General features: G+C 33.1%; 47 protein-coding genes, 1 tRNA gene, 1 other RNA gene and 1 pseudogene (1 of these 50 running past the window's edge). 21 read left to right on the top strand and 29 right to left on the bottom strand.

Annotated elements, in window-relative coordinates; translation table 11 throughout:
• Positions 1–35 precede the first annotated feature (35 nt).
• From CLAVI_RS04210 to ruvB, 5 genes are all read right to left on the bottom strand, one after another.
• Entirely contained in the window at positions 36–1,535 is a 1,500-nt protein-coding gene (locus CLAVI_RS04210) for a leucyl aminopeptidase (RefSeq protein ID WP_194844341.1), read from the bottom strand.
• Positions 1,536–1,579: 44 nt separating this feature from the next.
• Positions 1,580–2,041, bottom strand: coding sequence for a single-stranded DNA-binding protein (gene ssb / locus CLAVI_RS04205; RefSeq protein ID WP_194844340.1), 462 nt, complete (start codon positions 2,039–2,041; stop codon positions 1,580–1,582).
• A 200-nt stretch (positions 2,042–2,241) separates the two neighbouring features.
• Entirely contained in the window at positions 2,242–2,739 is a 498-nt protein-coding gene (locus CLAVI_RS04200; RefSeq protein ID WP_194844339.1) for a CesT family type III secretion system chaperone, read from the bottom strand.
• 203 nt (positions 2,740–2,942) lie between these two features.
• Positions 2,943–3,779, bottom strand: coding sequence for a SpoIID/LytB domain-containing protein (locus tag CLAVI_RS04195; RefSeq protein WP_194844338.1), 837 nt, complete (start codon positions 3,777–3,779; stop codon positions 2,943–2,945).
• Positions 3,780–3,782: 3 nt separating this feature from the next.
• Positions 3,783–4,793, bottom strand: a complete 1,011-nt coding sequence (gene ruvB, locus CLAVI_RS04190; RefSeq protein ID WP_194844337.1) for a Holliday junction branch migration DNA helicase RuvB — start codon at positions 4,791–4,793, stop codon at positions 3,783–3,785.
• A 388-nt stretch (positions 4,794–5,181) separates the two neighbouring features.
• On the opposite strand from ruvB, the gene dcd reads away from it, so the two are divergent.
• From dcd to CLAVI_RS04170, 4 genes are read left to right on the top strand one after another with little or no spacing between them, the layout of a single operon-like run.
• On the top strand, positions 5,182–5,754 hold the full coding sequence (dcd, locus tag CLAVI_RS04185) for a dCTP deaminase (RefSeq protein WP_194844336.1): 573 nt from the start codon (positions 5,182–5,184) through the stop codon (positions 5,752–5,754).
• 8 nt (positions 5,755–5,762) lie between these two features.
• Positions 5,763–6,074 (top strand): hypothetical protein, encoded by a 312-nt coding sequence (locus tag CLAVI_RS04180; RefSeq protein ID WP_194844335.1) that lies wholly within the window; start codon positions 5,763–5,765, stop codon positions 6,072–6,074.
• On the top strand, positions 6,071–7,306 hold the full coding sequence (locus CLAVI_RS04175; protein WP_194844334.1) for a hemolysin family protein: 1,236 nt from the start codon (positions 6,071–6,073) through the stop codon (positions 7,304–7,306). Before CLAVI_RS04180 ends, CLAVI_RS04175 begins: the two co-directional genes overlap by 4 nt.
• Positions 7,299–8,504: a CNNM domain-containing protein gene (locus CLAVI_RS04170; RefSeq protein ID WP_194844333.1), complete on the top strand. Its 1,206-nt coding sequence runs from the start codon at positions 7,299–7,301 to the stop codon at positions 8,502–8,504. The genes CLAVI_RS04175 and CLAVI_RS04170 overlap by 8 nt, the downstream gene beginning before the upstream one ends.
• Here the strand turns inward: CLAVI_RS04170 and CLAVI_RS04165 are convergent.
• A complete protein-coding gene (locus CLAVI_RS04165; RefSeq protein ID WP_194844332.1) occupies positions 8,494–9,633 on the bottom strand; it encodes a cysteine desulfurase family protein in 1,140 nt (379 codons plus the stop codon). The genes CLAVI_RS04170 and CLAVI_RS04165 overlap by 11 nt on opposite strands.
• A complete protein-coding gene (locus CLAVI_RS04160) occupies positions 9,633–10,376 on the bottom strand; it encodes a Stp1/IreP family PP2C-type Ser/Thr phosphatase (RefSeq protein ID WP_194844331.1) in 744 nt (247 codons plus the stop codon). Before CLAVI_RS04160 ends, CLAVI_RS04165 begins: the two co-directional genes overlap by 1 nt.
• 607 nt (positions 10,377–10,983) lie before the next feature.
• Between CLAVI_RS04160 and CLAVI_RS04155 the strand changes: the two are divergent.
• Positions 10,984–11,868, top strand: a pseudogene (locus tag CLAVI_RS04155) (hypothetical protein); the annotation flags it as partial.
• A 144-nt stretch (positions 11,869–12,012) separates the two neighbouring features.
• Here CLAVI_RS04155 and CLAVI_RS04150 read toward each other — a convergent pair.
• The 5 genes from CLAVI_RS04150 to CLAVI_RS04130 form a co-directional block, all read right to left on the bottom strand.
• Entirely contained in the window at positions 12,013–12,873 is an 861-nt protein-coding gene (locus CLAVI_RS04150; RefSeq protein WP_194844329.1) for a CPBP family intramembrane glutamic endopeptidase, read from the bottom strand.
• Positions 12,873–13,526, bottom strand: coding sequence for a CT253 family lipoprotein (locus tag CLAVI_RS04145; RefSeq protein WP_194844328.1), 654 nt, complete (start codon positions 13,524–13,526; stop codon positions 12,873–12,875). The genes CLAVI_RS04150 and CLAVI_RS04145 overlap by 1 nt, the downstream gene beginning before the upstream one ends.
• A gap of 576 nt (positions 13,527–14,102) precedes the next feature.
• Positions 14,103–14,202, bottom strand: an RNA gene (gene ffs / locus CLAVI_RS04140) — signal recognition particle sRNA small type.
• Positions 14,203–14,254: 52 nt separating this feature from the next.
• Complete coding sequence (locus CLAVI_RS04135; protein WP_194844327.1) at positions 14,255–14,887, bottom strand: MazG nucleotide pyrophosphohydrolase domain-containing protein; 633 nt, start codon at positions 14,885–14,887, stop codon at positions 14,255–14,257.
• A 2-nt stretch (positions 14,888–14,889) separates the two neighbouring features.
• Positions 14,890–16,017, bottom strand: coding sequence for an A/G-specific adenine glycosylase (locus tag CLAVI_RS04130; RefSeq protein WP_194844326.1), 1,128 nt, complete (start codon positions 16,015–16,017; stop codon positions 14,890–14,892).
• 128 nt (positions 16,018–16,145) lie between these two features.
• Here CLAVI_RS04130 and CLAVI_RS04125 point away from each other — a divergent pair, with 128 nt between their 5' ends.
• Entirely contained in the window at positions 16,146–17,012 is an 867-nt protein-coding gene (locus CLAVI_RS04125; RefSeq protein ID WP_194844325.1) for a pseudouridine synthase, read from the top strand.
• A 91-nt stretch (positions 17,013–17,103) separates the two neighbouring features.
• Positions 17,104–18,000: an enoyl-[acyl-carrier-protein] reductase gene (locus CLAVI_RS04120; protein ID WP_194844324.1), complete on the top strand. Its 897-nt coding sequence runs from the start codon at positions 17,104–17,106 to the stop codon at positions 17,998–18,000.
• A gap of 121 nt (positions 18,001–18,121) precedes the next feature.
• Here the strand turns inward: CLAVI_RS04120 and CLAVI_RS04115 are convergent, their stop codons facing one another.
• Entirely contained in the window at positions 18,122–19,009 is an 888-nt protein-coding gene (locus tag CLAVI_RS04115) for an HAD-IIB family hydrolase (protein ID WP_194844323.1), read from the bottom strand.
• Between the two features lie 187 nt (positions 19,010–19,196).
• Here CLAVI_RS04115 and CLAVI_RS04110 point away from each other — a divergent pair, with 187 nt between their 5' ends.
• The 4 genes from CLAVI_RS04110 (at position 19,197) to CLAVI_RS04095 (ending at position 21,445) form a co-directional block, all read left to right on the top strand.
• Positions 19,197–19,727: a FliO/MopB family protein gene (locus CLAVI_RS04110; protein WP_194844322.1), complete on the top strand. Its 531-nt coding sequence runs from the start codon at positions 19,197–19,199 to the stop codon at positions 19,725–19,727.
• 294 nt (positions 19,728–20,021) lie between these two features.
• Positions 20,022–20,213 (top strand): carbon storage regulator, encoded by a 192-nt coding sequence (locus CLAVI_RS04105; protein WP_194844321.1) that lies wholly within the window; start codon positions 20,022–20,024, stop codon positions 20,211–20,213.
• Between the two features lie 9 nt (positions 20,214–20,222).
• Positions 20,223–20,738 (top strand): YbjN domain-containing protein, encoded by a 516-nt coding sequence (locus CLAVI_RS04100; protein WP_194844320.1) that lies wholly within the window; start codon positions 20,223–20,225, stop codon positions 20,736–20,738.
• Positions 20,739–20,740: 2 nt separating this feature from the next.
• Positions 20,741–21,445, top strand: a complete 705-nt coding sequence (locus CLAVI_RS04095) for a putative quorum-sensing-regulated virulence factor (RefSeq protein ID WP_194844319.1) — start codon at positions 20,741–20,743, stop codon at positions 21,443–21,445.
• A 56-nt stretch (positions 21,446–21,501) separates the two neighbouring features.
• Here the strand turns inward: CLAVI_RS04095 and CLAVI_RS04090 are convergent, their stop codons facing one another.
• The 4 genes from CLAVI_RS04090 to tyrS form a co-directional block, all read right to left on the bottom strand.
• On the bottom strand, positions 21,502–22,467 hold the full coding sequence (locus CLAVI_RS04090) for an acetyl-CoA carboxylase carboxyltransferase subunit alpha (protein ID WP_194844318.1): 966 nt from the start codon (positions 22,465–22,467) through the stop codon (positions 21,502–21,504).
• A gap of 131 nt (positions 22,468–22,598) precedes the next feature.
• A complete protein-coding gene (locus tag CLAVI_RS04085) occupies positions 22,599–23,762 on the bottom strand; it encodes a hypothetical protein (protein ID WP_194844317.1) in 1,164 nt (387 codons plus the stop codon).
• Between the two features lie 156 nt (positions 23,763–23,918).
• Positions 23,919–24,218 (bottom strand): HU family DNA-binding protein, encoded by a 300-nt coding sequence (locus CLAVI_RS04080; protein WP_194844316.1) that lies wholly within the window; start codon positions 24,216–24,218, stop codon positions 23,919–23,921.
• A 206-nt stretch (positions 24,219–24,424) separates the two neighbouring features.
• Positions 24,425–25,687: a tyrosine--tRNA ligase gene (gene tyrS / locus CLAVI_RS04075; protein WP_194844315.1), complete on the bottom strand. Its 1,263-nt coding sequence runs from the start codon at positions 25,685–25,687 to the stop codon at positions 24,425–24,427.
• Between the two features lie 108 nt (positions 25,688–25,795).
• Here tyrS and CLAVI_RS04070 point away from each other — a divergent pair, with 108 nt between their 5' ends.
• Positions 25,796–26,128 carry a hypothetical protein gene (locus CLAVI_RS04070; protein WP_194844314.1) on the top strand — a complete coding sequence of 111 codons (333 nt, stop codon included), beginning with the start codon at positions 25,796–25,798 and terminating at the stop codon, positions 26,126–26,128.
• Here CLAVI_RS04070 and CLAVI_RS04065 read toward each other — a convergent pair.
• Positions 26,103–26,846, bottom strand: coding sequence for a Nif3-like dinuclear metal center hexameric protein (locus CLAVI_RS04065; protein WP_194844313.1), 744 nt, complete (start codon positions 26,844–26,846; stop codon positions 26,103–26,105). The two genes, CLAVI_RS04070 and CLAVI_RS04065, sit on opposite strands and share 26 nt — an antisense overlap.
• A 125-nt stretch (positions 26,847–26,971) precedes the next feature.
• Here CLAVI_RS04065 and rpiA point away from each other — a divergent pair, with 125 nt between their 5' ends.
• From rpiA to CLAVI_RS04025, 8 genes are all read left to right on the top strand, one after another.
• Positions 26,972–27,658 (top strand): ribose 5-phosphate isomerase A, encoded by a 687-nt coding sequence (gene rpiA, locus CLAVI_RS04060; RefSeq protein ID WP_194844312.1) that lies wholly within the window; start codon positions 26,972–26,974, stop codon positions 27,656–27,658.
• A gap of 17 nt (positions 27,659–27,675) precedes the next feature.
• Complete coding sequence (locus CLAVI_RS04055; protein ID WP_194844311.1) at positions 27,676–28,095, top strand: bifunctional nuclease family protein; 420 nt, start codon at positions 27,676–27,678, stop codon at positions 28,093–28,095.
• Between the two features lie 42 nt (positions 28,096–28,137).
• Positions 28,138–30,054: an oligoendopeptidase F gene (gene pepF, locus CLAVI_RS04050; protein ID WP_194844310.1), complete on the top strand. Its 1,917-nt coding sequence runs from the start codon at positions 28,138–28,140 to the stop codon at positions 30,052–30,054.
• A 140-nt stretch (positions 30,055–30,194) separates the two neighbouring features.
• Positions 30,195–30,500 (top strand): co-chaperone GroES, encoded by a 306-nt coding sequence (locus CLAVI_RS04045; protein WP_194844309.1) that lies wholly within the window; start codon positions 30,195–30,197, stop codon positions 30,498–30,500.
• Between the two features lie 37 nt (positions 30,501–30,537).
• Entirely contained in the window at positions 30,538–32,172 is a 1,635-nt protein-coding gene (gene groL / locus CLAVI_RS04040) for a chaperonin GroEL (protein WP_194844308.1), read from the top strand.
• 114 nt (positions 32,173–32,286) lie between these two features.
• On the top strand, positions 32,287–33,084 hold the full coding sequence (locus CLAVI_RS04035) for an AsmA family protein (protein WP_194844307.1): 798 nt from the start codon (positions 32,287–32,289) through the stop codon (positions 33,082–33,084).
• Between the two features lie 113 nt (positions 33,085–33,197).
• Positions 33,198–33,269 (top strand) — tRNA-Asn (locus tag CLAVI_RS04030).
• 110 nt (positions 33,270–33,379) lie between these two features.
• Complete coding sequence (locus CLAVI_RS04025; protein ID WP_194844306.1) at positions 33,380–33,949, top strand: biotin transporter BioY; 570 nt, start codon at positions 33,380–33,382, stop codon at positions 33,947–33,949.
• Between the two features lie 66 nt (positions 33,950–34,015).
• Here CLAVI_RS04025 and CLAVI_RS04020 read toward each other — a convergent pair whose 3' ends face one another.
• The 8 genes from CLAVI_RS04020 to CLAVI_RS03985 form a co-directional block, all read right to left on the bottom strand.
• Positions 34,016–36,859: a valine--tRNA ligase gene (locus tag CLAVI_RS04020; protein ID WP_194844305.1), complete on the bottom strand. Its 2,844-nt coding sequence runs from the start codon at positions 36,857–36,859 to the stop codon at positions 34,016–34,018.
• 172 nt (positions 36,860–37,031) lie between these two features.
• Entirely contained in the window at positions 37,032–37,457 is a 426-nt protein-coding gene (locus tag CLAVI_RS04015) for an ATP synthase subunit C (protein ID WP_194844304.1), read from the bottom strand.
• A 21-nt stretch (positions 37,458–37,478) separates the two neighbouring features.
• Positions 37,479–39,419 (bottom strand): V-type ATP synthase subunit I domain-containing protein, encoded by a 1,941-nt coding sequence (locus CLAVI_RS04010; protein ID WP_194844303.1) that lies wholly within the window; start codon positions 39,417–39,419, stop codon positions 37,479–37,481.
• The gene (locus CLAVI_RS04005; protein ID WP_194844302.1) at positions 39,416–40,030 is read right to left on the bottom strand and encodes a V-type ATP synthase subunit D; all 615 of its coding nucleotides are present in this window, start codon (positions 40,028–40,030) and stop codon (positions 39,416–39,418) included. Before CLAVI_RS04005 ends, CLAVI_RS04010 begins: the two co-directional genes overlap by 4 nt.
• Positions 40,027–41,331 (bottom strand): V-type ATP synthase subunit B, encoded by a 1,305-nt coding sequence (locus CLAVI_RS04000; RefSeq protein WP_194844301.1) that lies wholly within the window; start codon positions 41,329–41,331, stop codon positions 40,027–40,029. The genes CLAVI_RS04005 and CLAVI_RS04000 overlap by 4 nt, the downstream gene beginning before the upstream one ends.
• On the bottom strand, positions 41,328–43,106 hold the full coding sequence (locus CLAVI_RS03995; RefSeq protein ID WP_194844300.1) for a V-type ATP synthase subunit A: 1,779 nt from the start codon (positions 43,104–43,106) through the stop codon (positions 41,328–41,330). Before CLAVI_RS03995 ends, CLAVI_RS04000 begins: the two co-directional genes overlap by 4 nt.
• Positions 43,103–43,903, bottom strand: a complete 801-nt coding sequence (locus CLAVI_RS03990) for a DUF2764 family protein (protein ID WP_194844299.1) — start codon at positions 43,901–43,903, stop codon at positions 43,103–43,105. Before CLAVI_RS03990 ends, CLAVI_RS03995 begins: the two co-directional genes overlap by 4 nt.
• Before the next feature lie 44 nt (positions 43,904–43,947).
• Positions 43,948–44,595 (bottom strand): hypothetical protein, encoded by a 648-nt coding sequence (locus tag CLAVI_RS03985; protein WP_194844298.1) that lies wholly within the window; start codon positions 44,593–44,595, stop codon positions 43,948–43,950.
• Between the two features lie 115 nt (positions 44,596–44,710).
• On the opposite strand from CLAVI_RS03985, the gene CLAVI_RS03980 reads away from it, so the two are divergent.
• The gene (locus CLAVI_RS03980; RefSeq protein WP_194844297.1) at positions 44,711–45,397 is read left to right on the top strand and encodes a hypothetical protein; all 687 of its coding nucleotides are present in this window, start codon (positions 44,711–44,713) and stop codon (positions 45,395–45,397) included.
• Here CLAVI_RS03980 and CLAVI_RS03975 read toward each other — a convergent pair.
• The 3 genes from CLAVI_RS03975 to rpoB form a co-directional block, all read right to left on the bottom strand.
• Complete coding sequence (locus CLAVI_RS03975) at positions 45,394–46,386, bottom strand: transaldolase family protein (RefSeq protein WP_194844296.1); 993 nt, start codon at positions 46,384–46,386, stop codon at positions 45,394–45,396. The genes CLAVI_RS03980 and CLAVI_RS03975 overlap by 4 nt on opposite strands.
• 131 nt (positions 46,387–46,517) lie before the next feature.
• Positions 46,518–50,696 carry a DNA-directed RNA polymerase subunit beta' gene (rpoC, locus tag CLAVI_RS03970; protein WP_194844295.1) on the bottom strand — a complete coding sequence of 1,393 codons (4,179 nt, stop codon included), beginning with the start codon at positions 50,694–50,696 and terminating at the stop codon, positions 46,518–46,520.
• A 34-nt stretch (positions 50,697–50,730) separates the two neighbouring features.
• Positions 50,731–50,975 carry the 3' portion of a DNA-directed RNA polymerase subunit beta gene (rpoB, locus tag CLAVI_RS03965; protein ID WP_194844349.1) on the bottom strand. The gene runs 3,514 nt beyond the window's last position, so the window shows 245 of its 3,759 coding nt (coding positions 3,515–3,759); its start codon lies beyond the right edge, outside the window; it ends in the stop codon at positions 50,731–50,733.

The raw sequence follows: 50,975 nt of genomic DNA, 5'->3' as shown, positions 1-50,975 counted from the left end.
AGCTTTTTTTTTGTTAAAAACTATTTATATTTTTCTTATAAAACAGCAAATGAATTTAAAAATTCTACCAATAATCGCACCCCATAACCAGTCGCATGTTTTGGTAAATAATTATTTTGCTCTTTTTGAAAAGCTGTTCCAGCAATATCTAAATGAGCCCATGGAACATTTTTTACAAAATGATGTAAAAATAAAGCAGCAGTTACTGAGCCTGCTTCTCTGCCACCACAATTTTTCATTGTAGCAATATCTGACTTCAGCATCTTCTTATAGGGCATATGAAGTGGCATTGCCCATAACATATCTCCAGTTTTTTTTCCTGCTGCCAGAAGTTTTGCAGTGAGCTCTTCATTATTAGAAAATAACCCTGCCATATCATCACCAAGAGCAATACAAATAGACCCTGTTAATGTAGCTAAATCTATAATCCTAGAAGGCTTAAGAGATTCGATAGTATAGGCTAATGCATCAGCTAAAATTAACCGACCTTCTGCATCTGTTGAAATTATTTCTACTGCATCACCAGAACAGGAAGTATAAACATCACCCATTTTATAACTATTTGCACTAATGGCATTCTCTACACAAGGAATTACAGCTGTAACATTCACTTTAAGACTTAATGAAGCAACTGTGCCTAAAGTAGACAGCACAGCTGCCCCTCCAGCCATATCTGCCTTCATTCCGAGCATAGAATTACCAGGTTTTAAGTCTAATCCACCTGTATCATAAGTCACACCTTTACCAATAATAACTGTATGATCCTTACTCTTTGGATGACCTCGGTATTTTAGAATAATAAAACGAGGTTTATTGGTAGCACCTTTAGCTACAGCTAAAACTAATCCCATGTTTTCTTTAGCTAAACGAGCTTCATCCCATACCTCTACCTTAACACCTGGAATTTGTTTAGCTATGTCAGTAGCGACAGTTGCCATATGAAATGGCGTCACTCGATCAGCATTTCCATTAACTAAATCTCGCGCTAGAAAAACACCTTCCATTATAATCTCTACACGCTGAGCTATAGGATTAAATAAAGTAGCCTTCATTCCTACAACATGAACCTCTGTTAGTAATGGAGATGGTAGTTCCTCTCCTGGATTTCCATGAAAAGGTAACTGATAATTTGCAGAATAAATTCCTTCTAACAAAGCTGCAACGAAACACTCAGGAGAAAGCACTCTTAATTGAGAAATTTCTGGTATAAAGATATTTAAATTCAACCAATTAGCTTTTCTACAAAAAAAAGCTAATTTTCCATAAATACCTTTTAATATTTCAGCATCTAAAGTTTCTTCATTTCCTAAACCTAATAATACAGCTCTTTTTTCCTTGTTCCCATCTAAATAAATGGTACATATCTCTCCTTCTTTTCCAGTAAAATCACCAGAAGTAAGGACTGCAGCACACTCTTTTGGAAGCGCTGCAGTTTTAATAGCCAATAATGGCTTTTTGCTAATGAGCCAAAACGGAAAAATAGCAACATCTGCAGTTTTCCGTTTGGAGCCTTCAGCATAAGCAGATAATAACATAAGCTTTTGTCTCCATGTTTTAAAATATTTTTAGTCCTAAGCAACTAGAAAGGAATATCATCGTTTGCATAAGGACTTTCATCATCACCCAGTACAGTTGCATAAACAGGAGTTTCTTGTTCATTCATCATTGCATGTGATGCTTTTTCTGTGCTTGGAGCTACATTAGCTGTAGCATCAGAAGGAGAACGATCATTTTTTCCAAATGGATTAAATTTCAAAGTATCTGCTGTAATTAACAAAGACGCTTGGGGAGATCCATCTCGAGATAGATATCCATCTACTCCAATTTCTCCAGAGACAATAAGAGCAGATCCCTTTTTAAGATATGGTAACATATTATCAAAACGATCATGCCAAATGTTACATTTACACCAAACTGTCTCTTCCTTTCCACTTTGTCGTGTTTTTACAGCTAACCGTAGTACAACTACTCTTTTACCATTAGCCGTAAAACGTTCTTCTGGATCAGACCCTAAATAGCCAGCAAAAAAACCCATCATCATATAATTTACCTATTTCTCTTCTTGAAAATAAAACTTTAACACTACAGCACAAAAAACTGGGCGTGAAAATGCCCCATCTTAAAGAATTTAAGCGTTAAATAACCAGATTAAAAAAAAACAAAAAAATAAACCCTAAAAAAATAAATTTTTAAGGGTTCATGACAATAATTACAGAAGTAAGTTAAATATAAAACTATTAACTACGCTCTAATACCTTGTGGCGGTGGTACAACACCCATATTTGGAGTCACCTGCGGCATTGTATCAACTGAAGGTGGTCTACCTGCTGAAATATCCGCGCAAACAGTTCTCCACTTGACAACAGTTTCAATAAATAATTGAGCAAAAGCTTTTAATAAATTTGTTTCAGCATATTTCATATCTAAAACACAATGAATTAAAACTAACTGCTCTTTTACAGCAAGGCCAATACCTCCTCCTGCAACCTGTCCACCTAACATTGAGCCTTCTAATAGCTTTTCATATAAAGCTAGCCTATATTGGGGATTTTCAGGTAACCCATCCAATAAAGGAGAGTAGATATAAAGACGATCGGAATGCTCTTCATATGTTAAATGCAGAGAAAACTCTCCATCCACAAACAATATGCAGGTATTGTTTTGATCGAAACCTACATCGGAAAGTTTCAACTCTTTGGCAAAGTTTTTTAGGTTCTCCTCAGCGTTCTGACGCGACATGGGACCCTTCTCCTTCTAATTTTTTCCTACATTCAGGTTATCATATCAATTCATTTGAGGGAACTCTTTTTAGTTGATAAATCTTTCCTGTTTGCACAGAAATAGCGTTAAAAAATAAAGTGTCAATCACCTTTAATAAATTAAAAATAACGAATTAGTTAATCATATTTATTAATATACAACAGCATCTTCAAATAAAAAAACTATCCAATAGCACTGCTATTTAATCCAAAATCTGTTTTTAGCACGATCAATTTAATATCAGGATAGAACGCATCTAAAATTTGTTTTGCGTTCATTCCCGCTTGAGCCAAGGCTTCCATGTCTTCTAAACGCAAAACAGTTATATCCAAAGCAACTCTAGTATTCAATCTATCTAAAATCATACAAGCAGTCCAATCAACAGCAAGATCCACACCATTTTCTCTTCTAGTAATGGCATAACCTAGATAATGTTCATCGCTGGAAACAAGATGCCAACAAAGATCTCTTCCTTGTGTAGCTTTAATTTTTTCCACTAATTTAGTGCGCTCTGCGATAACATAAGCTGATAACGCTTCTTGAGAAAAAGATTGATCAAATTTTAAAGCCAATGAAGATTTTAAATAATCATCTACAGAAAGTTCATTGACCACAGTAATTCTATGATTATCAACACGATAAACATGCACTACTCCTGAATATTGCATTCCATTAACAAAAACATATGAATCATCTTGTTGAGGAGTGATAGTAATACTACTTACAGCAGGAAAGATCTCACCCCAACGTAATCCATCTGTCATAGAATGCACAACAAAACGTTTACCAAATGATTGAGATGACAAAAGCGTTCCTCTTGAGTCTGTAACTGTATAACTGTCTTTTGACTCCAGTAATACTGAAGTAACATTTTCATGTAACAACACTTTAACTTCTGGCATTAAAGATACTTGCTCTATTTCTTCTTGTCTTATCTGTAAAGATCCAATACGTGCCTCTACTAATGGAGTACATATCATCATTATAAGAAGAAGATATTTCCAAGGATATCTGTTCATTTATTACTCCTTCGTCTGCTCTTTTTCTTTTTGGAAATTACTTTCCCTTGTGTAAGCTAACTCTGTCACCATTCTTCCTCTAGGGGTTCTTTTTAATAAACCCTTCAATATCAAAAATGGTTCATAGACCTCTTCTATGGTACGAGGCTCTTCACCTACTGCCACAGCTAATGTATTAAGACCTACAGGACCACCTTCGTAATAACCTATTATGGTACTCAGAATTTTGGCATCTATTTCATCTAAACCCCAATCATCTATTGATAACATTTTCAGCGCTTTCACTGCTACTTCTCTATCAATTTTTCCTGCACTTTTCATTTGAGCAAAATCTCTTACCCAACGTAAAAGCCTATTAGCTACTCTCGGCGTCCCTCTTGCTCTTATAGCAATTTCATAAAAAGCATCTTGAGAAATTTCTAATTGAAGTAATGCTGCTGATCGCATAATGACTTTTGCTAGTACATCAGATGGATAATACTCTAACCGCCCAGTAAACATAAAACGTGAACGCAATGGCGCACTCAACATTCCTACCTTAGTCGTTGCTCCTATAAGAGTAAATTTTGATAAAGAAACACGAACTGATCGAGCATTTGGTCCACTGTCTAACATTAGATCTATGTAATAATCTTCCATTGCAGAATACAAATATTCTTCTGCAGCACGACTCATGCGGTGAATTTCATCTACAAAAAAAACATCTTTTTCTTGTAAATTTGTCAAAATACCAACCAAATCTGCTGGTTTTTCTAACTGTGGGCCTGAAGCAGAAACTAAAGAATGTCCAACTTTTTTCGCTAAAATATGAGCTAATGTTGTTTTTCCTAAACCAGGAGGACCATAAAATAAACAATGCCCTAAGGTCTCATTTCTTTGATGCGCAGCACCAATAAAAACTTCTAATCTCTCTTTAAGATCATTTTGTCCCCAAAAATCCTCTAAAAAACATGGCCTTAGCGCACTTTCAAAAGATTTTTCATTTGCTATCGTTCCGATAAAGTGATTTTCCATGCAAAAAAGAATCAATGTTAAGCGACTCACTCCAAATTATGAATCTAACAAAAGATCCTTTCAAAAGCCATTCCTATTTCTTGCTGAAAAAACAAATTATCTATGCATGCGTTTATTGAGATGTTTGGTAAGCAAAAATTCTGTTTATCAATCATTTTTTTCTTTAAAATTCATTTTTATTTTGACCCAAGGGATAATCCTTATTAAACTGACCTTTTCAAGATTTAAGAAAAGTTTTCTTATGTTTTTTTTCAAAGGAATGATAGTTATACATTACTTTATACCATGTAAAACATAACTTATACTTTCCTGCTAAGTTGTCTTTTCATAAACTTGAATCATTAATATTTGTATAATCAATAAGTAAATCACAGAGGGCCTTAACATAATGAGTCTAAAAGAAGATAAATGGATAAAACAAATGTCCCTAGAAAATGACATGATAGAACCTTTTGTTGCACATCAGGTTAAAACTCACCCTAACTCTGAAGATAAATGTATTAGCTATGGTCTTTCTAGTTATGGCTATGATATTCGCGTAGCAGATGAATTTAAAATTTTTACCAATATATATAGTTCTACAGTGGATCCTAAAAATTTCACTGAAGATTCTTTTGTTGATTTCTGTGGCCCTGTTTGTCTTATTCCCCCAAATTCGTTTGCTTTAGCCAGAAGCACTGAATATTTTCGGGTTCCTCGCAGTGTTTTAACATTTTGTATAGGAAAATCGACATATGCTCGATGTGGCATTATTGTAAATGTTACTCCTCTTGAACCAGAATGGGAAGGATTTATAACTTTAGAAATTTCTAATACAACTCCACTACCAGCTAAAATTTATGCTAATGAAGGCATTGCTCAAGTTGTTTTCTTTGAAGCAGCCAATGTATGTGCTCTTTCATACGCAGATAAAAATGGTAAATACCAAAAACAACAAGGAATTACTGTTCCCTTTGTCTAATGGCTAAAATGTTAAAATTTTTTGAAGAATGTTTTATCAAATCTTGGTGGGTGTTTCTTTTTTTTCTTTTTACTTCTAGTTGCTATGAACCAGCAGCATTGGTTAAAAAAAAAGAAACTATAAAACTTAAAAAAAAAGCTACCTATTTACATAATAAAATAATTCAAGAAATGAAAATTCAAGAAAAGCTTGCCACCTTTCTTGATTATAAAGAATTTCCTTCTTGGATTGAGTGGGCCTTGATAAATTATTTAGGCATGGTTCCTGAAGGATATAAAAAAGTGATTCTTCCTTCTGATATAGATCGAGACAAGTTGTGATTTTCTTATTAATTTTTTTTCTCTTATTTCTTGTAAGCAGCTCTATTTTTTGTTCTTTAGTTCAAATTTCTTTTTTTTCTTTAAGATCCAGTCAAATTTCTATTTATAAATTTCATGCAGATCCAAAGAAAAATCATATTGCCCGCCTAATGCAACATCCTCAAAAATTTCTAGTAACATTACTTTTCTGCGACATCTTAGCCAATGTCTTAATTCAAAACACAATAGCCTCTTTGTCTTTTTTTCAAGGACGCTGGTGGGCTGCAATTATAGCGCCTCTTCTAATTACATTAGTAATAGGAGAAGTTTTACCCAAAGCACTAGCTCTTCCTTTTAATGAAAAAATTGCTTATCAAACTGTTCCTTATATTACCAAAATTCATAAGACACTCTCGCCTTTTTTAAATTGGATGGTAATATTAACAGAAAAATTAACTCATATTTGTAGTTTTTTTTTAAAAAAAGAAGAGATCATTCTTACAGAAGAATTAAAAACTGTAATTCCAGAATGCTCAGCAAAAGGCATTATTTCTTCAGAAGAAGCAAAATTAATTTCAGGGTATCTATCCCTTACTGATTATTCCATTAAAGAAAGAATGCATCCTAGAGATCAAATCTATTTTTATGATTTAAGCATGCCTTTAAAAGAACTTCATCTTACCATGCAAAAAAATAATTTATCCCGAATTCCTGTCTGCCATGGAGATTTGCAACAATTAGTAGGCATTTGCCACTTACAGATACTTTTTGAAGCTTCCAAGCAGATTCATCGATCTAAAGATCTTATACCTTTATTAAAAAAAGCTTATTTTATACCTGAAACAGTTTCAGCAAAAACTGCATTGTCTAACTTAATTGCTAATGATGAACAATTGGGTATGGTTATTGATGAGTATGGCGCAATTGCAGGTCTTGTTACACAAGAAGATCTTTTTGAACTTGTAGTAGGAGAAATTACTGATCCTAAAGAACATACTGTTCCATATACCAGATCTGGAAACAACATTATTATTACAAATGGTTGTTTTGAACTTATAGAATTTGAAAATATCTTTGGCGTTGCCTTACCAAAAAATAATGATGTTGCAACCATTGGGGGTTGGCTTATTGAACAAATTGGTTCCATACCTGAAACTGGTACTTGTCATCTATGGAATAATTTCTTTTTCCATGTATTAGAAGCCGCTCCTAATAAAATTCAACGTGTTCATATAAGGCGTATCAATGCTTAATACTCCATTTTTTTGGTTACTCGTTTCTTTATTGTGCATTTTTATCCAAGGATTTTACTCTATGATGGAAATGGCTGCTCTCTCATTTAATAAAATTCGACTACAGTATTACGTTAGCAAGAACAATAAGACTGCTAAAAAAATATTTTTTATCACTCAAGACCCATTTAGACTTTTTGGTACAGCTATGATTGGAGCAAATATTGCTCTACAAATAGGTTCCCAAGCAGCTAGAGAATTCTACTCTTCAATGCATTTGAATCCTCATTTTGCACCATTAAGCCAAGTACTTTTAATCGTAATTTTTGCTGAACTTGTGCCTTTAGCTGCTGCGCGTAAATTTTCTGAACACATGGCTATTCTTGGTATTTATCTATTCCATGCTTCTTATTATCTATTTTATCCAATTAATCGCTTATTTGGATTTCTTTCGACGATCATTTATAAATTACTAAAGATAAAAAAACGAACTTTTCAAAATTTCATTAGTAGAGAAGAACTTGAAAAAGTTATTGAAATTCAACATGGAAAAAATGATTTTAATACTATCACTAGCAATATTTTTGACTTAAAAAGTAATACTGCACAAGCAATAATGCAACCATTGGGTCATTTTTTTTCTATAAATTCTGATACCTCTAATTCAGAAATTCGAGCTACCTTTATTGCATCTAAAAGTCCAATCATTCCAGTATACCATGAAAAAAAACATAATATTATAGGAACCATCTCTTTAAAAGATTTTGTTTGGGCTGAAACATTAAATGATCAATCTACCCCTATGGAAGCTCCATGGTTTATCTCAAATAAAACTCTTCTTATTCAATGTTTAGAAGAATTCATTACTCATCGAAAACAACTAGCTATTGTTATCGATGAGCAAGGTGTGTCTATTGGTATTTTATTTTTCTCTGAGATTTTAAAAATTATCTTCCATATTACTAAAAAACATAAGCATCGCCTTCCTTTAATCGAACGTATCTTTCCTGGGAATACTCTTGTTGGGCATCTTAACAAAAAATACAAAATTAATCTTAAAGGTCATGCTTCTAGCTCTTTAGCTCAATTGATTCTTTTAGAACTGGGACGACCTGCAGAGCTTCATGACTCAATCATGAAAGGACATTACCTTCTGTCTGTTGAAGAAATTACGATTATGGGTATCAAAAATGTCAAAATTAAAAGCATTATGTTTTAGATTGATATCCACATAATTTTCTTAACCGTTCTACATTTTCTTTTACAATTTTTACAGCTAAGATTAGCTCTTCTTCTGTAGTAAAACGACTTAAAGAAAATCTAATTGATGCATCTGAAATATCATTAGAGACTCCCATACTCCTTAAAACATGAGAACGAGCGCCAATTCCTGAAGCACAAGCTGATCCATGGCCTACCATTAATCCATCTAAATCTAACGCCATCAGTAATGTTTCTCCATCAACCCCTTCAAAAGAAACATTAGAAACATTACACACACGTTCCTGATCTTCACAGTGTATAATCATATCTATTATATGTTCTTTCAATAATTTTTCTAAAAAATCTCTTAATGTTTTCATTTTTTGTTGTATTACTGAAAGTTTCTCTTGAATAGAAGATAAGATTTTCCCCAAAGCTACAGCTCCCCATACATTTTCTGTACCACTACGCCGGTTCCTTTGCTGTCCGCCTCCATACAATAAAGGCTTAAGTCTTAATCCTGGAGTTGTAATAACTACACCTATACCTGTTGGTGCATGCATTTTATGACCACTAAAACAACAAGCAGAAACACCTGGATATAAATGAAATGGCTCTTTACCTATCATGGCTGTTGCATCTATAATAAAAATAAGTCCATGCCTTAAAGCAATCTTAGCAATAGCTTTATAATCAAGCTTAGCTCCAGTTTCTCCATTTACTGAAGAAAAAATTAAGGCCTTTGTATCTTCTGTTATTGCTTGCTCTACTTGTTCTGGATGAACAACACAATACCCTTGCTTTGGGGACAAAAATATAGCTTTATCTTTTTTTATTTTTAAGGACTCTCGAATACAAGAATGCTCTGTATTAGATGAAATAATAGAACCTTTTGAAATACCATGCACTAGCGTATTAATAGATTCTGTTGCTCCTGAAGTAAATATAACATCCGCCACACGACAATCAAAAAAATGCGCAACTTGCTGTAAAGCAATATCTAAAACAGCTTTGCCGCGTCTTCCAGCACTGTGCATACTAGAAGGGTTAGCAGGTGCATTTACTAATGAGAAAAATATTTCATTAAAGTAATTTTTAAGAATTGGATCTAGAAATGTAGATGCATTATTATCTAAATATATCATTATCCCACTTCTACTAATAAGGTAGTAATATTATCGCCACCACCTTGATTATTTGCAGCTTCTATAAGCTTTTTTGCACAAATTTCTAAAGAAGTCTTCCCTGATAAATGATTTTCTATGTTACTATCAGAAACAAAATTAGTTAGCCCATCTGAACATAATAAAAATAAATCTCCTTTCTTTATAGAAAAACTATTCACCTCAATAGGCACATTTGGCTTTGTTCCAATAGCATGAGTTAATATATGTTTATATGGACTTTTTTCTATACTTTCAGGGCTGATCATTCCTTTATTCATCATTTTTGTTAATAATGAATGGTCTTCAGTTAATCGATAGAGAGATCCTTCTCTATAACAATAGACACGGCTATCGCCTACATGAGCAACAACAGCACGATCATAACATAAGTGTAATGTACACAGTGTAGTTCCCATGCCTTTTAAAGAACTGTTCGATAGTCCTTTGCCATAAACACATCCATTTACACGAGATAAAATTGAAGATAGATATTCCTCATGCCTACGAATGTTACTTTTCAAAAATAGACGTCGACGCTTTTTAAAAAATTCTACCAAAGCTTTCATTGCCTCATAAGAGGCTACCTCTCCACCAAAACGCCCTCCCATTCCATCAGCTACTGCAAACAAACCATCTTCTGGAAGAGCCTGCCAGCAATCTTGATTTATAGATCTTACACGGCCTATATCAGTAATACCAAAATGCTTCAAAAAAAGAGCCATGCACCACCATAATGTGTATAACTTGCAAATAAGCACATCATAGCAAATGCATATTGACATCTTGCAAGAGGTTTTTCTGAGCATATAGATCCATAACTACACTAAGCCCATAAGAATTAAAGATTAATATAAATTATATTTAAAAATCTTTCCTATTGTCAGTAAAATTATTAAAAATTGGGTATCTGATTACAGTTTCTGCAATGTCTTTATTCTTTATTAAGTTAATAATATCTCTTTTTTTTCCTGATTTTGTTTTTTTTTGAATATGTTCCTAAAAACATGAAAATACCTAAAAACATGGCTCTTAATGATTTTAGAGAAACTTTAAAGATCTTAAAATAAAAAAATGCTAAAACATGACACTAGTATTTACTGTAAAGAGACAAATTTGTTATGTTTCTGGTTAATGAGCTTGGTGCTCATGCGGTGCATATTAAGAAAATATCTTTTTTGGCTTGCCAAAAAGCTTTTTTCCTAATAAAGCGGTTAATAATAAAGCGTAGTGTTCACATGAATATTAACGAGTTACAATCGCTTGTGATACCGAAGAAAGGGCACTAGGAACTACATGATGGTAATCTAGAGAAATCTTTTTGAGGTGAGTATGAAAAAACTCTTCATGACAGTATTAACAGTTGCCGCAGTATCAGGATGTTTACAAGGTTTGCCTGTTGGCAATCCTGGTGATGCCAGTATGCTGATAGACGGTATTTTGTGGGAAGGTCAAAGTTGTGATCCTTGTGATCCTTGTGCATCGTGGTGCGATGCTGTAAGTGTTCGTTTTGGATTTTATGGAGACTATGTAATTGACAGAATGATGACTGTTGATAATGCTCCAAGCACAATGTGGGATGCAAACGTCGGTCAAACGATAATGAACACCAATTCTGCTTATTTAGCTATTAATTTTTGGGATCGTTTTGATGTATTTGGTTCCTTAGGGAAAACTACAACATCAATCATAACTGGTGGGAGTGTATTTCAGTTAAGCAATGCATATGCCACACCAGTACCTAGTACAGTAACAACCCTTTTTAACTCTACTATTAGACTAAATTCAACTGATGAATTTTCTTGGAGCGTTGGAGCACGGGGTTCTCTGTGGGAATGTGGTTGTGCAACATTGGGCGCTGAATTTCAGTTTGCTCAAAGCAAACCAGATTGGTCTGAAATTCGTTCAACGAATCATACCAATCCTTTCTGGATTAAATCTGCTTCTCGTCCAATGACATATCGTGAATGGCAAGCAGGCTTAGGCCTTTCTTATAGAATCAATATGTTAACTCCTTTTGTGGCAGTTAAATGGTCTCGTCCAGAGATTAAATCAGGTTCTATTGTTATTACAGAATCAGGGAAAACTGGTCCTGACCTAACATTAGGTAGTGCAGTTCTTACTGGTGTAGGATTCACTGTACCTGATTTAGTAGCTCAAAACCAATGGGGCTTTGCCTTTGGTGCAACTCTTGTTGATGCTGATAAAGTTAGCGTAACAGTTGAAGGCCGTATTGGTGATGAGCGAGCTGTTTCTGTTAACAGCCAACTTCGTTTCTAATCTGATTTGAAACATTGTTGAATATGTATATCGGGATGCACCTTTTGGTGACATTCCGGTTTTTTTTTGCCTTAAAATAATCTATAAAATAGAAATTGATAAATTGACTAAATTAAAAAGAGTATGAAAAATAATAGGAGCTAGTAAAGTCCTTTCTTTTTCATAAATAATCCCTAATGTTAATGAAGTCAAAAATAAAGCAGGTAATAAAGAAAGATTAGAGGCCCCCTGCAAGGGACTAAAGTGCATAGCAGTAAAAATCAATGAGCTCCACAATATTCCTTGAAATCTTCCTATCCACTTAATTAATGCTACTTGGATCAATCCCCTAAAGAACAGTTCTTCCAAAAATGGAACTGCTATAATCACATTGGCTGCTAAATAAAAAAACGTAATTGGATCATGTAAAGATGCCTTTATTTGACTTAAGATAATTTGACTGGGTAATTCTTTGCCAAAAAAACAAATGATTATGAAATTTAAAACCTTAGCAGCAAAAAGAAATAATGGATAAAATAAAATAAAATTTTTACAAGTGTTAAAAAATATCTTTTTGCGAATTTTATAGTTAGGAATTTTTTTTGAACGATATAATACTAACCTTAATCTATGTTTTCCCATAGCTTTGATATACACAAGCATAGCAAAAATAGTAGCCATAGAAAAAAAGAAAGCGGCTATGCTTTCACTTCGAGAAACACCTGCTTTCTCTACAAATTCCCCTATACAAATAAAGATAATAAAGAAAAAAACACGAAATAAACCTACATAAATAAAAAAAGCTCCCAAAATTTGAATAACACTAAAGCTTTTCAAAAACTTTTCTTTTTTTACATATGGAAGATGTAATAATTGATTTTTTTTAGCTATCCACAACGCTGTCTGAGCAAATGGTAATATAATGACAATTTGTAGAAATGCTCTAGTTTCAATACCATACATTAGTGATTAGCACTGACATAACCTTCAATACGATGCACAAGATCTCTTATAAGACGCCCATGAAAAAGACCTATTGGGGTAGAGTCAAAAGAACCTGTTCCCCATTTATGCTTTTGATAATCACATGGAATACTTGGCTGTAACATCGACTGAGCACATTCTACTATTTCTTGAAAGACTAATTTGACCATATCATTACGAACATCAAAAATTCGAACACGAACTGCTAATCCAAAACCAGGCGCTACATCACTCACGCGCCTTAAGGCAACTTCTTTTGCAGGAATTAATTCCATAGAAACAACAAATTCAGATGGAGCAAATATTTGACTAATACTTGATGATATTGCTGTCGGATCAGGATTACTAAAAACTGAAGACCATTCACCATATTCAGCTTGGTTCATCAAATAAACCTTTTGGGATGATCGTAACCGCTTCTTTATTCCAGTAAAAAATTCTTCTGACACACTCCAAGGTAAGCCAACCTCCATTCCAAATCCTGCCATAACAGGCAAAACTGAAACCATAGCTTTTGCTCTTCCATTTCCCTGGTATAATGCCCCTGTTTTAGAAACACACCCCCCAGAGATAATCCCTGATGAAAAAATAAAAAGGCAAAAGGCAAAAAATTGTTTTTTTGAAATCTTCATTATACCCTCAGCGTTAATATTTTCAAAGCTAGCCTATGAAATGTAATACTTCTGTATCAGCACTTTTTTGAGAAGCTTAATCTAGGCAAGTTCAGATAAAAAAAGATTACGGCATTCAGAATTTTTTATCAAATTACCATGACATCAAGGCAAATAAATAAATAAGCATGTTAATTTTTTTTCCCAATATATGCTTATTAAGAATAAGATTTTTTGGTCGTGAGTAACGTTTAAACCTCTTTTTTAAAGAAAAAAATTTCCAAAAGAACTCATTTTTAATTACTCAAATTTAAAAAAAATGACTCCTCTTATAATAAGCGATCTTCATGACCATCTTAAAATCAATTTTTTTTTTAACATAGTATGTTCATCATCTTTACCTATGATTATGTAGTTTCCCTGAAAAGCAGTCAGATCATGATTTATTAATAAATCAATACCTCCTCACATCTTCCAACATCAGTATATCATCAAGTAATAATTAAGATTTTTTTATGCGATTTAATAAAATAAAATTTATATGAAAGGACTAGGTGTTTATTTTTTTATCCAATAATAAAAACCTATACAAAAAAAAGACCGGAGATTTCTTTTCGGCATAACACACACTTTTTAGAGCTGCTATCTTCCAATCCTGACTCAGTTCAAAGGTATCTTATCACAAAAAGATCCCCGGCTAATTTATTTTCTTAATAACCAACATTAAGATCAATCCTTTCTTCTTTCTTTTAACAAAGAATATTTTTTTTAATTTCTTCTTGGATACTTTTTCTTAAAATATATTCTGGTTGAAGATTTTTACGTTGTGCACACACTGAAATAGACCAAAGCAAATCTCCAATCTTTTTTTCATTTAAGTCATTAAATGAATATTTTTCTTTTAATTCATAACCTTCTTGAGACATTCGCGCGCAAGCTTGATATGCCAATGTAAGTGCTGGAGAAGAACTAGGTAAGCCATCTACAGAAGTTTTTCGATCCCTTTTTCCTATTTCTTGTTTTTTTAGTGCGTGCCACTGGTTTTCAGCTTCTTTGGCTGAAAAAGCTGGGGTTTTTTCAGGCTCAAAAATATATGGTTGTCTATTTTTACATTTTTTTATGTGCTCATCTATAACGTGATACAGATCAATTTTTTTATCTCTTTGAACTACTAAGCATAGCATTAAAACCAAACCTAATAAATCCCCCAACTCTTCAATTAACTCTTCTATTTTTGCCTCTTTAATAGCATCTATCAATTCATACGCTTCTTCTATCACTATGCTAATCATTGAAAAAGATGTTTGTTGAGTAATCCAAAAAGATTTTTCTAATACTTTTTCTGTCGTTTCACATAATTCTTTAATTTTATCTATGTACATATTTAATTTTTCATCTCCAAAGTAGAGGATATATTTATAATATTTTTTGAATCTCTAGTAAGATCATTCACTATCTTTCTATGACCTGCTGAAAATACTTTTGATGCTAGATCTTGAAAAATTATAGGTTCTAAATTCTCATCATTTATTTCTTCTTGTAGCTCAAAAATAATTGGCTGTAGAAATGCTTTATAAAACGTAAAAACATGTTGATGAAGAGGTAAATGTTTCTCATAACGAACTTCTTTTTTTAAAAATTCACAAACTTCTTTTTCATAAGAATATGTATTAAAAAATTCTTCTTGATTTAAGTTCATATAAGGAAATTCATACAGCCCCTCCATAAGTTCTCCTTTTTTTCTTTTAATTAGAAAAAATTTATTCCCTATTCTTATAACCATAACCAAGCGATATAAAATAATCTGCTTTCGCCTCGCCTTACGTATTGGTAGAAGATACTGAGCAGATGTTCTGTAAGCAGAACATTGCAATCGTAGTGGACAATTATCACACAAAGGTTTTTTTTTGCAAATCATCGCCCCCAGCTCTATAAGACCCTCTCCTGCATCTTGAAAACCTTTATCTGGAAGAATAGCTGTTGTTAATTGCTCTATATTACGCTTAACTACTGTAGAATCTATGGATTCCATAATTCCCCAAAAACGACTCATAACTCTCAATACATTGCCATCTATTGGCGCTACCTTATGCTCAAAGGCAAATAAAGCTACTGCTTTAGCTGTGTAAGGTCCTATTCCTTTAAACGTGATTAAAATTTGAGGATCTTCTGGCAATAACCCATTAAATTCAGTCCATACTCTACGAGCTATTACATGTAATGACCGAGCTCGAGAATAATAACCCAATCCTTCCCAAGCCTTTAATACTTCTTCTATAGAAGCTTTTTGCAAATCATAAAAAGATGGAAATTTTTTCATCCAATTCAAAAAATATGGAATAACTACAGATACAGTTGTTTGCTGAAGCATAAATTCAGAAATCAATACTACATAAGGATTTTTTGATTTCCTCCAAGGTAAGTCTCGCTTATTTTCAACAAACCATTTTTTCAATTTTTCTACTGGAAAATCCTTAAATGAAACAATCTCTTCATCATTTTCTAATTTCATTATTTTTTCCCTCTAAAAGCTCTTAAATATACTTAAATGAAAAAAAGAGAATTACAAAAAAATCTAAAAAATGTTATTTTACTCTGCATAAATAATTTTTAATGTTTTATCTTCAAAATTAATTCAACATGAAATTCCAGCAAAAAATTCTTGAAGAAGAACGTCTTTCCTCTTTTTTAAAACGTAATTTTCCAGATGTTCGTTATACAGATATCGCTTGGTCTATAAATAACCATCGCTGTCGAATTAATGGCAAAGTAGAACGCTTTGAATCTCATCGCCTTATACCAGGCGATACCATAGTTTTTTATTTAGCTGCTCAACCTTTTTTTGAAAAAGAAAAATCAAGAATACTGTTAGATAATGATCATTTCATTATTTATGATAAACCTGCCTATATTACGTCTGAAGATTTAGCTATTTTGCTTAAAGTACAACCTATTCATCGCTTAGACAAAAGCACTACTGGCTGCTTTATTGGAGCTAAAACAGATCTTGCCCTTAATCACTTAGAAAATATTTTTCGCAATAACGCCATAATAAAAAAATATTTTGCTATTTCTTTAGGCCGGCCTGACAAGGCTAAGGGTAAAATTATTACTAATACTTCTACACAAAAAAGACGTCCTGGTAATTTGATTCGTGCTAATGTTACTCACAAAGATCGTGGCGCCCCAACTGAAACAGTTTGGTATGCCAATCCAGTTACAGAGAAACTTACACTCTTCATTTGCCGCCCCATGACAGGCCGTACACATCAAATTCGTCTACATTTACAAACATTAGGCTTTCCTATTTTAGGAGATCCTGATTATGGTCCAAAAAAACAACCTGAAAATATTTTTAGACCTTTATTACATGCTCGATCTCTTTCCTTTTATTATGCTCCATTATCAATACATGTTTTAGCAGAAGCCAATTTACCAAAAGATTTTCCTTTACCTGTTCATCATTTATTTTTAGATCATCAAGAAATATCTTCTTTAAAAAATTAGCTTTTTTTTCTTTTAAAATCGTTATCTAAAACCTCTTGCTTCTTTTTTTTAAATCCAAGTATCCTTCTTGATTTATGAAGGATGTCTCATTATGTTAAAAATAGACTTGAAAGGCAAATTGGCCTTTGTGGCAGGAGTTGGTGATGACCAAGGATATGGATGGGCTATAGCCAAAGCTTTAGCTGAAGCAGGTGCTACCATCTTAATAGGAACCTGGGTTCCAATGATAAAAATCTTTACTCAAGCCTTGGATTCAGGAAAATTTAAAGAATCTTCTATGCTTTCTGATGGTACTGAATTATCATTTGCTAAAATTTATCCTTTTGATGCTATGTTTGATAATCCAAGTGATATACCTGCAGATATTCAGATGAACAAGCGGTATAAGGATACTTCAGGATACACTGTTTCTGAAGTAGCGGCTAGTATTGCTGAAGAATTTGGAAAAATTGATATCATTGCTCATTCTTTAGCTAGCGCTCCTGAAGTAAATAAATCCTTATTAGACACAAGCAGACAAGGTTATCTTACAGCGCTAAGCTCTTCTTCCTATTCTCTCATTAGCCTTGCATCTCACTTTGGTCCTATTATGAATTCTGGAGGAAGCATTGTTTCATTAACCTATGAAGCTTCGCAAAAATCTATTCCTGGATATGGTGGTGGAATGAGCTCAGCCAAAGCCGCTCTTGAAAGTGATACTCGATCCTTATCATGGGATTTAGGAAGACGTTGGGGCATTCGAATCAATACCATTTCAGCTGGACCTTTACGAAGCCGTGCTGGACGCGCCATTGGATTTTTAGAAAACATGGTAGAATACTGTGCTAGAATGACGCCTATTCCTTTATCTCGGATGGCCGCTGAAGAAGTTGGTCATTTAGCTGCTTTTCTAGCTAGTGATCTTGGAAAATCTATTAATGGTAGTGTTCTATTTGCAGATCATGGTGTTCATATTATGGGCATTGGACCTGAACTTCTAGGCACTTAATCTTTCTTATCAGGAAAGATCATATACTCCAGAGCAATTAGGATTATATGATCTTTATTTTGTTTAGCCTACCTTTTCAACATGATAATAAAAAAATAGCAATTAGATTTTTTTTAAGTCTTTAATTTTTAAAAATCTTTCTATATGCATCTGCACCTTTTTGCAGACCTAATATAATCCCCATTTCTGCTGCTGCTGGCGCAATAAAATCTGCTAATTCCAGCATATGCAAAGGCGCTGTATTCATGACTATCTTAAAATCACCTTTTTTTAACATTGGAATATCATTTGTATCATCTCCACCTACTATTACAAAATGATTATGCTTTGCAACAAATTCATGTCCTTTTAATAAATCAATAACACTGCCTTTACCTGCTTTTTTATTGTTTATATGTAATAAATAGTGGCCTTTTCTCCACGCATCAACTATCAAAGAAACATTAAACTTATTCATTTTTTCTATTTCATCATACAATGGCTTTGCTTTTTCCAAAGGCAAAGAAAAAGTTATCATAGCACAATCTAAAAATGGATAATCATCAAAATTTATTAAATAGTGGACTAAAAATTCTTTAGATTCTGACTTAAAATAATGAATGCTTCTATCATAAAACATAGCTGCTTCTACTTCATCAACTGGCGATGCATGCACATAATAATAGGCATCATTTCTTTCAACACCAGCCTCTATAGCAAAACCTACTTTGTGCTTATTAGCTAAATGAGCAATTAATTTAACATCTGCAGATGTTATATAATTTCTAATTAATATTTCCTGATCAGGAAACCTAATAACAGCTGCACCATTTTGTAATCCCACAAATAATGGATTAGGAAATCCTTTTGCTAAAAATCGAGCAAAACCAAAACATCGTCCTGTAGCAATTGTTACTAACCACCCATCATTTACATATGCTTCAAGTTGATCACTCACTTCTGCAGGCACTCCATAGGGTTTGTTGGTAACAGTCCCATCTAAATCCAGTACAATTAAACCTTTGCTCATCACTAATCCCATAAAAATCTCAATATTACTATAGTATATGGTGGCGAATTTTTCTTGTAACCTGGATACCTTTTTATAAAAATAAACCCTTACTGAAAACAAAAAATAAAGCTAAAAAATGATTTCTTAAAACGTTTTTTTATGCATACTTACAAATCAATTTATCCATGATTTTTTGTTATTTTTTATGTTTAAACGTTGCTTTATTATTGCTTGTATTTTCATTAGTCCTTTACTTTCAGCAGAAGAGCAACCTTCTCTTAAATCTCAGGAAATAACACTTTCTATAGATAAAGAAGCTAATTCTGAACATGATCCTATTATCATGTCTTTTCGAGGTGAATTTATCAAAATGATCCTTTCACTAGCTGTGCTTGTGGTTATTTTGATTTTTGGCTTACGTATTATTAAACGCTATCTTGCCTCACGGACCCAACAAAGTAATCGGGGATCATTTATTAAAATCTTAGACCGTCGCCCTCTTTCAGCTAAGTCCTCTATTTATCTTATTAGTGTTTGTAATCGAGGGTTACTTATCTCAGACTCTGGTGGACAGATTAGTCTTTTAACTGAGTTTGTTGATCTTAATGATATAGAAGGTCAATCCACTGCCCAAAATTCTCTATCAATTCTTCCTTCAGCAGCTTGTAATATTCTTAAAAAAGCTATTAAAAAATTTTCTACTTCTAATAAAGATTCCTCTCCAAATACCCAATAAAAACAAGCTCGACATCTTTTTCAGGTTTATTTTTGCACTCTCTTATATCTTCTCTATGCTTCCTTTTCTTTTTCAATTGAGAGTTTATAAGGAGTGGGCTATTCTTGGATTTAAAAAAAAAAGAAAAATATAGCTATTTTTGAAGGAAAAATTTTATCCATAATCATCCTTAAAAAACTTATTAAAAGGTCTTATACCTTCTTTTAGCTTAGCTAACTTTTTCTAATAAAGACTCTTATAATCCTTTGAATTAACAAAGATTTTAGATCCTTTAATAACTCTGACAGGAGCCAAATGTTAGTACTTACAAGAAAAAAAGAGCAAAAGATTAAAATTGGTAAAGATATTGTAATCACTGTACTAAAAATACAAGGAAATCAAGTCTCTGTTGGAATAGAAGCCCCTAAAGAAACTCAAATTATTCGTGATGAATTAGTAGACGCAAGCACAGAAGTAAATGCTTTTTCTGAATCATCATTTACCTAGGAGTTTACTATGAATTTTATCCATCTTGACAATGATAGTATTTTTAATGTACTTAAAGAACAGGAACTCAATCCTCTTATAGAAAAGGATAGTGGTCTTGTGTATATTTTAATTGAAACTGATGATAAGGGCACTCCAGATACTCAGTCTCCTTTATTTTTTGTCATAAGAAATGATAATACTTTGCTTCAATTAATCAGCTATCTTCCTTTTAGTTTAAAACCTCATCTCAAAGAAGAGATTGCAAGATTATTACATCTACTAAACAAAGATTTAGATTTACCTGGATTTGGAATGGATGAAGAACAAGGTCTTATCTTTTACCGATCTGTTATTCCTTGTTTAGAATCACAAATAGCTGCAACACTTTTGAAAGTTTACATATCTACCATTCAACTTGTTTGTGAAAGTTTTACTCATGCTATAGGCTTAGTCTCTTCAGGCTCATTAACAGTACAATCTTTGCAAAATGAAAAAATGAAACACATGAATGATGAAAATAAATCCCCTCCCCTTACTACATAATTATGTCCTTAAGAGCTATTTATTACGATACTGAAACAACTGGTATCAATATTGAAAAAGATAGAATCATAGAAATTGCTGCTTACGATCCCTTAAATGATACTCGCTTTGAAACATTAGTTAATCCAGGTATCCCTATTCCAGAAGAAGCATCAAAAATTCATGGCATCTCTAATGAGCAGGTCAATAATGCCCCTTCATTTTTTGATGCTTATCAAAAATTTGCTAATTTCTGTTCTGGAAATGTTGTTCTTATTGCTCATAATAATGATAACTTTGATGCTCCTTTACTAAAGAATGAATGCCTTCGTCATAGTGCAGAAGTGCCTGCTTGGCCATATATAGATTCTTTAAAATGGGCACGTATTTATCGCCCTGATTTACCTAAACATAATCTTCAATACTTACGCCAAGTATATGGTTTATCTACAGATAGAGCTCATCGAGCATTAAATGATGTACTTGTTCTTTATTCTATATTTGATGTTATGATTGATGATTTACCTTTAGATATTGTGCTTAAGTTAATCAAGCAAGAATCTGTAACATCTATTACTCATATGCCATTTGGTAAACATCAAGGTAAAATTCTCAAAGATGTTCCAAAACATTATGTTACCTGGCTAGAAGAACAAGGATTTTTTAATAAACCTGATAATGCAAATCTAAAGCAAGGCTTCTGCGCTGCTGGATTAATTCTGCCATAAAAATTCTTATGCAACTCTTGAAAAGCTTCTTTTTTTTACTTCGTAATTTAAAACAACTATGTTTCTTCAGAGTTTCTTGTCTGTTTACCTATTGAACGAAATTTTTTATATCTTTTTTCTAATAATTCTTTGGGGGGCATATCTTTAAATGCAGCCCATTGATCCAAAATGAATTGTTTTACACTTTCATATATTTGCGCTGGATCATAATGAGCACCACCTAAAGGTTCTTTGATAATAACATCTATAATACCAAATTTTAATAAATCCTCTGCTTGCATTTTTAGCGCTGAAGCTGCTGTACTACTAGCAGATGTATCCTTCCATAAAATAGAAGCACACCCTTCTGGAGAAATCACTGAATAATAAGCATGTTCGAGCATACCAACAACATCACCTATACCCATTCCTAAAGCTCCTCCAGAGCACCCTTCTCCTATAATAATAACAGTAATAGGGGTCTTAACTGTGAAAAGATCCCGTAAATTTAAAGCAATAGCCCATCCTTGACCTCTTTCTTCTGCTGAAAGACCTGGAAATGCCCCTGGTGTATCTAATAAAAAAACAATAGGAAGAGAAAATTTTTCTGCCATTTTTGCTAAACGAAGGGCTTTTCTAAAACCCTCTGGATGTAACATTCCAAAATTACGAGAAATTCTACTTTCTGTATCACAGCCTTTTTCTTGCCCTATAATCATGACTTTCATATCGCCAATCTTTGCAAGACCACCTATAACTGCTGTATCATTGCTATATAGGCGGTCTCCACATAGTTCAACAAACTCATCACATATATTTTCTATATAACCAATTGTTTTTGGACGACGAGGATGGCGGCATACCTGTACACGTTCCCATGGAGAAAGCGATGTTAAGATTTTTTTCTTTATCTTTTCTAATCGTTTTTCTAATTTTTGTAATTCAGCATCTGACAACAAAGAATTTTTTTTATTCTTTTCTTTAAATTGAGTAATGGTTTTTTCATATTCAACAATCTGTTTTTCATGTGGAAGCAAATCCATATTATCACCTAAAAAAATATTTATAGTAACTTATTAGTTATTAAAAAACAAGCCTGTTCAATAGATGATTATCAATAAAAATATTGATAATAATGTTATAATTTATAACTATGAGCAAACTTTTTAAACAATTATGAAATTGAAAATTGAAATGAAGTATTAAATGATGGATGAAAGATAATTAAAAAATTAGCACCCCAAAATGTCTCATCTCCACTCAAAGAAATGACTTCCATAAAATCTCCTTTAAAGCCATTTAAAAATACTTCTTGAGAATCTTCTCCTTCAAAAATAATCTTTTCTGCAGGTCCCTTGTAAGAATCAAGAGCACCTGCTCTCAAACATGGGCCCTTAAAAATTCGACAATATTTTCCTTTACCAAAAAAAGAAAATGACATTTTTTTTGATACATGTTTTGACAAAAATAAAGGTAAAATAAATGAACATTTATATGAAACTTCATTATAAGCGAATTTACATGATGCTTGAATCCAGGGCACAAATTCTGAAGAATCTTCTAAATATTGAAAACCTGTTTTCCGTACATGAGGCGCTGCTGTTCGACATGTATAGGAAATATGAGCACTATCATCATCATTTTTTGTATAACAATAATTAAAATGACGACCAGCTAACCCAAAACCTTGTCCACTTTCAAAAGGTGGTAAATGTGGTCCATAACAAATAATCCCCACATGATCTCTAAGAAAAAGACCCATACCACTTTTACAACCAGACGCAGCTACTGCAACCGTTGTTCTTTCTCTACGAAAAAAATGATACCCTATATAATTATCGACAAAATCATAAATAGATAAAAATGGTTCATTAAAACTTTCTAAAAAATCATAAATAGCTTGAGTTATTAATTTTGCAGAAGGTCCTTTATCCTGACAAAAAAGGCCAGTTAAAGCTTTTCCAAAATGATCCAAGGTAGCTTGCTGAAAAGCTAGCATACTTTTTGCTATTACATAACGACTATGGTCGTTTTGCGCGCTTCTTAAAAGCCATAATCCCAAACGAGCATGGTCATAAGGATATGGAAACCCTTGCCATGGAAAACATGCCCTATCAAATAATAACACCATACCTGATGACGTTACATTTAATTTAGGGAATGAATACTTCTGCTGATACTTTTCACATAAAACAGTATATAATATTGCTATACCTTCATGCAGCATCATGACTGGGTGTTTTTGATATTTTAATAGACAGGATTTGTCCTTAACACCATTTTCCACATAATCCAATAACAGAAATATATCTTCTTCAAAATCACAACAGTTTTTCACTTAACTACAACAGACTCCTTGAGAAACTTGATATGCTTCAATACTTCAAAGGGTTTAGCTTCAAACACTCAAAAAGATCTTATAACAAAGAAAAACTTTGCTTCAAGAAAACATCAGCCCCTTTCTTTTTTTCACAAAATCAAGGGGCTTAATGAATTATTTTTTTCCTGGTGTTTCTATCAATCGTCTCATTCTTTTCCCAGGCGTGAATTTAACAGCTCTTCGCGCTGGAATATGAATAGGGACTGAAGCATTTTTTGGATTACGTCCAATTTTAGGCTTCCGATCGACAACCTGTAACACCCCAAAATCACGAAACTCCAATCGATCTCCTTTTGCAAGGGCATCCGTCATCTTATCAAGAAAGTTTTGAATAACCGTTCTTACGTGATTCGGATGAATTTTATGATCTTGAGAAATTGTTGATATCAATTTCTTCTTGGTCATTGTTGCCATAATTTAAATCTCCTACTTTCCTCATCTTATCTCTTAGCGATCAAGCAAACGCAGATCCGCTTACCCGGCTGATTTATAAGCGTATAATAACTATCAATTCTTTCGATTCAAGAAATTTTTACACTTTTTATTTTGAAAAAAAAATAGGGTCCCTCTTTTGGCTTCTTCTTCTCTTTAATATTAAGGCTTCTCATGAAGTTCTTTTTCTATTCATGACTTCTTTGAACTCGCAAAAGAAACTTTTTTTTTCTTCCAAGTCCAAGCATCAAAAAGCGTCCTTCTAGCAAATCGTCAGGGGTGATTAATCGTCTAAAATCTACGATTTTTTCATTATTAAGATAAATGCCATCACTTTCAATCAAACGCCGAGCCACCCCTTTTCCACTTACACTACCACATAAAATCATCAAATCAATAATAGTTATCTTGTCTAATTGCTCATTTAATACATCTGTTACATGACCAGACGCTGCTAATAATTCTAGATTTTCTATAGATAATTCAGTGCTCGTTCCTGGCGCCATAGCGGCTGTTGTTTCAAGAGCAGACTTTAGCCCCTCTTCCCCATGAACTATTTTAGTGACCTCTTCTGCTAAAAATTTCTGTAACAGGTTAGGATCTGATGTTTTTTGACTAGCCTCTAATTCTTTGGCTAAAATAACATCTTCAGGCAACAAGGTTAACAAACGTAACATAATAGGAATATCTGTATCAGCTGATCGATATAAATATTGATAAAAGTCATATGGAGAAGTTTTTTCTGCATCTAACCAAATCGTACCATCAGAACTTTTCCCAAACTTAGTGCCATCTTTTTTTGTTAATAAAGAAAAAGTAATTCCACCAACATGCTTTCCTCGAAGACGTCTGATCAGATCAGTCCCTGCTGTAATATTCCCCCACTGATCACTACCGCCTATCTGAATCTTCACATTTTCTTTATCAAAAAGATGCAAAAAATCATACGCTTGTAAAATTTGATAAGAAAATTCTGTGAAGCTAATTCCTGCTTCAGAACTACATCTTTGCTTAACACTCTCTTTAGACATCATAGATGCGATTCGAAAATGCTTTCCTATATCGCGTAAAAAATTTAAAAAAGAAAAGGTAGATAGCCAGTCATAATTATTTAAAACTTGAACATTAACACCTAAAAACTTCTGCAAGCATTTAGATATCCCTCCAACATTATGCTTTAATGTCTCATAATCTAATAAAGAACGTTCTGTATTTTTTCCTGAGGGGTCTCCTATCATTCCAGTTGCTCCACCCACCACAACTACAACTTCAATATTAAATTTTTGTAACCACTTTAATGCTAAAATACCAACTAAATGACCTAAGTGTAAAGAGTCAGCTGTAGGATCTATTCCCATGTAAGCTTTACCTACATCAAGTTCTTGGTCAGCTCCCTCTGTAAAAGCATTAATAAAACCCCGTTTATTTAAAAAATCAATCAATAATTTCATACTTTAACATTCTCTTTTTTAAATTTATTTATTATTATTCATAAAAAATCTTCTTTTTTCCATAATTAAAATTTCTTCCTCATTTGCCAAAAAAGGTCTAATTAAGACATGAATTCTGATGCAATAAACAAAAGAAAAAATCACTTTTTTCTTACCTCACCTATTTTAAGAGAGCCTGAAAATTATGAAGAAATATTGAAAAAATTACACTTAAGAGAAGCTGAACGATTTGAAGTATTACGAAATAAATATAATACTTCTTCTATTACAGACATATTAATCTTACTAGAAGAAAAAAATCTTTCTCCTTACTCTATTAGCAAATCAAGCTTGCCTTGCACAGAACTTATTAAAGAGCCTCGATCTGCATTAATTCAAAAATTACGTCTACGTTTTTTAAAAGAGCTCTCTTCAACTAAAAAAGATTCAAAGTATCTATAAAATGACCTTCTAACCCTAAATCTTTCTTAATAGCAGCAGCTAATGCCTTTGGGCCAATTTTTTCTGTTGCAGTATGTCCCATAGCAAAAAAATTTATGTTTTCCTCATAAGCAATAGACCAAACAGGTTCATCAAAATTACCTGTAATAAAACAATCAACCTTTGCATTAATCGCATTACCAATTTCTTTATATGCTCCACCAGATATCAGTGCTGCAGATGAAACAATTTTAGCCCCACCTAAAACAGCTGCTTTTGTAGAAACACCATAGTAATCATTTAACTTTTTTTCAAAATCTTCTCGAGGACATGAAGGAAAAGTCCCCTGAACCCCAATCTCTGAAAAAACTTTTAAATTACTCCATCTTAAATCTTTAGCAACTTTCCAATTATTACCTATATCTTGATGTGCATCTAAAGGTAAGTGAAATGCTAATAATGAAATATTATGCTTTAAAAGCAGTGCAATACGTTGCCGTTTATGTCCAATTAATGGATAGGGATCCCCTTTCCAAAAAAGACCATGATGAACGATTAATGCATCAACATTATTCTCTATCGCTCGTTCTATGGTCGCTTGATCTGCTGTAACAGCAGTTGCAAAAATTTTGATTTCTTTTTTTCCTTGCACCTGCAGCCCATTAGGGCAATAATCAAGGGTAGTATAAGGTGAAAAACAGTGAACTAAATATGCCTCTAGTAACTCATAAGTTAGCATGTAGATCACTCCAATTTTGCTCTGCGGTCAAAAGATAACTGATACCGTGTTTTTAATCCTAAATGTTTTATCCTGATACTGAATAGTAAATTTTTCTTTTTACCTATCTGTCTAGGGAGCTTCTTATGACTAATCTTTCTTCTGATGAAGTAAAAAAAAATCTAGGAAAAATAGCTGCTTTACAAGTACAAAATGGCATGCTTGTTGGCTTGGGTAGTGGCTCTACTGCAACTTATTTTATTCACTATTTGAGCCAACGTATCCAAGAAGAATCTTTATCTATTACCACAGTTTCTTCATCAGTAGCATCAGCTTCTTTAGCAATTCGGTTAGGTCTAAAAAATATAAATATTCATGCTTTCCCTTCACCAGACCTTACTGTAGATGGTGCAGATGAAGTTGACTCCCATAAACGACTAATTAAAGGCAAAGGGGGTGCTTTGTTACGTGAAAAAATTTTAGCAACCAATAGTTCTTCTTTTCTTGTATTAGTTGAATCAACAAAATTAGTAAATGCTTTTAGCCCTGGCCCTATTCCATTAGAAATACTTCCATTTGGAGCAGATGTAACAGCAAAAAAAATAAGAGAACAAGGTTATAATGGAAATTTTCGCTTAAAAACAAATAAAAAATATTATACTACTGACAATGCAAATTATATTTTTGAGCTACATGATAATAAGCAATTTATGGAACCAGAAGAAGTTCATGAAAGACTCATTATGATCCCAGGTGTTTTAGAAACTGGCTTTTTTTTCTTGCCTGCTAAAATTTTAGTAGGATATCCAAATGGAACTCATCATTATTTTTAATTAAAGGCCATACTTTCATGCTTATTCAATATTCTGATTTAATTCCTATTCGTTTTCAAAAAGTTGTCTTATTTCATGCATATAGCAGTATTATCTTAGGCAATGAAGAAAAGTCGTTTGCTATTCATGTAGAATCTTCAGCTGGAGTAGCTCTTCAATCTCTTCTTGATGGAAAAATGAAAGCCCGCCCATCTTCTCATGAACTAATAGAATTTGCTTTTAAAGGCATGGAAATAAATGTTAAGCAAATTGTAATTTATAATTACAAAGATTGTATTTTTTATTCTCAATTATTTATTGAACAAAAAAGTGATATTACCCGTATTGCTAAAATAGACGCTCGCCCTAGCGATAGTATTATTCTTGCTCTTCGCTATCATGCCCCTATTTATTGCCTTCGAGAAGTTTTTGATAGTACTGTTTCTTATGTGAAGTGAAAAATTATATCTATAAGAAAGCTTTGTTTTTTAGAATCTTTTTTGCCCAAAAAAGCATTTCCTTTAAGATCCTGTCCTTTGATTCAATCACAGGATATCATCATGACTTTTTTCCCATCATTTACTGAAATTCCTAAACCTACTTCAGAAAGGGTAACTTTAAATCAAGAAAGCCAATGGAATCTTAATTCTCTTTTTAGTTCAGATGAAGAGTGGTCTAAGAGCTATAATACTGTCCTTGAATCTGTAACAACACCTTTTTGGCCCTCTCTTTCCTTATTCAGAAATCAACTCCATGACCCTAAAAAACTACAAAAATTTCTTGAAAAATCTTTAAAAATTGAACAAATTCTTGATACTCTTTACTGCTATGCACATCTACAATATGACACTAACATGTCAGATTCAGCAGCATCAGAAAAACAGCAAAAAGCATTAACCTTGTTTTATCGCTTTCAAGAAGAAATTTCTTGGGTTAATCCAGAATTACTTCAATTACCAAAAAAAACTATAAAAAATCTTTTAAACAATCCTCAATTAGCAACATATAAAAATCTTTTAACAAAAATTTTCCGTATGCAGCCTCATACTAAAAATGAAGCAGAAGAAACTCTCCTGTCTATGGCAAGCGAAGCTGGGCAAGCTGTTCACAAAACTTTTTCTTCTTTAAGCGATACTGATCTACCTTTTGAATCTATACTTGATAGTCAAGGCCATTTACAACCCCTTTCACATGGACTTTACAATAAGTATCTTCATTCTAGTGATCGTGTATTAAGAGAAAATGCATCAAAAGCTATGCTACAAAGATATGCTTCTTGTGATAATACTTTTTCTCACTTACTACAAGGAAAGGTGATGCAACACAAATTTAATGCACGAGCACGTAATTATGCTTCTTGCCTTGAAGCTGCTTTATTTCCACATGCTGTTCCAGTAAAAGTTTATACTAATTTGATTGAAGCTGCCCATTCTATGTTGCCCCTTTATCAAAGCTATATTCAAATGAAAAAAGAAATTCTTGGTCTTTCTGAAATGCATACTTATGACTTATATGCTCCCCTCCCAAGTCAAACTTCTATTACTATGACTCCTGAAGAAGCCATCAAAGTTATTATTGAATCACTGATTCCTATGGGAGAAGAATACTGTCAAATATTAAAAAAAGGACTAACCACAGATAGATGGGTTGATTGGTTTGAACATAAGGGAAAAAGATCAGGAGCTTACTCCTCTGGTTGTTACAATAGTAACCCTTATATTTTGATGAATTTTCAAGGACAATTACGAGATGTATCCACATTAGCCCATGAAGCTGGGCATAGCATGCACTCTTATCTTAGTCGCAAAGCTTGCTCTTTCCATGATGCTCAATATCCTATTTTTTTAGCTGAAATAGCTTCTACATTTAATGAATTTTTACTTAATACACATTTACAAAATACAACTACTGATCCTAAGCAGCGTATTACCTTACTGACAGGACAAATAGAAGACCTAGCTGCTACATTTTTTCGCCAAGCTATGTTTGCTGAATTTGAACTTCAAATTCACCAAGCTGCTGAAAAAGGAACTGCTCTTACTCCTGATTTTTTAAAAAATACTTATAAAAATTTATTAACTTTATACTTTGGTGATTCTATAAAATTAGATCCTTTGAATGAAATGGAATGGGCGCGTATTCCTCATTTTTACTATAATTTTTATGTTTACCAATATGCTACTGGTATTAGTAGTGCATTATTTTTTGGAAAAAAAGTTTTATCTGAAGAACCAGGTGCCAAAGAGCGTTACCTAGAGTTATTGTCTTCTGGTGGTAGTGATTTTCCATTAGAATTATTAAAAAAAGCTGGTGCTGATCCAGAATCTTCTAGCTTTTTTCATGAAACAAAATTTGTTTTTGAAAATGGTATTAACGAATTAAAAAATTTACTGAATCAACAAGATTTAAAAAATTAGCAATTAAATACAAAAAGCGCTGATTTATTGATAAAAATCAACTCTTTTGATAAGATAACCGTCTTAATCAGAGGTTATTTACACTAACCTTATAAAAGAATGATTGGGTATTTTCAACGATAAATTAAGAGGAGAGCTTTATGAAAGAAGCAATGCAAAGCACCATTAGACCTTTGGGCAATAGAGTACTGGTTAAGCGTCTTGAAACTGAAGAAACCTTAAAAGGTGGCATCATTCTTCCTGATTCTGCAAAGAAAAAGCAAGAACAAGCTGTTGTAATTACTCTTGGTACTGGTGGAAAAGATAAAAATGATCATGAGATTGTTTTTGCAGTTCAACCTGGCGATATAGTTCTAATTGAAAAATACGCAGGCCAAGAAGTTACTGTAGATAGTGAAGAATTCATCATATTAAAGACTGATGATATCATGGCCATTATCAAATAAATAAAATAAAGAATTCACAATAAGGAGCACGTTAGTTATGACAGCTAAAGATATTAAGTATCGTGAAGAAGCTAGACACAAGATTTTTACTGGCGTAAAAACTCTTGCTGATGCAGTTAAAGTAACTCTTGGCCCTAAAGGGCGCCATGTAGTAATTGATAAATCTTTTGGTTCCCCTCAAGTAACTAAAGATGGTGTTACAGTCGCTAAAGAAATTGAACTTGAAGACAAACACGAAAATATGGGCGCCCAAATGGTCAAAGAAGTCGCTAGTAAGACTGCTGATCAAGCTGGCGATGGAACTACTACTGCTACTGTGCTTGCTGAGGCTATCTATGGAGAAGGTCTACGCAATGTTACAGCTGGTGCTAATCCAATGGATTTAAAAAAAGGTATTGAAAAAGCTGTTAAAGCAGCTGTGATCAAACTTAAAAGCATGAGCAAAGAAGTTAAGAACCAAAAAGAAATTGCTCAAGTAGCTACCATTTCAGCTAATAATGACGAAGAAATTGGTAACATGATTGCAAAAGCAATGGAAAAAGTTGGTAAAAATGGAACTATTACAGTAGAAGAAGCTAAGGGCTTTGAAACGGTTTTAGAAGTTGTCGAAGGAATGAACTTCAATCGTGGATATCTTTCTTCCTATTTTGTAACTAACACTGATTCTCAAGAAGCTGTTTTAGAAGATGCTTTTGTCTTAATTTTTGAAAAAAAAATCTCTGGTATTAAAGAATTTCTTCCTGTTTTACAAGCTGTTGCAGAAGCTAGTCGTCCTCTCTTAATCATTGCTGAAGATGTTGAAGGCGAAGCATTAGCTACTCTTGTTGTGAATAGAATTCGTGGTGGATTCAAAGTATGCGCTGTTAAAGCTCCTGGATTTGGTGATCGTCGTAAATCCATGTTAGAAGACATTGCTATTCTTACTGGTGGCCAATTAATCAGTGAAGAACTAGGTATGAAACTCGAAAATGTTTCATTAGATATGCTTGGTCGTGCTAAAAAAATCATCATCAAAAAAGAAGATACAACAATTGTTGAAGGTCATGGAGAGAAAGCTGATATTCAAGCACGTTGCGATCAAATTCAACGTCAAATTGAAGAAGCTTCTTCTGATTATGACAAAGAAAAATTACAAGAACGTTTAGCTAAATTATCTGGTGGTGTTGCAGTTATCTGCGTTGGAGCTGCTACTGAAATTGAAATGAAAGAGAAAAAAGACCGTGTTGATGATGCTCAACATGCAACTGCTGCTGCTGTAGAAGAGGGTATTCTTCCTGGTGGTGGAACTGCCTTAATTCGTTGTATTGCTGCAGTTGAAGCATTACTTCCTTCTCTTTCTAATGAAGATGAGAAAATTGGAGCCCGTATCATTATTCGTGCTTTAGCTTCTCCTTTAAAGCAAATTGCTATTAATGCTGGAAAAGAAGGTGCTCTTATTTTCCAACAAGTATGCTCTCTTCCAGAAAGTCATGGATATAACGCTCAAACAGATGAATATGTTGATATGTTTGAAGCTGGTATTTTAGATCCAATGAAAGTAACTCGTTCTGCATTAGAAAGCGCTGCTTCTGTTGCTGGGATGCTTCTTACTACTGAAGCATTAATTGCTAACATTCAAGAAGACAAATCTGCTGTAGCTCCTATGGCTGGTCCTGGCGGTATGGATTATTAATTTCTTTTAAAAATTTATTATCCACAACTTAAAAATGACTCTTTTCATATCTTTTTTTATGAAAAGAGTCTTTTTTTTATAGTAATAATTAATTAATTCAATTAAAAATTAACTATGTTTAAATTAATCAGAACTTTTATTTCTTCCATTTTTCTTGTATTTTCCCTGGTTTTTGCTTATGGGTGGATTCAGAAAGAATCTTTTGTTGAGCGCATTTTACAAGAGGCTATTGGCTGCCCTATAACCGTTAGTAAAATTCGACTACATGGAAAAGGTTTAATACTAAAACATGTATATATCTATAATCCTATTCAATCAGATATTTTCCCTTATGCCTTTGAAGCAGAAAGTATTCGTTTAGATATCGCTTTCTTAAAATTATTATTTAAAATCCCTGAATTAGAAAATATTGTTATCACTAAAGGATGTTTTAATATTTTGCTTCCTTCTCGATTTTCTAAAGACAGTAATTGGTCTATTATTTTTAAAAATCTTAAACGTGATCCTGCTTCCTTTTACTTTGGATTAAAAAAAATAAATTTATATGACCTTCGAGTTCAAAGCATGAAACCAGGAATGCGGGACTTGCAATCACTCTACTTTAAACAATCATCCTTTCAATACATAGGGCAACAAACTCGTCAGCATTTATCTCTTAATGATGCTATATCTTGTATTTCTTATTTACCCTTAATAGATGCAGCAACTTCTAGCCCTCAGCTTAAAGGATTATTAAGTGATATTTACTTCCCTTTATCTAAAACTTTTAAATCACTAAGTCCTTCCATTATATCATCACCTGAAATTTTAAATTTTCAACAAGAAGCTCTTACCCATAATTTTTACTCCTTTAACCATGATAATAGCAAAGAAGAAACTATAGAGTTTCTTAATACTTTTTTCTTTCGCTAAACTCTTTTCTGACCCAAATTCATAATTTCAATTACAAATTGTTTCTATTTTTGCAAAAATACATTAAAAATATTTACAAGTATTTCTTATGAAGTGTAGAATCATCAGTTCATTCCGGAATAGCTCAGCGGTAGAGCAGTAGACTGTTAATCTATTGGTCGTTGGTTCGAATCCATCTTCCGGAGTCCTTTTTTCTTCTTTAAGATTCCTAATTATTGACTTAAATCTCTCTCGCTTGCACTTTCAGAAACTCTCTGCTATTATATGGACTTGATAAATATAATTAGGTGTTCTCATGTATGAATCTTCTTTTTTATTTTTGATATCTTCACGTAACAAAATATCAACACATATTCAAACTTTTATATGTATTTTAGGTGGCATTTGCTTAATGTCATTATCAGCACACATTGCTATACCTTTATGGTGTTCTGTTGTCCCTCTTACTTTACAAACAGCCATGCTTCCTCTTATAGCTTGGACTTTTGGGAAAAAAAAAGGCACTAGCATTATCCTTTTCTATATTCTACAAGGTATAATGGGAGTTCCTTGCTTCGCTGCTGGTGCATCTGGATTAGCTTATGTAGTATTTGGCCCTACAGGAGGATACTTAGCTGCTATGCCCATCATGGCTTACTTCATAGGTAAATTTTCTGATAAGCAAAATAAAAAAGTTTCAGCTAATTTTCTTGGACTGCTTTTCTTAATGTTAGGAACTTGCTTAACACTAGGATCTCTTCGATTAGTTCCTATGCTGGGCTGGAAACAAGCTTTTCTTTCTGGCATGTTGCCATTTATATTAACAGGAGCCATGAGTAATTTTTTTGTATTCTATTTTACTCTTGCACGTTTTGGCAAAAAATAAGCTTTTTACTTATGCATAAAAAAACCCTGAATTTTTATTTTCAGGGTTTTTTATTAAATTAATGCATTAATTATTAATATTCATTAACTGTATTTTATCTTTAATAAATATTTCTTCTTGTCTTAAAGATTCAATTAATTTCTTTTTTTTATCTACTAAAGAAGAATCTGCTTTAGACATAAATTCAGAATTAGCTAAAAGAATAGCTACCCTAGATTGCTGCTCTATAATCTTTGTTAACTCTTTATTAAGTCTTTCAAGCTCTTTATCAGCCATCTCTTCAGGAAGAATAACTATGACTTTTATTCCATCTGTAAAAGCATGGGAACCAAATGCCTCTACAGGCTCTTCTTTAGTTAAAGTGAATTGATGTGCACGAATCAATGATTTAACTATTGGTGCATATAAATTTCCTTTTTTCATATTTTTACAAACAAGAATTACATCTACTGGAGTTTTAACAGAGATGCCCATCTCTCCACGAATTTTGCGAATAGTGGCTACTAACCTCGCTGCAACAGCAAAATCTTCTTCTATATTTTTACTAATATCTTTTTTTCTTAACACCTGTGGATATGGCGCTTGCATACATGATGGACTTAATAAAAAATCTACAATAAAAGTAGTATAAACATCTGCTCCTTTTCTCTTTTGAAGGCCTGTCATCTTCTTCTTCAACAAACCAAACAGTTCTTCTGTGATAAATGGAATAAATGGATGCATAAGACCTATAGAACAAGTAAGCAATATCAATAAAATCTTTTGCTTATTTTTACGCTCTTGAGATGTGCCATGTTTAGAAAATAAATATGGCTTTATAATTTCTAAATAATTAGAACAAAAATCATTCCAAAAAAATTCATAAACATTTATTGAAGCTTTATCAAAAGAATAACCACTTAGATCTTGATTAGTACTTTCACATAGTCTATTTAGAATAGAAAACATATATTCATCTTCTAATGAGAATAAATGATGATCTAATCCCTCTGAAAAATCTTCTCCTGAAAGATCCTCTAAATTCATTAATACAAAACGAGCACCATTCCAGATCTTATTAATGAAGTTTTTAAATTCTTCAAAACGTCGATAATCTAAGTCAATTTGTGGTGATTGGTTTGCACATGAGCATAAAGTCATTCTAACTGCATCAGTACCATATTTAGCAATTACATCTATGGGGTCTATAACATTGCCTTTACTCTTAGATAACTTTTCCCATTTAGAAAAAACATCCACTGGCACAGGCTTTTCTGATGTATCATACGCATATTTTTCTTCACCTGTTACATAGGTCAAGCTGCCATCTATATTTTTTCTTTTATAAGATTTTCCATAAATTAACCCATGAAGAAAAACATGTTCAAATGGTGACTTTTTAGTTAACCCTCCACCCATTAATAACATGCGTGCGACCCAGAAAAACAAAATATCATGCCCTGTTACTAAAACAGCTGATGGATAAAATTTCTTCCATTCAGGAGAATTTTCATCAGGCCAATTAAAGCATGTTAATGGCCATAAGCCTGAAGAAAACCATGTATCTAAAACATCTTCATCTTGATACCAATCATTTGGATTATTTTTAACTTCTTCTGGTTCACCATCTTCAATATAGCAAATCATCTTTGTTGGATCTGTTTTGTTATACCAAATAGGAATACGATGACCCCACCATAATTGTCTGCTAATACACCAATCCCTTAAATTATCTATCCATCGAAAATATGTAATTTCCCAATTTTCTGGAAATAACTTAACTTGAGATGATTCTATAACATCACGTAACCATGGAACAAATGATTCTACTTTCACAAACCATTGATCAGATAAAAATGGTTCAATAACAGCTCCTGAACGATATGATACTCCTACATGCATAGAATGAGCTTCTTTTTTAGCTAAAAAGCCTTGTTCCCTTAGAGCATTAACTACAGCTTGCCTGGCCTCTTCCATCGTCATTCCAGAAAATGATCCACCCAGCTCATTTAATCTTCCATTGGGTAGCAAAATATTGATACTTGGTAAATTATGATCCCTTCCAATTAAGTGATCATTAAAGTCATGAGCAGGAGTGATTTTGACTGCCCCTGTACCAAACATAGGATCAATACGATAATCTTCAATAATAGGTATTTTCCTTCCCGATAAAGGAATTTGTACCTGTTTATTTTTTAACATAACATAGCGAGGATCATCTGGGGATACTGCAACAGCTGTGTCTCCAAATAAAGTCTCTGGCCGAGTTGTAGCAACTGTAATAACTTCTTCACTATCAATAACTGGATAATGAATATACCATAGAAAGCCTTCTCTATCTTCATACTCAACTTCATCATCAGCTAAGGCGGTTTCTGTAACTGGATCCCAATTAACAAGGTAATTACTTCGGGCAATTAACCCTTGATCAAAAAAACTTTTAAAAACTTTTTTAACAGCAAAGTTAGATCCACGATCCATAGTAAAACGTAATCGTGACCAATCGCATGAACAACCTAATTTTTTAAGCTGTGACAATATTGTTGTTTCACACTGCTCTTTCCAAGAAAAAACATGCTCTAAAAACTCCTCTCGAGAAAAATGATATCTTTTTTTTCCTAAACTTACTTCCAAATGACGCTCAACAACAGATTGAGTAGCAATACCAGCATGATCTGTTCCAGGAACCCATAATACTTCGTATCCACTCATTCTTTTCCATCGAATTAGAGTATCTTGTAATATATTTACAAGCGCATGTCCCATGTGCAGAACGCCAGTGACATTTGGAGGAGGCATGATGATAGAATAAGCTGGCTTCTCTGAATAAGGATTGGCTATAAAAGCCCCAGAAAGTTCCCACGCTTCATAACAAGATGATTCAATTAACTTTGGATCATAACTCTTAGGAATTTCAAAAGAATCTTCCATACCATCTCCACGAATATAAGAAAAATCTGGTTAGATTTTTTTAATAAAATTTAACCAGATTCATTAATTAATAAATTAAAAAAAGAAGAAATCTTCTATTTAAAAAATCTAAATTTAATATGTATTTTTAAATAAAAACAAAAAATTCCTTAAAATGAATTATCATGAAAAATTACAACAATAATAACGCAAAAACAAAAGCAAATAATGCAAATGACTCAACAATACCTACTGCAGCAAAGCATTTACCATACACTGCTTCATTTCTAGCAAAAGCATGAATCGCACTTACGCAACATTTTCCTTGCATCCATGATGACATCAATAATGCCACACCAACTGACAAACCAATAGCAATCCCACCCACAGAGGATAACGTTCCATCTTGAATAGCATTCTTCATCAATAACATTAGAATAAATCCATAAATTGATTGAGAGGCTGGCATAGAAGCAATTCCAATTACTTTTCCATGTCCTTCTTCAATACGACTCATTATAGCATGAGAAGCAACACCTGCAATTCCACAACCTATAGCACTTCCTGCCATAGCAAGACCCAATAGCAAAACAGGGCCAACAACAGTAATATCTGTCATAATAAGGATCTCCTTAATAAATTATTCTTCTATTTGGATTTTTTTTAGTGGAGAAAATAATTTTCCTCCTCCTTCAAACCCATAGTGATACCATTCAATAAAATTCAGTCGTAGGCCATGAATGACTCCACCCATAACACCTAATAAAATATTAACTGAATGTCCAAGCAATAAAACAACTATACCTAAAACTAACGGCAAAGATGCCGCCATTTCATTAAAAGTTTGAGCCATCATCCCTCCAGCCAAAGCTAAAGCATAAAGCCTTACATATGATAGTACATCTGAAAACACCTGAATAACTAAAGCTATTTCAGCTAAACCTGCTATCTTTTTTTTAATTAAGATAAATACCATAGCTAAACTGACACCACCATAAAGCATCCACATGCCCCATTGACCACATAATATGGGTGATAGTCCAAATAAATAATTAACTATTGTAAATGTCCCCAAATACACAGGAACATACAAGTAACAACCTAGCATAAAAATAATCCATCCTAGCCCACTTACTTCACTTCTTAAATGTCTAAGAAAAGCCATAGTCAAATGAATCACACCAATAAATAAAGCTATTTCCATCGCAGCTTGTCCAGCTAGCATATCATATATAGGAAATACAGTTCCCTGTTTAACAACATCTGTACAAAAAGATAATCCAGTCTTCGATTGTTGTAATTTTGGATATTCTTTTAATAATTCTTTATAAACTGCAGGTTTATTCTTTATTAAATAATCAGCTTTTTTAGTAACCAATAAATGTTTTAATGAAACTTTTTTTAAAGAACTTAAAGGTGATATATGTAATCCAAAAAATGCAGAGTCCAATACTCCCCAAACAACGCAAGCAAGACTTAATATCATGGCTAATTTCACAAATCTTTTTGTAGCTTGTGGAATTTTTTTCTTTTTTGATTGTAATCCAAATAAACCTAATCCTAAAGCTAATAAGAAAATTAAACCATATCCTGCATCTCCAATAATAATAGAAAAAAAGCAGATAAAACTACCTAATACCCATTTAGAAGGATCTTTTTCTTGAGAAGATGGAATATCATAAAGAACAACTAAGTCTTCGCCTAATTTTCCCATTGTTTTATTTTGTAAATATGTAGGAATCACTTCATCAGGATCAATAGTTAACTCTTCAATGAAAACAGTCACTGATTGAGCAAGTTTGCTTACCTGCTCTAACTGTTCCACAGGTACCCATCCCTCTAAAGCAAAATATTTATCATTTAACAAAAGTGCAGATGCTGATTGCACACTTTGTAATCGAAATTTATCAACTTCTTGAGCAAAAGCTTTTCTTAAATGAGTTTGGTTATCAGAAAGAATTTTTAATTCTTTTTCAATTTTTTTAATCTGCTGCTCTTTAACTACTACTTCTTTATTTAAATCTTTTAAAGAAATTTGGATAGAAAATTTAATTCCTTTTTTACAACAAGCTTCACATTCACCTATCAAGACAAAAAAAGACCTAGCTAAATGATGGGTGATAAATACTACATGATCATCCTCATTCTGTGCAGCTGGGATATGACCTTTTATACATTCATAAAAACTAATTGGCTTTTTAAAGGATAGAGATAAATGTTCTATATCAGCAAGAGTAACATCTCCTATAGGAGTAAGTTTTTCTATTTCTTTATACAAATGTTTTAACTCATCCATTATTTTGGAATGAGTATGATATAGTTCTATAATTCTTTCGACATGATGCATCACTGCAGTATTCTGATTTTGATCAGTTAATCCAGTTTTTTCTGATAATTGATATTCTTGAACCACCATTAATGCTTCAGAAATCAGCCCCGCATCTTCTGATAATACTTTGTGAGATAACTCTTTAGATGCACCTATAAATTCTACTTCTGACTGATCACGACATAATTTTAAAAACTGCTTCCGATTATCTTTAGGGCCAAAGAACAATATTTTTTTTAATTTCGCTCTCATATGGCCCTACTATTCTTCATTTGTAATTTTTTTTTTGCCATTTTGATCTGCCCTAACGTAGAAATAGCCTGATCTTCTAAAAAAATTCTAATTTTTTTAATATTTTGAAGAGTTTTAGGAATTAAATTTTTTTCAAATAAACTAACTCTCAAAGAAATAGTATGTAGCTCTTTATCAAGTATTTCCTTATTTTTATTAACTTGCTTTACTTGTTCAAATACTTTTTTAAAATTTCTTAATTGCTCTATAAATGAATCCCACCAAACAGGTGTATCTATAATACCACAAAAAAATTCTTTAAAATCTATGTAATCAACAAATTTGACTTCCATTCCTGCTATATTTCTTTTGCGATAGGAAATTTCTTCAATTTGAAGCATATCCTTAATAGGGCAATGAGTTGGGACAGTAAATAAAATTGCTGACTCCATTAAAACATCTCGAAAAGCATCCAACTTTTCTTTTAAGCAATCTTGTTCATAAAGCATTTGATCCACTTCACACTGCAATAACACTTTCTTTAACTTTAAAGTTGGCAAATATTGCTCTAAACGAGCTAAACGAGACATCTCTCCTTTAAGTTCATTTTTTGTGAGTCGCAACGTTTTCATTCATTCAACCAATAAGTATCTATCAAATGTTTCTTTATTCCAACTTCATCTCGACTAAAACATGTTGCCAAAATCTTCCATCCTACATTTAAAGCATCATCTAAAGGTAAATTGACATCTGGATGCATTAATTCGTTTTCAAACAAAGTTGCAAATTGTACAAGTTTTTCATCCCATGCACTTAAACGAAAACCCATAGAAGATCTTTCTTTAGCTTTACCTGAATCTGCATACAAACGAACTAAAGCATTCGCTAAATCTCCATGATCTTCCCGAGTAACCTTACCTATTACTAATTGTTTCAAACGAGAAAGAGAACCAAAAGGATCAATTCGTCCACCCTTCATGTAAAACTGGCCTTCTGTAATAAATCCAGTATTATCTGGAACAGGATGTGTAATATCATCACCAGGCATAGTAGTTACACTTACAATAGTGACAGATCCTCCTCCTTTAATCTCAACAGCTTTCTCATAACGAGAAGCTAAATCAGAATATAAAGAACCTGGATAGCCTCTATTTGCTGGAATTTGATCCATTGTCACTGAAATTTCTTTCAATGCATCCGCAAATGCAGTCATATCACTTAAAAGAACTAAAACATTTTTGCCTTTATCTACAGCAAAACGTTCTGCACAAGCTAAAGCCATGTCTGGAACTAAAATACATTCTACAGAAGGATCTACAGCTCGATGAACAAACATTACTGTTTTTCCTGCGGCTCCATGATTTTCTGCGTTATCCATAAATAAACGATAATCAAAAAAAGATAATCCCATTCCACCAATAACTACTACATCTGCATCTGTTTGATTACAAATTCGTAAAAGTAGTTTATTATATTCTTCGCCTGGAGCAGCAAAAATAGGAATTTTTTGTGATTTAACCAAACAATTAAACACATCAATTAAAGGAATATTGGTACGCACCATTTGTCTGGGTGCTGCTCGACATACTGGGTTAAAACATGGTGTATTAATAGGCAAAGGATCGCCTTGGATAGGATTACCCCCATCTATTGGTAAACCTAAACTATTAAAAGACCTGCCTAATAAGGAATTATCAAAAGTAAATTCCATAGGTCTATGTAAAAAAACAACCTCATCAGAAGTGGAAATTCCATTAGTGCCACCAAAAACTTGTAAAGTAACTGCATTACCATCAAAAGCAATGACAGAGCTCAAAAACTTACACCCATCCTTTCGTTTAATCATTACCAAATCCCCTAAACCAGCTTTATCAGCTTCCAGAGTAATTAAGCTTCCTTTAATATTTTGAATTTTCGTATATACTTTTTTCACGAAACCTCTCTAATGTGTTGCTCCACAAATTGTTCAATAGCTTGATTATTTTCTTGATACTCTACTGATTTAAACACTAATGCATTCAAGTTTTTAATTTTACTTTGTAAAATTAAGAAATATTCTCTAATACTATCCCCATCACTATATGCAAATGATGTATTAAAAATCTTTTGCATCAATTTAAGTAACTCTAATTGTCTTTCTGAAGAACAATAATTATCTACAGGATCAAAAGCATTTTGTTGAAGATAACAAAAATCATAAAGCTCTCCTTTTAAAAATATTTCCATATCAGAAATAGAAATACCATCAGAACCAACAACTTCCATACGCTGTTCAATTTCATTACGCTCTTCTAGCAATTTTTGAGCTTGCAGAACTGTATCCAGCCATCCTAAAGAATGCTTTTCCATTACAATACCTACCTGATCTAAATACTTAGACCAAGAAATTAAAGGATCTATAGCTGGATAACGTCTTGAATCTGCTCGAGCTTTTGATAAGCCACAAAATGCGCCTACAATACTCAAAGTTGCACGCGTAACAGGCTCTTCAAAATTACCTCCTGCTGGTGATACTGATCCACAGATTGTTAAAGAACCATGAATACCTTCTTGTAAAGCAAGAACACCTGCTCGTTCATAAAAAGCTGAAATACGTGATGAAAGATAAGCTGGAAAAGCCTCTTCACCAGGAATTTCTTCTAATCGCCCTGACATTTCTCTTAATGCTTGCGCCCACCGAGAAGTAGAATCAGCAAGTAACAAAACATCTAATCCCATTTGACGATAATATTCAGCTATAGTAATCCCCATATATATTGAAGCTTCACGAGCAGCCACTGGCATTGAAGATGTGTTGCAAATAATCGCAGTGCGATTAATTAAAGGCTCTTTAGTATAAGGATCATTTAAAAATGGAAACTCTTGTAAAACCTCTACAACTTCTCCAGCTCTTTCTCCGCATGCACATAAAATCACAACATCAGTTTTAGCATAGCGAGAAAGATGATGCTGAAGAACTGTTTTTCCTGCTCCAAATGGTCCTGGCGTACAAAATGTTCCACCCTTTAGCACAGGAACTTGCGTGTCTAAAATCCGTAGCCCTACTGATAGTGGTTCTGTTGGAGAAACTTTTTGCCCTTCAATTAATGGTTCTTTAATAGGCCATTTTTGTAACATTGTAAATTCTTGATCGATGCCATCAGGACCCTTCCCTTTTGCTACCACAGTATTTACAGTATATTTACCAGGCGATATAACCCATGTAATATTAACTTTATGAAAGCATGAAAAAGGCAACATAACCTTATGGCAAAAATGACTTTCTGGCACTGTTCCTAAAACATCGCCTCTAATTAAGGCATCTCCTACCTTAGCTACTGGCGTATAATCCCATAGCACTTGATGATCCAGAGCTGTTACATAAACACCTCTTTTCAAAAATGCACCTGTTTGAGGAGCTAATACTTCTAGTCGATTTTGTAAACCATCTACAACATTTTTGAGTAATCCTGGACCTAATTCTGCTTCTAAACGATGACCAGAAAATTGTACTTCATCGTCCATTTTGACCCCATGGGTCTCCTCAAAAACTTGTAACTTTGCTTCAGAACCACAGATTTCGATTGTTTCAGCTTTTAGCCCTACACCACCCGTTATGACAAAAGCCACTTCACCTTGGCAAATGTTACCTTCGAAAGATACCTTTAACAAGTTTCCATATGCCTTAACAACCCTTCCTGAGGCTCCCTGCAATTTTTTGTTCTTCATGCTATAGCCTTTTCAATTAATGTTATCTTATCTTCTAAAGTAGAAGAAAGCGTAAACTGCTGTTCTGCAATTAATGATAATGTCATATGTGCTAATACAAAATCAGAAGAAACAAAATAACTCTTTGCCTGATCACTAATAAATCTAGATTCATAGGATAATAACTGGCTTCTTAACAAAGAGGGTTTTTGATAATAATCATTTAATATAATCGCAAGTTCTTCATACTGTTGCGGCACTAAAAATATTGGATTGTCTTCATGACAAAAAAGATATTGTGTTAATGGATCATTCATTTCTGTTTTATGCAAAAATTCACTTAATCGCTGACTCTTTTGCTTAGCTCGATAACTTGCTAATAAAATCCTTAAATCACTTTTAAATTGAAGATATTCTCCAATAAATCCTGGAGTATCTTTATAAAAAAAAATAAAAGCTTTTACTAGTTCAGAAAAATGCTTAAGCCTGTCTTGATCAGTTAAATATGCGTTAAGAAAATCACAAAAAAATAACTGTAACTTTTCTTCACTTGAATATATTTGAGTTTTTTCAATTAGAGAAAATTTTTCATTAAGAGCTTCATCACCATATTCACAAGAGAAATTCAGTGGTTGTCCTGCCCATAACATCTGCCAATTTGATAAATCAAAAAATCTATATAATATTTTTGCTTTATTTAAATCAGCTACAGAGAAATGATCTTGAATTAACGTAAATATTTCAGAAAAAGAAAATTCAGAAACCATATCACTATTTCGAGGATAAATCAAAGAGGATAAAAAATAATTTTGTCCCATTATACCCTCTTTACTAGATTTCTAAAAATTACCACAATCATTCGCTATAATTGCTCTGCAGATTTTTTTTTCCCAAAAAGCATATTTCTAAAATCTTTCTGAAGATATCTTTGAAAATGATCTTCTAATGATTCTCGATCAATTTGAATAATGAATTTTTTGTTAACAATTTGCACATGAACACCTGTTGAAAATGATCCATTAATAACTTGCTTATTTTTTAATTTTTTCACTAAGAGTGGGGCCAATAATTTATTGATACTCTCTGCAGAAATCTTAGAACCAATACTCACCATAATATCTGAATCAAGTCCTTCTTCCCTAAAGGATGTTATGAGTGCTTCGATCAATAGAACAATATTTTTTTCATCAGAAAGCTCTTGGTCTAACCATTCACTAAGACTATCACCAAATAATACATTTTCAATGTCATATTTTAATGCATCTATTACACGTTGAAAACTTACCCTTAAAGCCTCTTCACCTGAATTCAAATATTTTTTTACTTGCTCTTGGCTTTTTTCTTTTTCTAAGTTTGCTTCTTTTTTAGCTAACTGAATGATACTGTGAGCTTCTTCATGAGCATTTGCTATAATCGCCGCTGCTTCTTTTTCTGCTGGCTCAAGAGTATCTTGTCGTAGTTTACGACAAATATCTTCCAACTTGTTTGTGCCATCTTTGGATATTGACATGAGATTAAACCCTCGAAAATGGTCATAAATTCGGTTTTATCTTAAAGAAAGCTTGCTTTATGATTCAACTTAATATAGACAACGGTACATCTTTACCCCTTATTACTAAAAAATAATGAAAAAATTTTTCTTAATCCTTTTTACTATTGCTGTTAGCACTATCTCTATAGAAGGGAAAGAACCTCAACAAATTAATGCGCATAAAAAAAAAAGAAAAAAAAATCAAACATCCTTTTACTCAAATAAAAAAACTCCTAAAAAATCATCACGTCATTCTAAAATTCAAAATCAAGCTAATTCAATAAACGATGAGGTACCATCCTTTTCTATTTCAGAAATTGGTGTATGCTCTATTTTAATTCCATCTACTTGGCAACAATTTACAGATAAATCCCTTTTGCCAAAAACTTTATGCGCGTTATACATTGAGCCTGGCAACCAAAATGGGCTGGCACCAACATTGAGCATTGCAATAGAAAATACTTCTTTTTCTATGAAAAATTATGTACAGCAAGCAATGCAATATCATAAAAAACAATCTTCGACTCGTTTTTGTCGTATAGAAGGTTCCTTAACAACTTCTGATTTTACCTTTGAAATCATTCATCTTGAACAATACTCTGATATTGGCGCTGTTGCGCTGTTACAAGCTATTACTGTCATTGATGATCAAGCATATGTTATTAATGGCAGTTGTTCTCAAGAACGTTTTGATCAACTAGCTAATATTTTTTTACAAAGCATTTCTTCATTTAAGATTAAATCTTATAAAACATTATTACAAAAAAACTTTAATCATTAAGAAAAAGCTGAATGATTTTTAATAAAGTCTTCTAATGCTATAGCATCTTTAGTAAAACGCTCAATACCATTTTTCAATAAATCTTTTGCCATAAGATCTTCATTTAAAGCGTTTGTGAAATCATTTTGTGTTACATGAGGTAACGCAGCTATGTCCATTTTTATTGCTTGATCAGAATTTAAATGCTGCTGAATCCTTTTTGGATCAATATGAGCAAGTTCTTTTAAAAATGATAAACCAATAGTGATCAAATCACATCCACATAAAGATAAAATTTGATCTAAATGACGAAATGAGGCTGCCATTACTAAAGTTTTAAACCCAAATTTTTTAAAATAATTATAAACATATGAAACAAAAGCAACACCTGAATCTTTAGATGTTGCGCCTATTTGTGGAATAACCTGAGGATTATTGCGATACCATTCTGTAATACGTCCTACAAATGGCGAAATAAGAGTGACATTTGCCTCAGCACACGCTAAAGCCTGAACATGATTAAAAATTAAAGTTAAATTACAATGAATCCCTTCTTTTTCTAAGATCTCTGCAGCATGAATCCCTTCCCATGTAGCTGGCACCTTAATCAAAATCCTATCCTTAGCAACTCCTAATTGATCATACATCAAAATTAAACGCCGTGCTCTTTCTAATGTAGCTGTTGTATCAAAAGCTAAACGTGGATCAACTTCTGTAGATACTCGCCCTGGAATTAATTTTAATAACGATACCCCAATAGATACTGTTAAGTAATCAGTAATATAGCCAATCTTTTCAGAATCAGCCTTATTAAGACTTTGACTCCATTTTGATACTTCTTTTACAGTATCTTCATATATTGCAGAAGAAACAGCTGAAATAATTAAACTTGGGTTTGTTGTAACATCCTGAATCCCTTCAATATGAGAAATTTCAAATGCATCAGCGCCATCTGCAACAACAATACTGCATTTTGAAAAGCTTGAAGGTACCACATCTTTTGTGACCATATAACAGAATCCTTATATGAAAAATAAATAGATAAAATGAATATATAATTTTTTAATGTTAAAAAATATGATATTACACATTAGAAAGAAAATAAAAAAGCCCTCAATAAGAGGGCCTTTTTATTAATATTTTATGAATTAAGCAGCACATCATCAAAATTGAAAATCAGCTCCTCAGCACCTTTATCAAGATACTGTTTCACACGACAATGAACATCAAATCCTGTCCCACCTGGTATGACATGACCCATAATAACATTCTCTTTAAAGCCTAATAAGTAATCCACCCTGCTTGAACATGCAGCGTCAGTTAAGACTCTTGTAGTGTCTTGGAATGAAGCAGCTGAAATGAAAGAATCAGTTCCTAAAGATGCTTTCGTAATACCTAAGAGAACTGGAGCAGCCTGCGCTGGTTTTCCACCTTCTTCTTCTGTACGACGATTTTCTTCATAAAATTCTTTTTTCTGAACTTCTTCACCAAATAATAGTGTTGTATCACCTGGATCAAGAATTCGTACTTTTTGTAGCATTTGTCTAACAATAATTTCAATATGCTTATCATTAATGTCTACACCTTGAAGACGATAAACTTCTTGTACTTCATTTACTAAATACTTTTGAAGCTCACGTACACCACAAATTTCTAGAATTTCATGAGGAACAACTAACCCATCAGTTAATTGCTGTCCTTTGATCACTGCATCACCTTTTTGAACTATAAGGTGTTTAGTCAAGTTGATCAAATGCTCCTCTTCCATACCTGTACTTTCGTCTCTTACGACAACAATACGTTTATTTTTTTGAACACCTTTAAAATCTACTGTTCCATCAATTTTTGCAATTTCAGCTGCTTCTTCAGGTTTTCGTGCTTCAACAAGCTCAGCAACCCGGGGCAACCCTCCAGTAATATCCTTTGTTCTAATAGCACCTCTTGGTAAACGTGCTAATAAAATACCTGGTTCCACATATTCATTCTCTTCAACAGAGATAATAGCCCCTGAAGGAATAGCATATGTTCCAACTAATTCTTTAAAATCAGGATCAGAATAGATAGCAATCTGTGGATGTAATTCTCCACGATGTTGTTTCACAATTAATTCAACTAAGCCTGTATGCTTATTTGTTGCTTTCTCTGTAGAAACACCTTCTATAAGATCTTCATATTTTACATAACCAGGACGATCACAGATAATTGGAATATTATGTAATTCAACTTCTGCAATTTTCATAGTTGCGCGAAGCTTTTCTCCATCTTTAAGTAAGACTTTTACGCCTAACTCTACAGGAAAAGTTTCTAATGGCTCTATAGATTTTGTATTCAAAAGCTTTTTATATTCTTCAAGAGAACGCCCTTCATCTCTTACAACATGAAGAGAACCTTTCTTATTTAAAACTAGAAAATGACCATTTTTATCTTCTACAACACGTAATTCCATATAAACTAGAATACCATCATGAGCAGAAACAATCTCAGGCATAAACGAAGTAGCAGCAATACCACCTAAATGGAATGTTCTCATCGTTAACTGTGTGCCAGGTTCTCCAATAGATTGAGCAGCAATAATACCTACAGCTTCTCCCAATCCAACTAAACGACCATTAGCTAAATTTAATCCATAACACCTAGCGCAAACACCTCTTTTACTCTCACAAGTTAAAGTAGAGCGAATTGATATCAAATCAATTCCTGAATCATCAATCGCTTCTGCTTGTTGAGCTGTTAACACATCTCCTGTATGAGCAAAAATATGACTCTTATTACCTGGCTGACAAATATCCTCTGCAACTGTTCGACCATAAATACGATCTCTCAATGGCAAAAGTTCTTCTTGACCTTGTCTAACAGCAGCAACTTCAATACAATTCAATGTACCACAATCTTGTTCTGTAATAATGACATCTTGAGCAACATCAACCAAACGTCGAGTTAAATATCCAGAATCTGCTGTTTTTAACGCTGTATCCGCTAATCCTTTTCTAGCACCATGAGAAGAAATAGAATATTCTAATACTGTTAAGCCTTCCCTAAAATTAGAAGTAATAGGTGATTCAATAATAGCGCCTGTTGGCTTAGCCATTAATCCTCTTAATGCTCCTAACTGCTTTAGCTGAGATTTATTACCTCGAGCTCCAGAATCAATCATCAAGAATAATGGATTATGCTTACTATTCTCTACTTTGCTAATTTCAGTATAAAGCGCAACAGACAACATATCCGAGACTTCAGTCCAAATACTAATGGTTTTAGAATGACGCTCTCCATCAGTAATAATCCCTTCATCATATTGTTTTTTAACAATTGCTACTTTTTGATGCGCTTCTAATAAAACCTGTTTTTTAATCTCTGGAACCTTAATATCCTTAAGACCCATAGAAACAGCAGCTTTTGTAGCTTGATAAAATCCAAGATCCTTCAAATCATCCAAAAATCGAACTGTAGCTTCTAACCCTACTTTTTTATAACAATTCAAAATTAATTCACTAATTCGTTTACTTGGCATAGCATAATTTTGAAAGCCTAATTCCACAGGAACAATCGTATTGAATAATACACGACCTGGTGTAGTTTCAATAATTTGTCCTTGTATACGCACTTTAATAATTTCATGAATATGTAATCCACGACCTGTAACATCTCGGCGATTATCTAAACGCTCATTTAAAAATTCTCCAGCATGGATAGCTAGAAGAACTTCTTTTTCATCTTTGAAAATCTTAATTTTTAGATTATGTGCTTCTGGATCATATATTGGATCTGCCATCAAATAATAAAGACCTAAAGTCATATCCTTGGATGGAATAGCAACTGGTTTACCAGAAGATGGTAAAAAGATATTATCAGGAGCCATCATCAAAATTTTAGCTTCCAATTGCGCTTCTACAGAGAGAGGTACATGGACAGCCATTTGATCTCCATCGAAGTCAGCATTAAACGCTGCGCAAACAAGTGGATGTACTCGTATAGCTTTGCCTTCAATAAGAACTGGTTCAAAAGCCTGAATTCCTAAACGATGTAAAGTTGGAGCACGATTTAAAAGAACTGGATGCCCTTTAATAATCTCTTCTAATACATCCCATACTTCAGAAGCACCACGCTGAATCATCTTTTTAGCAGAACGAATGGTATATACATACCCTAAATCTTTAAGCCGCTTTATGATAAATGGTTCAAATAACTCTAGAGCCATTTCTTTAGGCAAACCGCATTGATTAAATTTCAATTCAGGACCAACTATAATTACTGATCTACCTGAATAATCAACCCTTTTACCTAAAAGATTTTGACGAAAACGTCCATTTTTACCTTTAAGCATTTCTGATAAAGATTTTAAAGAACGATTCCCTGCACCCATTACAGGATGGCCATGACGACCATTATCAAATAAAGCATCTACTGCTTCTTGCAACATTCTTTTTTCATTGCGAACAATAACTTCAGGCGTTTTTAATCGTAAAATAGCCTTTAAGCGATTATTTCTATTTATCACACGTCTATAAAGATCATTTAAATCTGAAGTAGCAAAACGACCTCCATCAAGTGGAACTAATGGTCTTAAATCTGGTGGAATCACAGGTATATTGCGCATAACCATCCATTCAGAATGATTAGAAGAAGTGACAAAGCCTTCAACAATTTTTAATCTTTTAGCCAACTTCATCCGTGCTTGCTGAGATTTTGTTCTTCTCAATCGCTCTTTTAAATCGACAAGTAAAGCCTGAAGATTTTCATTTTTTAAAAGATCATAAATAGCTTCTCCACCCATTTTAGCAACAAAAGCATCTTTACCCCATTTACCTATTGCATCTCTATATTGAGCATCATTAAGTAATTGCTTTTTTGATAAATCTGTTGTACCTGGATCAATGACTACACTTTCTTCATAATAAATAACTCTTTCTAAATCAGACGCTGAAACACCTAAAATATTTCCAATACGCGATGGTGTCGTTTTAAAAAACCAAATATGTACTACAGGAACAGCTAACTCTATATGAGCCATACGTTCTCGTCGAACCTTAGATAAAGTAACTTCTACGCCACAACGATCACAAACGATACCTTTATGCTTAATCTTTTTATATTTACCACAACAGCATTCCCAATCTTTAGTTGGACCAAAGATTTTTTCACAAAAAAGACCACCTTTTTCTGGCTTGAAAGTTCGATAATTAATCGTTTCTGATTTTTTTATCTCTCCACAGGACCATTTATCACGAATCACAGAATCAGAAGCAATTCCAATTTCTAGTTTATCGAACATATCAGCTCTTTCTGTTAATCCTAACTCTCGAGAATTATCTTCGAACATCAAACCCTATCTCCTAAAACTAAATTCTTCTTTATCATACTTCTACCATCTTCGTTTGGACGTCCAAGCCTAAACCTTGCATTTCTTTAATTAATACATTAAATGACTCTGGAGTTCCTGTTTGTAACAAGTTTTCTCCTTTAACAATTGATTCATAAATGCGTGTTCTTCCTGCAACATCATCAGATTTAACAGTTAAAATTTCTTGTAAAACATTAGCAGCTCCATAAGCTTCTAATGCCCAGACTTCCATCTCTCCAAATCGCTGGCCACCCATTT

This window comes from Candidatus Clavichlamydia salmonicola, assembly GCF_015356765.1.
GTDB classification, from domain to species: domain Bacteria; phylum Chlamydiota; class Chlamydiia; order Chlamydiales; family Chlamydiaceae; genus Clavichlamydia; species Clavichlamydia salmonicola.
Note: the sequence above shows the minus strand (reverse complement) of the source record. Positions and strands in the feature narration are given on the sequence as shown.

Excerpts from the sequence above, each read along its gene's own strand:
- CLAVI_RS04065 (WP_194844313.1), bottom strand. The coding sequence starts at position 26,846 with ATGCTAACTTATGAGTTACTAGAGGCATATTTAGTTCACTGTTTTTCA.
- CLAVI_RS04015 (WP_194844304.1), bottom strand. The coding sequence starts at position 37,457 with ATGACAGATATTACTGTTGTTGGCCCTGTTTTGCTATTGGGTCTTGCT.
- rpiA (WP_194844312.1), top strand. The coding sequence starts at position 26,972 with ATGACTAATCTTTCTTCTGATGAAGTAAAAAAAAATCTAGGAAAAATA.
- CLAVI_RS03995 (WP_194844300.1), bottom strand. The coding sequence starts at position 43,106 with ATGAAGAACAAAAAATTGCAGGGAGCCTCAGGAAGGGTTGTTAAGGCA.
- CLAVI_RS04020 (WP_194844305.1), bottom strand. The coding sequence starts at position 36,859 with ATGGAAGATTCTTTTGAAATTCCTAAGAGTTATGATCCAAAGTTAATT.
- CLAVI_RS04005 (WP_194844302.1), bottom strand. The coding sequence starts at position 40,030 with ATGAAAACGTTGCGACTCACAAAAAATGAACTTAAAGGAGAGATGTCT.
- CLAVI_RS04080 (WP_194844316.1), bottom strand. The coding sequence starts at position 24,218 with ATGGCAACAATGACCAAGAAGAAATTGATATCAACAATTTCTCAAGAT.
- CLAVI_RS04195 (WP_194844338.1), bottom strand. The coding sequence starts at position 3,779 with ATGAACAGATATCCTTGGAAATATCTTCTTCTTATAATGATGATATGT.
- CLAVI_RS04180 (WP_194844335.1), top strand. The coding sequence starts at position 5,763 with ATGTTAAAATTTTTTGAAGAATGTTTTATCAAATCTTGGTGGGTGTTT.
- CLAVI_RS03990 (WP_194844299.1), bottom strand. The coding sequence starts at position 43,903 with ATGGGACAAAATTATTTTTTATCCTCTTTGATTTATCCTCGAAATAGT.
- tyrS (WP_194844315.1), bottom strand. The coding sequence starts at position 25,687 with ATGAAATTATTGATTGATTTTTTAAATAAACGGGGTTTTATTAATGCT.
- CLAVI_RS04100 (WP_194844320.1), top strand. The coding sequence starts at position 20,223 with ATGAATTTTATCCATCTTGACAATGATAGTATTTTTAATGTACTTAAA.
- CLAVI_RS04105 (WP_194844321.1), top strand. The coding sequence starts at position 20,022 with ATGTTAGTACTTACAAGAAAAAAAGAGCAAAAGATTAAAATTGGTAAA.
- CLAVI_RS03980 (WP_194844297.1), top strand. The coding sequence starts at position 44,711 with ATGAAAAAATTTTTCTTAATCCTTTTTACTATTGCTGTTAGCACTATC.
- CLAVI_RS04035 (WP_194844307.1), top strand. The coding sequence starts at position 32,287 with ATGTTTAAATTAATCAGAACTTTTATTTCTTCCATTTTTCTTGTATTT.
- CLAVI_RS04090 (WP_194844318.1), bottom strand. The coding sequence starts at position 22,467 with ATGGATTTGCTTCCACATGAAAAACAGATTGTTGAATATGAAAAAACC.
- CLAVI_RS04135 (WP_194844327.1), bottom strand. The coding sequence starts at position 14,887 with ATGTACATAGATAAAATTAAAGAATTATGTGAAACGACAGAAAAAGTA.
- CLAVI_RS04125 (WP_194844325.1), top strand. The coding sequence starts at position 16,146 with ATGAAATTCCAGCAAAAAATTCTTGAAGAAGAACGTCTTTCCTCTTTT.
- CLAVI_RS04095 (WP_194844319.1), top strand. The coding sequence starts at position 20,741 with ATGTCCTTAAGAGCTATTTATTACGATACTGAAACAACTGGTATCAAT.
- CLAVI_RS04055 (WP_194844311.1), top strand. The coding sequence starts at position 27,676 with ATGCTTATTCAATATTCTGATTTAATTCCTATTCGTTTTCAAAAAGTT.
- CLAVI_RS04130 (WP_194844326.1), bottom strand. The coding sequence starts at position 16,017 with ATGAAATTAGAAAATGATGAAGAGATTGTTTCATTTAAGGATTTTCCA.
- CLAVI_RS04170 (WP_194844333.1), top strand. The coding sequence starts at position 7,299 with ATGCTTAATACTCCATTTTTTTGGTTACTCGTTTCTTTATTGTGCATT.
- CLAVI_RS03975 (WP_194844296.1), bottom strand. The coding sequence starts at position 46,386 with ATGGTCACAAAAGATGTGGTACCTTCAAGCTTTTCAAAATGCAGTATT.
- CLAVI_RS04120 (WP_194844324.1), top strand. The coding sequence starts at position 17,104 with ATGTTAAAAATAGACTTGAAAGGCAAATTGGCCTTTGTGGCAGGAGTT.
- CLAVI_RS03985 (WP_194844298.1), bottom strand. The coding sequence starts at position 44,595 with ATGTCAATATCCAAAGATGGCACAAACAAGTTGGAAGATATTTGTCGT.
- CLAVI_RS04025 (WP_194844306.1), top strand. The coding sequence starts at position 33,380 with ATGTATGAATCTTCTTTTTTATTTTTGATATCTTCACGTAACAAAATA.
- rpoC (WP_194844295.1), bottom strand. The coding sequence starts at position 50,696 with ATGTTCGAAGATAATTCTCGAGAGTTAGGATTAACAGAAAGAGCTGAT.
- CLAVI_RS04010 (WP_194844303.1), bottom strand. The coding sequence starts at position 39,419 with ATGAGAGCGAAATTAAAAAAAATATTGTTCTTTGGCCCTAAAGATAAT.
- ssb (WP_194844340.1), bottom strand. The coding sequence starts at position 2,041 with ATGATGATGGGTTTTTTTGCTGGCTATTTAGGGTCTGATCCAGAAGAA.
- CLAVI_RS04210 (WP_194844341.1), bottom strand. The coding sequence starts at position 1,535 with ATGTTATTATCTGCTTATGCTGAAGGCTCCAAACGGAAAACTGCAGAT.
- dcd (WP_194844336.1), top strand. The coding sequence starts at position 5,182 with ATGAGTCTAAAAGAAGATAAATGGATAAAACAAATGTCCCTAGAAAAT.
- CLAVI_RS04070 (WP_194844314.1), top strand. The coding sequence starts at position 25,796 with ATGAATTCTGATGCAATAAACAAAAGAAAAAATCACTTTTTTCTTACC.
- CLAVI_RS04145 (WP_194844328.1), bottom strand. The coding sequence starts at position 13,526 with ATGAAGATTTCAAAAAAACAATTTTTTGCCTTTTGCCTTTTTATTTTT.
- ruvB (WP_194844337.1), bottom strand. The coding sequence starts at position 4,793 with ATGGAAAATCACTTTATCGGAACGATAGCAAATGAAAAATCTTTTGAA.
- CLAVI_RS04150 (WP_194844329.1), bottom strand. The coding sequence starts at position 12,873 with ATGTATGGTATTGAAACTAGAGCATTTCTACAAATTGTCATTATATTA.
- groL (WP_194844308.1), top strand. The coding sequence starts at position 30,538 with ATGACAGCTAAAGATATTAAGTATCGTGAAGAAGCTAGACACAAGATT.
- CLAVI_RS04045 (WP_194844309.1), top strand. The coding sequence starts at position 30,195 with ATGAAAGAAGCAATGCAAAGCACCATTAGACCTTTGGGCAATAGAGTA.
- CLAVI_RS04160 (WP_194844331.1), bottom strand. The coding sequence starts at position 10,376 with ATGGCTCTTTTTTTGAAGCATTTTGGTATTACTGATATAGGCCGTGTA.
- CLAVI_RS04165 (WP_194844332.1), bottom strand. The coding sequence starts at position 9,633 with ATGATATATTTAGATAATAATGCATCTACATTTCTAGATCCAATTCTT.
- CLAVI_RS04200 (WP_194844339.1), bottom strand. The coding sequence starts at position 2,739 with ATGTCGCGTCAGAACGCTGAGGAGAACCTAAAAAACTTTGCCAAAGAG.
- CLAVI_RS04110 (WP_194844322.1), top strand. The coding sequence starts at position 19,197 with ATGTTTAAACGTTGCTTTATTATTGCTTGTATTTTCATTAGTCCTTTA.
- CLAVI_RS04115 (WP_194844323.1), bottom strand. The coding sequence starts at position 19,009 with ATGAGCAAAGGTTTAATTGTACTGGATTTAGATGGGACTGTTACCAAC.